The following is a 54,547-nucleotide window of genomic DNA, read 5'->3' as shown; positions in this document are numbered from 1 at the left end:
ACGGCGACAAACGCCACATCGGAGGATTTAAAGCAGCGTATAACACGCGCTTTAATACCTTCTTCTTCAATACCGGCAATCACTTCTCGCAAGATATTCTTATGCGGGATCCCTACGATATTGACGGTTTGCGACAGTCCAAACGCCGGACCTACGGCAATTATCACTTCGTCCTGCTGCTGGCCTTGTTTGGCTTCGCCAATCTCGGTCAGAAAGCTGTCTCCTTGTTCCGCAGCAGCCTGTGGTGCGCTAGCCGTTGTCGATGCGCGGAATGAGACAGGTTTGTCGCTGGTTTGCATTTCAGACAGTACGTCTTCAATTATCTGGCGCAGCAGCTTTTCATTGATTTCCATTTTTCACCCCTTAGCCAAGTTCGTTGGGATCAAGTGCGCCAGGGATGTTTTTGATCTCTTCCCAGCGTTCGCCTTGCAGGCGATAACCTGTTGCCGGACCGGCATAGTCGTTGACGTCATTTACTGCGGATAGCACCTGTCCGTCGCCAACGATAATGGCGGAGGTATGCAGATAATCCCCGGTTAACTTGGCTTTCTGGATGTTGAGCATGTCCTGAGCGACATCGGTAAACCCGCCCTGAGCAAGGGCTTTCACCACTTCCAGACCGTTACGGTTTTTATTGATGATCTCTTGCGCAAACTTGATGTCTTCAACGATGTTTCGTTCAGGCATATCTTTCGAACCGTGGGCGTAGGTCGCAGCTTCCACTTCTTCATCAGTGATTGGCGGTAATCCCATTCCGGCAAAGACGGCCTGTAGTGCGCGCGCCGCTTTATTACGAATGGCGATAACGTCTTCTTCACGAACCGGTCGCAGACCCCCATCTACCTTGAGGTCACGCTGGAGAACGTTGTAGTCGTCAAAATCTTCGGCATCCTCGTTCGAACCCGCAAACATGTTGTCGTAGTTCGGTACCGCGGAATAACCGGAAGAGATGAAGTCAGTACCCGGCAGGAACTGCATCAACAGGCGGGCAGTACGACGCATATCCGAGTGGGTAAAGGTTTGGTCGTTGCTGGAAGCACATTCCAGATCCAGAGAAGAGCAGATCAGGTTTTCAGCAAGCACAGCACGAATGCCTGATGGCACCGCGGAAGGCACGCCGATGCAGCTTACTGAACCATTTTGTAAACCCTGTACGCCAGCGGCTTTGGTGATGTAAATACAGCGGGCTTCCAGATAAAGCATCGATTTGCCTTCGGCGTAACCCATCTGAACTTCTGAGCCTGAGCCGGAGGTAAAGCGCATCTTCAGGCCACGTGAGGCGTAGGAAGAGGCGAGGAAGCCTTTCGACCATGGTGTATCGTCGCCGTCGGTAAAGACGGGTTCAGTACCATAGACGGAGATGGTTTCCGCGTAGCAGGTGTGGCCTAGCATGCCGAGTTTAAGTTCAGTTGCTTCTTCCAGCGAGCACTGGGTTAATACGCCAGGGCGTCCAACCTGTGAGCCGACTAACAGCGCAATGGCGTTAAATGGCGCATAACGCGCAACGGCAACGGTTGTTTCCTGTTCGTCAAACCCGCGCCATGCGCCTTCAGCAGCATCAGCGGCAATCTGCACCGGGTTATCTTTAACGTTAGTAACGTGCGCCTGTTGAGATGGTGTACGACGCGCACGCATTTTCTGCATGGCCATCATCATCTCAACGACGTTCATATGGGACACCACTTCGACAATTTTTGCCGGCGTCATTGCGGTGGTCAGCGGCACAATGTCTTTGCGCTTCACGTTAGGGTCGCAAAGCATATTGGCAAGTTTTACCGAGTCCATCGCCATGACTTCTTCAGCGCGTGCCAGGTTAATGCCATAGCGGGCAATAAAATGGTCAATCAAGTCAAATTCACTGGCGGATTTACCGTCCAGTTCAGTGACTGTACCGTTGACGATTTTAATCGACGGCTTGGGGTCGTTCGGGCTTTCCATCGCAATGAAGCCTTCTTCGATCCACTCCTTAACGAAGCCATCCTGATTCACAGGGCGCTTCGCCAGTGCTTCAAATCTTTTCGATCTCATGAATCAGCCTCACTGATATCAGATGTAGGACGGACGATCGTTTTTCGGTTCTGAGCCGAGGGTCCCGAGAACGGTTTTACCGATTTCACGGGCGGAGATAACGGCCTGGCGAACAGCGCCGGAATCACCTGAAATGACCAGGATGGCTTCGTTACTGAAGCTGGTTCCATGGGCTGGGGAGCTGTAGGCCACAACTTCCACATTGGCGGATTTCAGCGCGGTATCAGCCATCAGGACACCAACGGATGCTGGCGCGCCGACGATAACGCCACAGGCACGGCCAATCGGTGCGCCAAAGGCTTTTTCAAGTGCGTAGCTGGCGCGTGCGGTGTACTGCATTTCGATGTGACCGGCTTCGTTGGCATAAACATCGCCAAAGGTGCGATCCAGCTCTTTCAGCGCAACTTCAATGCCGCGTTTCACGTCGGAAACATCGTTGCCGCCGAGAATAATCAGCGAACCGTGACCTGCGCCGCCTTTGGTATCACGTGGTAACTCAATACTGACGACTTCAGTATTTGTTGCTTTTACCGCTTCATCGGCGGCCATGATGTGAGGACCCGCACCAGTACGTGCGCCGAGGATGCCAATGGAGCGATACCGTTTTTCAAGTTTCATCGCGTCCAGGAGGGCACTGTCTACGTTGGCGATTACCAGACCGACGGTGTCGCCAATCGCAGTACCGACAAACTCCGTTAAACTGCAGCTTTTCTCTGCCATAGCCGTTTCTCGTGTTGGAGGATTATTTTCAGGGATAGCCTGCTGTTCCGGCGTTGCCACACGAGCAATCACCTGCGCCATGATCTGTTCAACCAGCTCATTGCTGCTCATTAGCTAATTCCCTTCGGTAAGATTTTTTCTACATCGGTATGAGGGCGTGGGATGACGTGTACGGCTTTCACTTCTCCCACGTTACGGGCTGCGGCGGCACCTGCATCTGTTGCTGCTTTGACTGCGCCGACATCGCCGCGGACAATAACTGTTACCAGCCCCGAACCAATTTTTTCGTAGCCGACCAGCATTACATTGGCTGACTTCACCATTGCATCTGCGGCCTCTATGGCTGCAGTCAAGCCTTTGGTTTCTACCATTCCTAACGCTTCTTGTTGCATAAAGACCTCGCCTGGGTTGTCCCGATTTTCATGACTATAAAAAGAAGCGAGGAAAAAGAATGGCTGAGTTGAAAGTAAGAGTGAAAAAATAGTGAGGATACGGTGATATAAAATTGCTGTGTTTTATTGTATGTGGTTGTTTTATATTGTTATTTTAATTTTTTATGATGTGATTATTTGGTTATGTCAATTCCATATTTACACTTTTCTAAGTGACAGTTTAAATATCATTTGCTATGCGGAAAAATGAAATTGTGATGATGGTTTGAAAACGGAATTCTGCTATTAGCAATATTTTATTATTTTGAAAATGTGCTTTTAATAGGGTGAGTCCTCGTTTTATCACCTGTTTTAATAAAGGTGATAGCAAGAATTTGCTATCGCAGCACGATTTTAAAAATCATACCACTCGCAGATTGCCAACAATTTGCCGACATGCCTTTTTATAGTAAGCCTTGAAGTATTCTACTTGCCAGCAAGGAGTCCGCTGGTAAAGACACGAACTCTGCTTAGAAGGTGTCACAATGAACGATTCACTAAAAGCACAATGCATTGCTGAGTTTTTGGGTACCGGGCTGTTTTTATTTTTTGGTATTGGATGCCTGAGTGCCCTGAAAGTCGCGGGTGCCAGCCTGGGATTGTGGGAAATCTGCATCATATGGGGACTGGGGATCTCGCTTGCAGTCTATCTGACTGCCGGGATATCTGGCGCGCATCTCAACCCTGCTATCACTATTGCTCTGTGGCTGTTTGCCTGTTTTCCGGGGCGTAAAGTTTTACCTTACTCCGTGGCACAGGTTGCGGGTGCCTTCGGTGGCGCACTGCTGGGTTATTTGCTCTACGGCAGTCTGTTTACCGAGTATGAATCGGCCCACCAGATGGTGCGCGGTAGTCTGGAAAGCCTGCAACTTGCCAGCATTTTTAGTACGTATCCTGCAGCGGCGCTCAGCGTATGGCAGGCCGCGTTAGTCGAAGTGGTGATTACCTCCATTCTTATGGGAATGATCATGGCGCTGACTGATGATGGTAACGGTGTTCCTAAAGGTCCGTTGGCGCCATTGCTGATTGGTATTCTGGTCGCTGTTATCGGCGCATCCACCGGTCCGCTTACCGGATTTGCAATGAATCCGGCGCGTGATTTTGGTCCTAAATTGTTTGCCTGGATGGCCGGATGGGGAGATGTTGCGATGACAGGTGGACGTGATATTCCTTATTTTATCGTGCCGATTGTCGCCCCTATCATCGGTGCTTGCGCGGGCGCAGCAATTTATCGTTATTTTATTGGCAAAAATTTACCGTGTAATACGTGTAAGCTGGAGGAAAATGAGAGCTAGCTTCACAGAAGAAGTTTATTTTTGAAAGGTAAAAACTGTTTTCGTGATCCGGTTTCCTGAACCGCTGAAAAAGTCTCCCAACAATGGGAGACTTTTGTTATGTTCAATGATGACTTTCATCATTGCTCAGGATGGCAGGATGAAAATGAATGTGAATAATATGTTTTGTTTATAACAATAAATTAACTGAGAGGTTTTATCATGATTTCTGCGAGTGCCCTGAACTCAGAACTCATTAATAAAATCGCACAGGATTTTGCGCAGGCCACCAGTCTGGCCGTTGTGGTTGTCAATATTCACGGTGATGAAATTTCTGAGCTTTTTAATTTCACCCCATTTTGCCAGTTGATGCGCCAGCATCCGCAGCACAGTACCCGCTGTCGTATGAGCGATCGCTGTGGGGGACTGGAAGCTTCGAAATCCGATCAACCCTGCATCTATCGCTGTCACGCCGGGCTTACCGATTTCTCAATTCCGCTGGTCATTGCGGGGCACCTGGTAGGGTTTGTGCTTTGTGGACAAGTCCGCTTGAGTAATGATGTCGGTCTGGTTGATATTCTGAATGTAGATGACCGCTGGCAAGCGGATCCCGAGCTGGTCAGTGAATTTCGTAATGTACCGGAGATGGACTATTCGCGAGTCATCGCTTCTGCGGATCTTCTCAAACTCATTGTAGAAAATTGTCTTAAGAAACAACTTAATTTTGTTGTTATCAAGGATAATCCGCAGCAGTCAGAGCCGGTTCGTGCGAACCGCAGTACCAACCCTCACGACAGTAAAATGAAAAAAGCTCTGCGCTATATTGATGCGCATTTATCAGACGAATTGCGTCTGGAGGATGTTGCCTCTCATGTTTTCCTGAGTCCTTACTATTTCAGTAAATTGTTCAAAAAATATCAGGGTATCGGTTTTAACGCATGGGTAAACCAGCAGAGAATGGCCAGTGCCAAAGAGTTGCTTTGTCACAGTGACTGGAGTATTGCCAGCATTGCGCGTAATTTGGGCTTCTCGCAAACCAGTTATTTTTGCAAGGTTTTCCGTCAAACGTATCAGGTTACGCCGCAGGCATTTCGCCAGCAAATTAATGTCATTTCACGTAGTGAATCCGCCTAAATAGCAATATTTTGCTATTGCCGATTTTTGATATAGGGCGCTATGTCAGTCATTATAAAATGAAAAGTAACGACACCAGTCAATAAATTGTCATAGCGCAACAAATTAATGGTATCAGAGGGATAAACTGCACCAGTTTTTATTTTTGTGATGAGATACAGTGTCTGTGTGAATGACTTTCTTTATTCTTTACTGACGCTTTCATTCAAAGTTTGAACATATGAATAAGTGGGTTTAGGCCAGATAATTGGCTGAATGAACCCGGAAAGATATTAAATTGAATTATTGTCATGAGGTTGTGAATTTACCTCATAACAGAGAGCTTAATTAACCAGGCTCTTGAACTGACAGGTTTGCCACATTTGTGGTAGGGAAGGGGGTGAGAATCCCCCGCAGCCCCCGCTGCTGTGATGCTGACGACCCCGTATGGACCACTGATCGCAAGATTGGGAAGGACGGGTGAGGATGACGCTAAGCCAGAAGACCTGCCTGTCAGTGACTACCAACAACTTCGGTGGGAAGTGGGTGGTTCAGATGCATACAGTCGAGAGACTGGGTATCTCTACACCCCTACCACCCTGAACAGGATCAGGGTATGGCGGCCAATTTTCACGCATTTGTTCTTGCAGGTACCGGAAGCGGCTGTGGTAAAACCACGGTGACGCTGGGCTTGTTGAGCTTGTTGAAAAAACGCGGTTTACGCGTCCAGCCTTGCAAAGTGGGTCCTGATTACCTTGATACCGGCTGGCATACAGCGGTATGCGGTACTGCTTCGCGCAATCTTGATAGCTTCATGCTTCCCGTCCCCACGTTGAACGCTCTATTTTGCGAGCAAATGCAACATGCGGAAATCGCGGTGATTGAAGGTGTTATGGGGCTGTATGACGGTTATGGCACCGACCCAAATTACTGCAGCACCGCCGCGATGGCCAAACAGTTAGGCTGCCCGGTTATCTTACTGGTTGATGGCAAAGCCGTTTCCACCTCGATCGCCGCGACGGTAATGGGATTTCAACATTTTGATCCAACCCTGAACATCGCCGGCGTCATTGTTAACCGGGTCAACAGCGAATCGCATTACCAGCTCCTGAAAGTGGCGATTGAGCGCTATTGCGATGTCCCCGTATTGGGCTATGTTCCCCGAATGGAAGGCGTTGCGCTTCCTGAACGGCATCTGGGTTTGGTTACCGCACGCGAGTCGGTTATTAACCAGCAGCCGTGGCAGGAGTTTGCCGCGACGCTGGAGCAAACTCTTGATATCGATGCGCTGCTGAAATTAAGCCAGTTAACCAACCTTCCCACTGGTGAATGGCCAGCGCTGCCTGCCGCAGACGCCGGGGCAGGGCTAACGCTTGCCATCGCCGATGACGAAGCGTTCAACTTCTACTACCCGGATAACATCACGCTCCTTGCGCGCACAGGGCTTAAGATTGTCCGTTTTAGCCCGTTGCACGACACCAGCTTACCCGATTGTCAGATGGTCTGGTTAGGTGGCGGATATCCTGAGTTACATGCTGCGACGCTGGCCCGCAATGTTTCGATGCTTAGCCAACTGCGGGCAGCGCATCAGCGGGGTGTCGCGATTTATGCCGAGTGCGGGGGATTGATGTATCTCGGTAGTTCGCTGGAGGATAGCCACGGCGATACCTGGCTGATGGCGGATATCATTCCCGGTCACAGCAAAATGGGGAAACGACTGACCCGATTTGGCTACTGTGAAGCGCAGGCCACACAGCAAACATTGTTAGCCGCAGAAGGCGAAGTGCTGCGCGGACATGAATTCCATTACTCCGATTTTACCCCTGAAACGCCGGCGGTGATGAACTGTCGCAAAGTGCGCGATGGCAAAACGCTGCAAGCCTGGTCTGGCGGCTGGCAGGTCGGAAACACCTTCGCCAGCTATCTACACGTTCATTTTGCTCAACGTCCGCAGATGCTCAACCATTGGCTGGCAGCCGCGAGGAGTGCGCTATGACGATCCTCGCGTGGTGTGTTGCCTGGCTGCTTGATTATATCATCGGCGATCCGCAGAACTGGCCACATCCGGTGCGCTGGATTGGCAATCTGGTTTCTGCGGTGCAGCGAGTTGTTCGGCGTTACTGCCATAGCGACCGCGCGCTACGTATCGGCGGCGCGGTGATGTGGATTGTGGTGGTCGGTCTGACCTGGATAGTGTCCTGGGGAGTGCTGGCGCTGGCGCAATCTATTCATCCCTGGCTTGGTTGGGTGGTGGAGGTTTGGATGATCTTTACCGTGCTGGCCGGGCGCTGTCTGGCAAACGCGGCGCAGGATGTCGAACGTCCGCTACGTGCCGGTAATCTTGCCGCAAGTCGTGAAAAATTGTCATGGATTGTGGGACGCGATACCTCGCAATTACAACCTCAGCAGATCAATCGCGGCGTAGTAGAAACCGTGGCTGAAAACACTGTCGACGGCATCATCGCGCCGCTGTTTTTCCTCTTTCTCGGCGGTGCGCCTCTGGCGATGGCCTACAAAGCGGTAAACACCCTTGACTCCATGGTGGGCTACAAACATGAGAAATACCGCGCTATCGGTATGGTCAGCGCCCGCCTGGACGATGTCGCAAATTATATCCCTGCGAGGCTGAGCTGGCTGCTGCTGGGCGCAGCGGCGTTTTTATGCCGCCAGGATGGCGCGCGTGCGTTGCAGATTGGCTGGCGCGATCGCTACAACCACAGCAGCCCAAACTGTGCGTGGTCAGAAGCATCCGTTGCCGGCGCATTAGGAATTCGGCTGGGTGGTCCAAATGACTACTTTGGCGAGCGCGTTGAGAAACCGTGGATCGGTGATGCACAACGTGACATTTCGGTAGACGACATTTCCCATACGATTCGATTGATGTGGGTGGCATCGACGCTGGCACTGGCGCTGTTTATTGCGCTGCGATGCCTGCTGGTCGGTGTAGCCTGAGGACAACACAATGCAATATATCCAGCAACCCCAGGCGATTGAGGCCAAAAGTTTCGACATTATTGGCGAGATCATCCGTGAAACCCGTCCGGACTATCAGTTTGCCAGTCCGTTACATGAAGCCATTATCAAGCGGGTCATTCACACGACGGCGGATTTCGACTGGCTGGACATTCTGTGGTTTTCCAGTGATGTGCTGGAGCAGTTTTGTGCGGCGCTTAACCGTTCGAGCGTGATTTATACCGACACCACGATGGCGCTTTCCGGGATCAATAAAACGCTGTTGGCAAAATTCGGCGGTGAATGCCGCTGCTACATCAGCGACCCGCGCGTCGTACGTACGGCAAAAGAGCAGGGTATTACCCGGTCCATGGCGGCAGTCGACATTGCGGTGAAGGAAGAAGGGGAAAAGCTGTTTGTCTTTGGCAACGCGCCGACAGCGCTGTTCCGCCTGCTAGAGCATGATGTAGCCGTCAGCGGTGTGGTTGGTGTACCGGTCGGGTTCGTTGGTGCAGAAGAGTCGAAAGATGCCCTGACCCAAAGCAATTTGCCCGCCATTGCAGCGCTAGGTCGCAAAGGAGGAAGTAACGTCGCTGCCGCTATCGTCAACGCCATGCTTTATCACATGCAGGGGGCGCGATGAGCGAGGCCTTCGATACGCCGGTTTGGCACAACGGTAAAGCGTTGCGTAAGGGATATACCACGGGATCGTGCGCGACGGCGGCTGCAAAAGTGGCAGCGCTGATGGTACTGCGCCAACACCTGATCCATCAGGTTTCCATTGTCACGCCTTCCGGTGTGACGCTGTGCCTGAACGTGGAGTCGCCGCATATCGAAGGACAGCAGGCGATAGCGGCCATCCGCAAAGACGGTGGCGATGATGTGGACGCCACCCACGGCATGCTGATTTTTGCCCGCGTGACGTTAAACGATAGTAAAGAGATAACCCTTCAGGGCGGGGAAGGCGTTGGCACGGTAACCCGCAAAGGGATCGGCCTGCCGGTGGGGAGTTCGGCGATTAACCGCACACCTCGCCAGACCATTGAGTCTGCGGTACGTGAGGCGATTGGGCCGAATCGTGGAGCGCAGATTGAAATCTTCGCGCCGGAAGGTGAAGAGCGGGCGCAAAAAACCTACAACTCCCGCCTTGGTATTCTGGGCGGCATTTCGATTATCGGCACTACGGGGATCGTCACGCCGATGTCGGAAGAGAGCTGGAAACGTTCACTGTCGCTGGAGCTGGAAATTAAGCGAGCGGCGGGGCTGGAGCGTGTCGTACTGGTGCCTGGAAACCACGGCGAGCGTTTTGTGCGCGAACAGATGGGGATCGACACTCAGGTGGTGGTCACCATGAGCAACTTTGTTGGCTACATGATTGAAGAAGCCGTACGTCTTGGATTCCGGCAAATCGTACTGGTGGGACACCCAGGCAAGCTCGTCAAAATTGCGGCGGGGATCTTCCATACCCACAGCCATATTGCCGATGCCCGCATGGAAACGCTGGTGGCCCACCTCGCATTACTTGGCGCGCCGCTGGAACTGCTGACGCTGGTCAGCGACTGCGATACCACCGAGGCGGCGATGGAACACATCGAAGCATACGGTTTTCAGCACATTTATAACCATCTGGCTAAGCGCATCTGTATGCGCGTCCTGCAAACGCTGCGCTTTACCAAAAATCCCCCGACCTGCGACGCCATCATGTTTTCTTTTGATAATCAGGTGCTTGGCAGTAATCGCCCGGTTGCAGAAATTGCTGAGGAGATGCAATGTTAACCGTTGTAGGGATGGGGCCCGCCGGTTTGCATTTAATGACGCCTGCGGCGCGTGAAGCGGTCGCAGAGGCTGATGTTCTGGTCGGTGGAAAGCGGCATTTGCAGCAATTCCCGGATTTTACCGGTGAACAGTTTGCTCTTGGCGCCAATATCCCGGAACTCCTGAATTGGATCAGCGCGCACCAGGAACAACACATTGTGGTGCTGGCGTCTGGCGATCCGCTGTTTTACGGCATCGGGACGCGCATGGTGGGCCATTTCGGTATTGAAAATGTACGCATTATTCCCGGCATTAGCGCGGTGCAGTACCTGTGCGCGCAGTCCGGTATTGATATGAACGATATGTGGCTGACCAGTAGCCATGGTCGTAGCGTCTGTTTTGATGAACTGGCGCGACATAACAAGGTGGCGATGGTGACAGATACGCTGTGCGGCCCACGGGAAATTGCACAACAGCTTATCGCACGAGGCAAGGGACATCGCTGGATGGTGATTGGCGAAAACCTGGCGATGGTAAACGAACGGATCCATTTCCTGCCTGTGAGTGAAGTTAACGCCGACTATGACATGAATGCAGTGGTGATCCTCGATGAAAGATGAGCTGTTTCTACGTGGAGAGAAAGTGCCGATGACCAAAGAAGCGGTACGCGCACTTGCCCTCTCAAAACTTGAATTACACCGCGCCAGTCACCTGATTGATATTGGTGCCGGAACCGGCAGCGTGTCGATAGAAGCCGCTTTGCAATATCCTGGATTGCGCGTGACGGCAATCGAGCGTAACCCGGCGGCGCTCAGATTGCTGGATGAAAACCGCCAGCATTTTGCCTGTGCAAACATCGACATTTTTCCTGGCGTTGCGCCAATGACCATCGCGGAAAAAGCCGATGCCATTTTTATGGGCGGCAGCGGCGGCCATTTGACCGAACTGATTGACTGGTCAATGCGTCAATTACATCCCGCCGGGCGGCTGGTGATGACGTTCATCCTCCAGGAAAACCTCAACACAGCACTGGCGCATCTGGACCATCTTGGCGTACAGGGAGTGGATTGCCTGCAGTTACAGGTTTCCTCGCTTGCCACGCTTGGCAGTGGTCACTATTTCAAACCGAATAACCCCGTATTTGTTATCGCCTGTCAGAAGGAAGGAAACCATGTCTGAGATTTTTGATCCCCGTAGCGTGTGGTTTGTTGGCGCAGGTCCTGGCGATCGCGAGCTGATTACCCTCAAAGGTTACCGGTTGCTACAGCAGGCGCAGGTTGTTATCTACGCCGGATCGCTGATTAACACGGAACTACTGGAATATTGCCCTGCCGGCGCTGAATGTCACGACAGCGCTGAACTGCATCTGGAACAGATCCTCGACCTGATGGAAGCCGGAGTGAAAGCGGGTAAGACCGTTGTCCGCCTGCAAACCGGCGATGTTTCGCTGTACGGTTCCGTGCGCGAGCAGGGCGAGGAGTTGACCAAACGCGGGATCGACTGGCAGGTGGTGCCTGGCGTTAGCGCATTCCTTGGCGCGGCGGCGGAGCTGGGCGTTGAGTATACCGTGCCTGAGGTTTCGCAGAGCCTGATCATTACTCGCCTTGAAGGACGCACGCCGGTACCGGAACGTGAACAGTTGGAGTCTTTTGCCAGTCACCAGACATCTATGGCGATTTATCTGTCCGTCCAGCGTATTCATCGGGTAGCGGAGCGTTTGATTGAAGGCGGTTATCCGGCGACCACGCCAGTAGCGGTGATCTACAAGGCCACCTGGCCAGAAAGCCAGACCGTGCGCGGTACCCTGGCGGATATTGGCGACAAGGTTCGCGATGCGGGCATCCGTAAAACGGCCCTTATTCTGGTCGGTAATTTCCTGGGCTCGGAGTATCACTACTCCAAACTCTATGCGGCGGACTTTAGCCATGAATACCGTAAAGCCTGAATCTATTGCGCTTTTTTGCCTGACCCCCGGCGGCGTTGTGCTGGCGAAACGTCTGGCGGCCATGCTGCCGGTCACCTGTTTTACCAGTGAAAAGCTGCTGGAAGAGGGGTTTATTCCTTTCGAAAACGGCTTTGCGAATACCGCCCGCGAAGCGTTTGCGAATTACTCGGCGCTGATTTTTATCGGGGCGACCGGCATTGCGGTCCGCGTGTTGGCCCCGCTGGTCAACGACAAATTTTGCGATCCGGCTGTGGTGGTCATTGATGAACGTGCCCAGCATGTCATCAGCCTGCTCTCCGGTCACGCAGGGGGCGCGAATGCGCTGGCGCGTTATCTGGCGGGCATGTTGGGCGCAGACCCGGTTATCACTACGGCGACGGATGTGAACGATATGGCGGCACTGGATACGCTGGCATTTCAACTGAATGCCCGGATGAGTGATTTCCGTTCGGCGGTCAAGATCGTTAATCAGATGCTGGTCAGCAATAAGCGAGTTGGGCTGTGGTGGGATGACGAACTGACGCAGGATGTCAGCCATTGTGATCGGCGCGGTTTTATCACGGTCACCGATCTCAACCAGCTACCTGAACTGGATGCTCTGGTGTGTATCACCTTACGCACCAATTTACCCGATCTGCCTGTTCCGCACTGGAAGCTGGTGCCGCAGCGTGTGGTGGCCGGAATTGGTTGTCGTCGTGACACGCCGTTCCCACTTCTGGCCGCGCTGCTAGCCCGCCAACTTGAAGCCCAGCAGCTCGACCCGCTGGCGCTAAAAGCGATTGGCAGTATCACGCTGAAAAAAGATGAACAGGGACTTATCCAACTGGCTTCGTGCTGTCGCGTTCCTTTCGAAACCTTTACCGCTGACGCGCTGCGTGAGCATGAGCACCGTTTTCCGGCCTCATCGTTTGTGCGCAAAACGGTGGGTACAGGAAGCGTTTCTGGTCCTGCAGCCTGGCTGTTGAGCCACGGAAAACTGTTAGGCGAGACCCTGCGAGAACAGGGCGTCACTATCACTTTGGGAGTTTCACACTGATGTTAAGCGTAATTGGAATTGGCCCTGGCTCGCAGGCAATGATGACCATGGAAGCCGTTGAAGCATTGCAGGCAGCGGAAATCATCGTTGGCTATAAAACCTACACCCATCTGGTAAAAGCGTTCACTGGCGACAAGCAGGTGATCAAAACCGGGATGTGCAAAGAGATTGAACGCTGCCAGGCGGCTATCGAGCTGGCGCAGGCGGGCCACAATGTGGCGCTGATCAGCAGCGGTGACGCGGGGATTTACGGTATGGCTGGGCTGGTGCTCGAACTGGTCAGCAAGCAAAAGCTGGACGTTGAGGTCAGGTTAATCCCTGGCATGACCGCCAGTATTGCCGCCGCCTCTTTGCTTGGCGCGCCGCTGATGCACGACTTCTGCCACATCAGCTTAAGCGATCTGTTAACGCCGTGGCCGGTCATCGAAAAACGTATCGTTGCCGCCGGCGAAGCAGACTTTGTTATCTGTTTCTACAACCCGCGCAGTCGGGGACGCGAAGGTCATCTGGCGCGTGCATTTGAACTGCTGTCTGCCAGCAAAAGCGCGCAAACGCCGGTCGGTATTGTGAAGTCAGCCGGCCGTAAAAAGCAGGAGAAATGGTTGACCACTCTTGGCGAAATGGACTTTGAGCCGGTTGATATGACCAGTCTTGTGATCGTTGGCAACAAAACCACCTATGTTCAGGACGGCCTGATGATCACGCCAAGAGGTTATGTGCTGTGAATTATGGTGATGTGCTGGTCATGGGTGGTACCAGCGATGCGCGCATGCTGTGCCAGCAACTGGATGCGGCAAACGTGGCTTACACCCTGTCGGTTGCAACCCCAACGGGGAAACAGCTGGCGGGAGATATTAAAGGCCAGGTGCGCTGCGGACGTCTGGAACGTGAACAAATGATTGCCTGGCTGCAGGAAAATCAGACGCGCTGGGTGATCGACGCCTCGCATCCGTATGCCGAGGTGGTGAGCCGCAACATCATGAGCGCTTGCGAAGCCGCGGGCGTATTGCTGAGCCGCTATCAGCGTCCTGAGCAGTTGAGCGGTTTAACCCACCCGCAGTTGTATACCGTACAGAGTATTCAGCAAGCGTGCGAGGTGGTTCGACGCTTCGGCGATCGCGTGCTGCTGACGACCGGCAGTAAAGATCTGGCTATTTGGCGCGAAGGGTTGCCTGAAAAAACGCTGCTGGCGCGCGTGCTGCCTGTACCTGAAGTCATTCAGCAATGCGCGGATCTTGGGTTTGGTGTCGGTGAAATATTCGCATTGTGCGGGCCGTTTAGCGCCGAGTTCAACGCTGCGTTTTATCGCCAGTGTCAGGCTGATGTGGTGATCACCAAAGCATCAGGCGCGGAAGGTGGTTATCAGGAAAAAGTTCAACCCTGTCTGGATGCCGGTATCCCCTGCATCGTGATTACACGTCCGGCACCGTTGGTGACGGGAGATGAGTTACTGGAAAGTCAGGCCGCCTTTGGGGCGCGTTTAACGCGCTGGCTGGCCGCTGCTTAAGGAGTTAGAGATGAAAAAGGCGCTTCTGGTGGTCAGCTTTGGCACCAGCTACCACGACACCTGTGAGAAAAATATTGTGGCCTGTGAGCGCGATCTCGCAGCCAGTTGCCCTGACCGCGACCTGTTCCGGGCGTTTACCTCCGGGATGATAATCCGCAAGCTCAAGCAGCGTGACGGCATTGAAATCGACACGCCGCTGCAGGCGCTGCAAAAACTGGCGGAGCAGGGATATCAGGATGTGGCTATTCAGTCGTTGCATATTATCAACGGCGACGAATACGAAAAAATTGTCCGCGAAGTGCAAAGTATGCGCCCGCTTTTTTCTCGCCTGACGCTGGGTGTACCGCTGCTGAGCAGCCATGAAGATTACGCCCAGCTGATGCTGGCGCTGCAACAGCAAATGCCGGCGCTTGGCGAAAATGAAAAAGTGGTCTTTATGGGACACGGCGCCAGCCATCATGCCTTTGCCGCCTATGCCTGCCTCGATCACATGATGACGGCGCAGCGTTATCCGGCGCGGGTTGGGGCGGTAGAAAGCTATCCGGAAGTCGATGTGCTGATTGAAAGTTTGTCCCAGGAAGGAGTGACGGCGGTACATCTGATGCCGCTGATGCTAGTTGCTGGCGATCATGCCATCAATGATATGGCCTCCGACGAAGATGATTCGTGGAAAACATTGTTTAACGCGGCCGGGATACCGGCAACGCCGTGGCTCAGTGGCCTGGGTGAGAATCCAGCGGTGCGTGCGATGTTTGTGGCGCATTTACAGCAGGCGCTTAATGTTGCGCTGGAGGAAGCGGCATGAGCGGAAAACTGTACGCATTAAGCACCGGGCCAGGTGCTTCCGATCTTATTACCGTGCGGGCCGCACGCACGCTGGGCACGCTGGACATTCTCTATGCGCCTGCCGGGCGGAAAGGTGGCGACAGCCTGGCGTTGTCGATCGTGCGGGAGTATATCGGCGAGCAGACCGAAGTTCGCTGCTGCCATTTTCCTATGAGTGCCGACAGCGCTGAAAAAGAGGCCGTATGGGATGACGTTGCTGCCGCGTTAGTACAGGAAGTTGAAGCCGGTAAGCAGGTGGGCTTTATCACTCTCGGCGACGCCATGCTGTTCAGCACCTGGGTCTTTTTACTCCAGCGTATAGGCTGTCCTGATTGGTTAGAAATTGTCCCGGGCGTGACCTCTTTCGCTGCGATTGCCGCGCGTTCCAAAACGCCGCTCGCCATGGAGCAACAGTCTCTGGCAGTGGTCTCCTGTACCGCGCCGGAAGCGGAAATCCAGCAGGCATTAAAGCAACATGACAGTCTGGTGCTGATGAAAGTATACGGTCGTTTTGCGCGCATCAAAGCACTGCTGCAACAAGAGGGATTGTTAGATTGCGCATTGATGATGTCTGAAGCCACGCTGCCGGGTGAGCAGTGCTGGCGTCATCTCGATGAGGTGAGCGACGATCAGCCGCTGCCTTATTTCTCGACCATTCTGGTCAATAAACAGTGGGAGTATGCACAATGAAGCTTGAACAACAGCTAAAACAGCTGTCTTTCAGCGGGTTGGCTGCGGCGCTATTACTGATGATTGTTCCTGAACAAGCGTTCGCCATGCACATAATGGAAGGTTTCTTGCCGCCGATGTGGGCGCTGGCCTGGTGGCTGCTATTTTTGCCCTGTCTGTGGTACGGGCTGGTGCGTCTGCGCCAAATCGTACAGGAAGATAGTCACCAAAAAGTGTTACTGGCTTTGTGCGGCGCGTTTATTTTTGTGCTGTCGGCGCTGAAAATTCCTTCCGTTACCGGAAGTTGTTCACACCCTACCGGCGTAGGTCTGGCGGTTATCCTGTTTGGACCGGGCGTGGTGGCAATCCTTGGGGCAATTGTTCTGCTGTTCCAGGCACTGCTGCTGGCGCACGGTGGTTTGACGACGCTCGGCGCTAACGGTATGTCGATGGCGGTGATCGGCCCGGTTGTGGGCTACATGGTGTGGAAAATGGCCTGCCGTGCGGGGCTGCGTCGTGATGTCTGCGTCTTCCTGTGCGCGATGCTGGCGGATCTCGTCACTTATTTCGTGACCTCGGTGCAACTGGGCGTTGCGTTCCCGGATCCGTCCGCTGGCGCTACCGGCTCAATCATCAAGTTCATGGGAATTTTCTGCCTGACGCAGATCCCTATTGCGATTGCGGAAGGTCTGCTCACCGTAATGATTTATGACCAGTTAACCAAACGGCAGTTGATTACCGCTCAAGGACATTAACGATGAAAAAGACGCTGATTTTGTTAGTGATGGTTGTCGCGCTGGTGATCCTGCCGTTCTTTATCAACCACGGTGGAGAGTATGGCGGTTCAGACGGTGAGGCGGAGAGTCAGATTCAGGCAATTGCTCCCCATTATGAACCGTGGTTCCAGCCGTTGTATGAACCCGCAAGCGGCGAGATTGAAAGCCTGCTGTTTACGCTTCAGGGATCGCTGGGCGCAGCCGTGATTTTCTACATTCTGGGTTATACCAAGGGCAGGCAACGTCGTGATGACCGGGCTTGACAGGCTTAGCTATCAAAGCCGCTGGTTTCATGTCTCACCGGTGCGGAAATTTCTGCTCTGGCTGATGATGATGATTCTGGCATTTACTCTGCCCCCGTTGGGGCAGGGTATTGAGCTATTATTGATTGCCGCGCTGAGCTGCTGGCTGCTGCGCATTTCCTTCTGGCGCTGGTGTCGCTGGATGGCTTTGCCATTTGGTTTTCTGACAGTTGGCGTGGTGACTATTCTGTTTAGTTTTAGCCGCGATCCACAGACGCTGCTGGCCAGCATCCCTGTAGGAAGCTATTGGTTAGGCGTGAGTGGGCCAGGGCTGGTCACCGCTAATGAAACCTTCTGGCGCAGCCTGGCTGCGCTGGCGGCAACGTTCTGGCTGGTACTGAATCTACCGTTTCCGCAATTAATTATCTTACTTAAACGCGGGCGCGTTCCTCGCCTGTTGACTGAGCAGATCCTGTTAACCTGGCGCTTTATTTTTATCCTGTTAGACGAGGCGCTGGCTATACATCGCGCACAAACGCTGCGTTTTGGTTATCGTAGCTTGCCGTTGGGCTATCGCTCGCTGGCGATGTTGGTGGGACTGCTGTTTACCCGCGTGTTGATCCGCTACCAGCAAATGACCACCACACTGGATATCAAACTGTATCAGGGTGATTTTCACCTGTAAGGATAAGTATGCTTGCCACCTCAGCGCTTTGGTTTCGCTATCAGGATGACCCCATCCTCAAAGGGCTAACGCTGGACTTTTCTACGCATGCCGTCACCGGGCTGGTCGGTGCCAATGGCTGCGGGAAATCTACGCTATTTATGAACCTGAGTGGCTTACTGCGCCCGCAGCAAGGCACAGTGATGTGGCAAGGCAAACCGCTGGATTACAGCAAACGCGGCTTGCTGGCGCTGCGTCAGCAGGTGGCAACCGTCTTTCAGGACCCCGATCAGCAAATCTTTTATACCGATATCGACAGCGACATTGCCTTCAGCCTGCGCAACCTTGGCGTGGATGAGGCTGAAATCTCCCGTCGGGTGGACGATGCGCTCACGCTGGTCGACGCCCAGCATTTCCGCCATCAGCCTATTCAGTGTTTAAGCCACGGGCAAAAAAAACGTGTGGCGATTGCAGGGGCATTGGTGTTGCAGGCGCAGTATTTGCTATTGGATGAACCTACTGCAGGCCTTGACCCTTCAGGTCGCATGCAGATGATTGAGATAATCAAACGCATCGTAGCGCAAGGAAATCACGTGGTTATCTCCAGCCATGATATCGATCTTATCTATGAGGTCAGCGATGCAGTTTACGTTTTGCGCCGGGGCGAAGTGCTAACGCATGGCACGCCGGGTGACGTTTTCGCCCAGACGGAACTGATTGAACAAGCGGGACTAACTCAGCCCTGGCTGGTGAAGCTGCATACTGAGCTGGGCTTCCCGCTGTGTAAAACAGAGGCTGAATTTTTTAGTTGTATGCGAGAGAACGCACTGAAGGAGGCGTCATGACGCAGGCAATAATGTTGCAGGGAACGGCATCTGATGTGGGTAAAAGCGTGTTGGTCGCCGGGCTGTGTCGAATTTTTTATCAGGATGGGCTGCGTACCGCACCGTTCAAATCGCAGAATATGGCGCTGAACTCTGGTATTACGCCAGAGGGCAAAGAGATGGGCCGCGCGCAAATCTTTCAGGCTGAGGCTGCCGGCATTACGCCAGATGTGCGTATGAATCCGGTGCTGCTTAAGCCAACCAGCGATCGTAAAGCGCAGGTCGTGCTGATGGGCAAAGTGGCGACCGATATGGACGCGGTGAGTTACCACGAGTACAAACCGCGTCTGCGGGATCAAATCCTGTCAGTTTACAACAGCCTGGCGCAGGAGTTCGATGTACTGGTGCTGGAAGGCGCGGGAAGTCCGGCTGAGATTAACCTGCGCGATCGCGATATCGTCAATATGGGCATGGCTGAAATGGCGCAATGTCCTGTCATTCTGGTGGCAGATATCGATCGCGGCGGGGTGTTTGCCTCCATTTATGGCACGCTGGCGCTGTTGCACGATCACGAACGCGCGCGGGTCAAAGGGGTGATCATCAATAAGTTTCGCGGTGATGTGACGCTGCTGCACTCCGGTATTGAGCAAATTGAAGCGCTGACCGACGTTCCGGTACTGGGCGTCATGCCCTGGCTGGATGTTGATCTGGAAGATGAAGATGGCGTTGCGCTGCAAAAGGGCAAATATTTGCGCACAGACAAACGCGACATCGACATCGCGGTGGTTCAAATACCGCACATTTCTAACTTTACGGATTTCAATGCGCTTGCCGCACAACCGGATGTGCGCGTGCGCTATGTTCGCCAGCCAGAAGAGCTGGCGGGGGCCGATCTGGTGATTCTGCCCGGCAGCAAAAATACGCTGGGCGATCTGGTGTGGCTGCGTGAAAGCGGCATGGCGCACGGCGTCGTGCAATTGCATCGTAATAACGTACCGGTGGTGGGGATTTGCGGCGGTTACCAAATGCTCGGCGATACCATCATTGATGACGTGGAGTCAGGACTCGGTACGCTGCCGGGGCTGGGCTTGCTCAATACCGTAACCCATTTTGCCCAGCATAAAACCACCACCCTGGTTGAAGGGCAAATGTCCTCCTCGCTGCCCGACTGGCTGGCAGGCACGGCGGGGTTATCCGTTCGCGGTTATGAAATCCACATGGGCGAAACGACGTTAACTGAAGAATGCCGGTCGGTGATGACGCTGCGAAAAGACGGCGGCAATGTGGCTGACGGCGCGGTCACTCCGGATGGTCTGGCGTTCGGCACCTACCTTCACGGTCTGTTCGACAGCGATGAATTTACCCGTGCGCTGGTGAATGGCCTGCGAAAGCGTAAAGGATTAGCCCCGCTGGATTCCACCTTCCATTACGCGCAATATAAATCGCAGCAGTTTGATCTGCTGGCGGATGCGATGCGGCAACACATCGATATTGAGAAAATTTATACCATCATGCAGCAACACCGGGAGCCAGTATGATTATTCTGGTTACGGGCGGCGCACGAAGCGGCAAGAGTCGGCATGCGGAGGCGCTGATCGCTGATTCTCCAAACGTTTTGTATATCGCAACTTCGCAGATTTTTGATGAGGAGATGGCTGCGCGAATTCAGCATCATCGCGATGGACGCCCTGCGCACTGGCGTACAGCCGAGCGCTGGCAACATCTGGATGAACTGATAACGGCAACGAACAATCCGCAAGAAGCCATTCTACTGGAGTGCATTACCACGATGGTGACTAATCTGCTGTTTGCGCTGGGCGGTGACAGTGACCCGGATAGCTGGGATTACGCGGCGATGGAGCAGTCCATCGACGACGAAATCCGTTCGCTGATTGCTGCCTGTCAGCGCTGCCCGGCAAAGGTGGTGCTGGTCACCAACGAAGTGGGAATGGGAATTGTTCCGGAAAACCGTCTGGCACGGCATTTTCGCGATATTGCAGGACGCGTGAACCAGCGACTGGCGGCGGCAGCTGATGAGGTCTGGCTGGTGGTATCAGGAATTGGAGTCAAAATTAAATGAGTAAGTTGTTCTGGGCAATGCTCTCTTTTATCAGTCGCTTGCCCGTTCCTGCACGCTGGTCGCAAGGACTGGATTTCGAGCACTATTCGCGCGGTATTGTGATGTTCCCCTTGATTGGCGTGGTGCTGGGAGGCCTGACGGGGCTGGTCTTTATGGCGCTACAGCCCTGGTGCGGAGTGCCATTGGCGGCTCTGTTTGCCGTCCTTACCCTGGCGTTATTGACCGGGGGATTTCATCTCGACGGGCTGGCGGATACCTGTGACGGCATTTTTTCTGCCCGTCGACGTGAGCGGATGCTGGAAATCATGCGTGACAGCCGCCTGGGAACCCACGGCGGACTGGCGTTAATTTTCGTGTTGCTGGCGAAAGTGCTGGTGGTGAGCGAACTGGCTTTGCGTGGCACACCGATGCTGGCGGCGCTTGCTGCAGCGTGTGTCGCCGGACGGGGTACCGCTGTTTTGCTGATGTATCGACATCGTTACGCCCGCGAAGAAGGGCTGGGTAATGTCTTTATTGGTAAAGTCACCGGGCGTCAAACCTGCGTCACGTTGGGATTCGCGGCGATCCTGGCTGCCGTGCTTCTTCCCGGCATGCGCGGCGTTGCAGCGCTGGTTGTTACGATAGTGGCGATTTTTATTCTTGGGCAGTTATTAAAACGCACGTTGGGTGGGCAGACCGGCGATACGCTGGGCGCAGCCATTGAACTTGGCGAGTTGATTTTCCTGCTGGCTCTGCTCTGAGTCAGCCAACATACTGGAACCCTTATGCAGACTTTAACCTCTTTACTCCGCGCAATCCCAACACCTGATAGTGCTGCGATGCGGCGTGCACAACAGCATATCGACGGCTTGCTTAAACCGCCGGGAAGCCTTGGGCGGCTCGAATCGCTCGCCGTGCAACTGGCCGGTATGCCTGGCCTGAAAGGCACCCCGCATGTGAACGGCAAAGCGATGCTGGTGATGTGTGCCGATCACGGCGTGTGGGATGAAGGGGTTGCTGTTTCGCCTAAAATCGTCACGGCTATTCAGGCCGCGAATATGACGCGCGGGACAACCGGCGTTTGTGTGCTGGCCGCGCAGGCGGGGGCAAAGGTACATGTGATTGATGTCGGTATTGATGCCGAACCTATTCCTGGCGTGGTGAACATGCGCGTGGCGCGCGGCTGCGGCAATATTGCCCAAGGCCCGGCAATGAGCCGTTCGCAGGCCGAAGAACTGCTGCTGGAAGTTATTCGTTATACCCATGAGTTGGCCAAAGACGGTGTAACGCTGTTTGGCGTTGGTGAACTTGGTATGGCAAATACGACACCTGCAGCAGCAATCGTCAGCGTGCTGACCGGCAGCGATGCTGAGGATGTGGTAGGTATCGGCGCTAACCTTCCGCTTTCCCGAGTAGGCAATAAAGTTGAGGTTGTGCGGCGAGCTATTGCTGTCAACCAACCGGATCGTAATGACGGTATCGATGTGCTGGCTAAGGTTGGCGGGTTTGATCTTGTCGGTATGGCGGGGGTGATGCTGGGGGCGGCCTCCTGTGGCCTGCCTGTGGTGCTGGACGGTTTTCTCTCTTACTCTGCTGCGTTGGCGGCCAGCCAGATTGCGCCGCAGATTAAACCTTACCTGATCCCATCACACTTCTCCGCTGAGAAGGGCGCTCGCACTGCGCTGGCCCATCTTGAATTGGATCCGTACCTCAACATGGGGATGCGTTTGGGCGAAGGTAGCGGGGCCGCGCTGGCGATGCCGATTATTGAAGCGGCCTGTGCAATGTACTCCAACATGGGGCAGCTCGCCGCCAGTAACATTGTGCTTCCGGATGGTAAGGAAGCGTAGTTACGTGAGCCCTGAACCCCGCGGGATGGCGGGGTTTTTTATGCACATTTTAGACGTAACCCACTAAAACAGATAATAAAAGCTATAATTAACGGATGTCTGCTGCGACGAAGGAAAGGAAAAAGATGCGTCGTGTGAAACTGCTTTGTTCACTCATTATGCTGCTCGCATGTCAGGGCGCGCAGGCGGTGAGCTATCCGCTGCCGCCAGAAGGAAGTCGCCTGGTGGGAAGCCCTTTGACTATTACGGTCCCTTCAGGAAACACTCAGCCGCTGGAAGCCTTTGCCGCGCAGTACGGGCAGGGGTTGAGCAACATGCTTGAAGCCAATCCCGGCGTAGATGTTTTTCTGCCTCAGTCTGGCTCAACGCTGGTTGTGCCTCAGCAACTGATTTTACCGGATACCGTGCGCGAGGGGATCGTCATTAACGTCGCAGAAATGCGCCTTTACTACTATCCCGCTGGCAGTAATACGGTTGAAGTTTTACCCATTGGCATTGGTCAGGCGGGAAGAGAAACGCCGCGTAACTGGGTGACGGCGGTCGAGCGTAAGCAGGAAGCGCCGAGCTGGACGCCGACGCCGAATACCCGCCGTGAATACGCCGCACGCGGGGAATCCTTGCCTGCGTTTGTGCCCGCTGGACCAGATAACCCGATGGGGCTGTATGCGATTTATATCGGCAGGCTTTATGCCATACATGGCACAAATGCGAATTTTGGCATTGGTCTGCGGGTCAGCCAGGGTTGCATCCGTTTGCGAAATGATGACATTAAATATCTGTTTGATACCGTCCCGGTTGGGACGCGTGTGCAACTGATAGACCGACCGGTGAAATACAGCGTAGAGCCCGACGGCAGTCGTTGGGTGGAAGTGCATGAACCCCTGTCACGAAACCGTTCGGAATATGAGTCTGACAGACAGGTTCCCTTGCCAGTCACTCCCGCGTTGCGCACTTTCATTAGCGGGAATGACGTGGATGTGAGTCGCGGAAATCAGGCACTGGAAAGACGCTCCGGCATGCCGGTGAACATCAGTCTGGTTCAGACGCACTATTAATTATCACGGCGACCCGGTTACCTTTAGCCAGGGTGGGTCGCTGTTTTAATTTGATACTGCCCCATTTTTACCACGCCAATATGGTCAGCCATCAGCTGCGCTTCGTGTTCGCTGTGGGTAACCAGCAGTGCCGTTTGCCCGGCGGCGCGTAAAATATCCCGTACCTCGTTGCCAAGACGCTCACGCGTACGCTTATCCAGGCTGGAGAAAGGCTCATCGAGCAGCAGGATTTCCGGATGCGGGGCCAACGCGCGCGCAAGCGCGATACGCTGCTGCTGCCCGCCGGAAAGTTCATGCGGATAACGGCTGGCATGGCTGTGCAACTCCACCATTTTTAACAGCTCCGCCACCCGAACCTGCTGCTCCTCGCGTGGCATACGTCGTAATCCAAAGGCCACGTTTTGCTGCGCGGTCAGGTGGGGGAACAGCGCATATTCCTGAAAGACCATGCCGACATGACGTTTCTCCGGCGGCAGATGAACCCCGGGACCGGCAACGCGGCGCTGTGACACATAGATCTCTCCGCTTCGCAGCCGTTCAAATCCGGCAACTGCGCGTAGCACCGTAGTTTTTCCACAGCCTGAAGCGCCCAGCAGACAGGCGATTTCTCCTTTACGTACCGACATTGAAAATCCGCTCAGTACCGATTGCTGGCTGTTACCGTAGGCAACGTGCACATCCTGGAGTCGTAATGCATTTTCTGACATTGTTGCTCTCTTAACCACGGCGAGTCATCTGATGACGCACCAACAAAATAACCGGTAGCGTGCCAGCTAAAACAATCATTAGCGCGGCGATAGCGCCTTCTTCATAGGTTCCACGGGCAGCTTCCGCATACAGCAACGTTGCCAGCGTTTCGAAGTTTACCGGGCGCAAAAGCAATGTGGTTGGCAGTTCTTTCATGGCATCGGCAAAAACCAGCAGGGCGCTACTCACTAACGCCGGGCGCAGCAATGGGAAATGAACCCGTGCAAATGTGCCCGCACCATTCTCACCCAGCAGACGTGAAGCCTGTTCCAGCGCCGGCGGGATGCGCCCCAGGCCGGAGTCCAGCGCGCCGATAGCAATCGCCTGGAAACGCATGGCACAACAAATTACCAGCAGGATCCCTGCAGACATCAGCGGCAGGCCGCGAACATCCAGTAAATCAGCCAGCCAGCGGTCGACAGCCATGGCGGGGGTTAAAAAACCAATCGCCAGAATGGTGCCGGGAACCGCATAGCCTAAAGACGCCAGACGCATTACACCGCGACGAAATCCCGGCATCGCGTTATCTGCGGCGCTGTGGCGCGCGCTCCAGGCAACCAGCATACTGACACACACCACCACCAGCGTGGTTCCCGCCGCCAGTGATAGCGTATTTTGTAATGCTGACAGTAACGAGGAGGATATTGGGTTCTCATCGCCTATGCGTTTGGCGCTTTCCCAAATTAAAAACAGGACCGGGGCCAGAAAACCCAGCACAACCGGCAGTGAAATAACGCCACCGAGCAGCCAGCCACGCCAGCCCTGCACGCGCGTGGGTTGAATTTCCCGCAGGCTGCGGCTGCTGAAGCCCTGTTTTCTGCGGCCATAAAATTCCAGCGTCAGAATAAAAAATATAAACATCAGCATTATGCAGGCGATTTGCGCCGCGGCAGATAAATCAGAACGCGAGATCCACGTGGTGTACACGGTAACCGTTAAGGTCTGTACCCCGAGGAATTCTGACGCGCCAATATCGTTGAGCGTTTCCAGCAGTGCCAGACTGATCCCAACGGCCAGTGCCGGACGAGCCATGGGGAGAGCGACGCGAAAAAAGGCTCCTGTTGCGCTGCATCCCAGCGTACGCGCAGCTTCCAGTAAATGGGCCGGCTGGCTGATAAACATAGCGCGGGTTGTCAGGTAGACGTAAGGATAAAGCACTAATCCGAGCAGAATTATTGCGCCGGAAAGAGAACGTAAATCTGGCAGGCGGAATTGTCGCGGGCTGTCAAATCCCAGTAAGAAACGGATAAAGGTTTGCAGGGGACCTATCGGATGCAACAGATCGAGCCACGCAAAGGCGACGATGTAGGTCGGCATCGCCAGCGGCAACAGCAGCGCCCAACTGAGAATTTTTCGCCCAGGGAAATCCCATGCCGTCACCGCCCATGCGCTGCCTACGCCAATGACACCGACCATTACAGCGACACCTGCGAGCAACAGCACGGTGTTTTTTAGCGCAGATGGCAGTACATATGTCATGAGATTATCCCAGTGGGATAAATCGACCTGGGTGGCCTGCCAGATCAGCGCAACGACAGGGGTCAGGACGCCAAGTGCGACGCACAGCGCGCCAAGATGCAACGGCGTTAATAATGACTGCGGCCCGGAAACCAGGCCGCGTAACGTCGGAAACTGCAGAGGTTTATTGATCGAATCCAACTTTATCTACCAGCAGGCTAGCTTGTTTACGATACTTCACGATTTCGGTTAGCGGCGTTTTATCTACATCGATTTCACCGATTGTGGCGCTGATAACCGGGTCAAGCGTTACGCCTTTCAGTACCGGATATTCGAAGTTCGCTTTCGCGTACTGCTGCTGGGCAGGCGCCGAAACCAGATATTCCATCAGCTTAACGGCATCGGCTTTATTCGGCGCATAGCGGGCAACGGCTGCACCGCTGATGTTGACGTGCGTACCGCCATTTTCAAAGGTGGGTTTAACGACTTTTATGGCATCGCCCCACTGACGCGCATCGCTGCCTTCTTTGGCGTTCTTCATATGACCGACGTAATAGGAGTTAGCCAGACCAATATCACAAATTCCGCCGAGGATATCGCGGGCAACATCGCGGTCGCCGCCGGTGGCTTTACGTGCCAGGTTAGCCTTCACGCCGCGCAGCCATTCTTCGGTTTTGGCTTCGCCATGATGGGCAATCATCGCGGCGATCAGCGCCGTGTTGTACGGGTGCTGGCCGGAGCGAATACAGACTTTTCCTTTGTATTCAGGGCTGGCGAGCTGTTCGTAATGCCAGTTATCGATTGGCAGCGACTTCTCGGCATACAGCACGCGAGCGCGCATAGAAAGCGCAAACCACTGATTATCCGCACCGCGCAGATTCGCAGGAATGGCGGCTTTCAGTACTTCTGACTCTACCGGCTGGGTTACACCGGCTTCAACTAAATCGATGAGATTACCGGCATCGACGGTCATCAGCAGGTCGGCAGGCGAGTTTTTGCCTTCAGCCTTAACACGCTCAAGCATACCGTCTTTGATATAGACCGTACTCACTTTGATGCCGCTGGTTTTCGTCCAGCTGTCAAGTAAAGGCTGGATCAGACCCGGTTCGCGGGTGGTATAAAGCGTTAACGTTTCCTGAGCGAAAGCAGGCAGGCTGACAGAGAAGACGAGGGCAGAGGCAAGCGTGATACGGCGCAATCCGGTGCGAGGCAGAGCATTCATCGTTTTTATCCCAGAGTAATTGGAACATACAGTGAACCGAGCAAGGCTCGTTCTTTTGGCTCGCGTACAATAAATGATAATCACTAGCACTTACAATAAGTGCAAAGTTTAAACGATTTACATTTACACAACTTTAATCAACGATGTGATGCAACGGCGGATGGGGCGTTATGGCAAACCGGGCGCTCTCTTACAGGCATTTTTTTAACAGACATAAAAAGCAAAAAGCCTGCTTAGTTTCCTAAGCAGGCTTCTTAAATTTGGCTCCTCTGACTGGACTCGAACCAGTGACATACGGATTAACAGTCCGCCGTTCTACCGACTGAACTACAGAGGAATCGTGTGAACGAGGCGCATATTACTGACCTCGCCATGAGGTGTCAACAGTAAAATTAGCGCGTCATTTCAATTGGTTAATTAATCTTCAAATTCAGTGTTAATGCGCATTTGGTGAGCGATAATCGTCGTCTCCCCGGGTATCGCGTAACCGTTCCATGGGGTTCTGGCGATAAAACTGGATGAAACGCTGCCATAAGGCAGGAAAACGCGGAGCAAATAATTCAGGCGCGCTGAAAAAATACTCGGATAACACGGCAAAGCATTCTGCAGGATCGGTCGCTGCGTAGGCATCTATACTGCAGGCCGTTTCTCCAACCAGATCGATCTCATCCTGAATATTGTTCATTGCGGCATGCAGGTCATGTTCCCAACCGGCGATATCGCGCAGGGGGATTGCCGGAACACCGCTGGCACGATCGCCATTACGCATATCAAGCTTGTGTGCCACTTCATGGATGATCAGATTAAAGCCGGAGGCGTCAAAGGAATCTTGAATATCAAGCCAGTTGAGGATTATTGGGCCTTGTTGCCAGCTCTGTCCGGACTGTACAACGCGTTGGTTATGCACCAGCCCAATATCGTCTTCCCATTCATCGTCTACGACAAACGGGGCAGGGTAGATGAGAACTTCATGAAACCCGTCGAGCCACTCAATCCCCAGTTCCAGAACAGGTAAGCAAAACAGCAGAGCAATGCGCGCACTTTTTAGCGGGTCCAGCTCAAATCCCTGAAGAGCGACCATTCTTTTTTGCTGTAAAAAGCGTTCTGCCAGGGCGACAAGTCTGGCTTGTTCTTGCTCGGTGAGATTAACCAAAAGGGGAATAGCCATGGCGTCGTCCCACGGCCAGTCGTCACTCCGGGTTGTTTCTTGTTCTTTCCAGGGCCACTTAATCATCGTTTTGCTCGCAAACTCGTCACTTGAACGAAATTGACGGAACTGGGTCTGTTAAAATGCCAAATTACCTGGCATCATGGCAACCGCCAAAACGGAGAGATGCCAGAGCGGCTGAATGGACCGGTCTCGAAAACCGGAGTAGGGGTAACTCTACCGGGGGTTCAAATCCCCCTCTCTCCGCCACTATTCAAGCACTTGCACGCCTTGCTTTCAACGACAGTTCTCACGGATGTTTTTTTCTTTGAGTATCCTCACAAGTTTATCGTTGTCATGCCCGTGCGGTAAAAAAATACGTTTCATATAAATAAAAAGCCCGCTTCATATGAAGCGGGCTTGCGCGTTTGTGCATCAATTAGAACTGATAGACTAAACCAACGGCAACGATGTCGTCTGTCGCGATACCGTTATCAGAGTAGAAGCTGTCGTCTTCATCCAGCAGGTTGATTTTATAATCAACATAGGTGGACATGTTTTTGTTGAAGTAGTAAGTCATACCCACATCAACATATTTGACCAGATCTTTGTCGGTGTAGCGGTAATTGCCATTGCTGTCGCGATCCCAGCCGCCTAAATCAACACCTTTAGACATCAGGAAAGAAACCGCAGGACGCAGGCCAAAGTCAAACTGGTATTGAGCAGTGACTTCAAAGTTTTGCGTTTTGTTGGCGATACCGCCTTTCGCAACATCTTCCCCTGCAGCATTCTTATAAGAGCCGCTGCCGTATGCTGTCATGTTACGGGTTTCTGCGTACATAGCAGCCAGATACACGTTGTTAGCGTCATATTTCGCGCCAATAGTCCAGGCATCCGCTGTTTCGCCACCAGCATATTTATCGGTATAGCTACGATCGCCGCGGCCAGCTGCAACTTGCTCGTTAGTACGATCGGAACTGGAGTACGCCGCACCCAGGCTTAAACCGAAGTCGAAGTCATAGGAGGTAGACATACCGAAGCCGTCGCCGTTTTCTTTCGCCAGTTTACGGTTAGTGCTGTTACCGGAACCTTCCTGACCTAAGCTGCTACCTTCGTTATTACCCTGATACTGCAGGGCGAAGTTCAGACCATCAACCTGACCAAAGAAGCCTTTATTGCGATAGGTGGCAACGCCGTTAGCACGACCGGTCATGTACACGTCGGTCTGGGTGTAAGTATCGCCACCAAATTCTGGCAGCATGTCGGTCCAGGCTTCTACGTCATAGACGACGCCATAGTTACGACCGTAATCGAAGGTGCCGTTCTCACCAAATCCTAAGCCAGCGAAAGCCAGACGAGTCCAGGAATCGCCTTTATCACCTTCGGTGCCGTTGGCTTGAATGTTATATTCCCACTGACCATAACCAGTCAGCATATCATTGATCTGCGTTTCGCCTTTGAAACCCAGACGTGCATAGGACATGTCGCCGTCGCTGCCTGTATCGTCAGAGAAATAACGCAGACCATCGACTTTACCGTACAGATCCAGTTTATTGCCGTTCTTATTATAAATTTCAGCCGCATTAGCTGCGCCTGCAGCTAATAAAGCAGGGAGAAGCAGTGCCAGTACTTTTCTTTTCATTATGTATTCCCTTTATATAATAATTAAAATGAATATGTAACACTATTTGAAAGACTACATTTGGATACTATCTATGAAGTTCATTTAATTTAAAATATAACATGTAACAAATGTATTTAAGATATTTCAAAATATGTCATCAGCGCATTATTATCATTAATATTGTATGTTTATCATGTTTTTATTTTTATGATAAATGCTTTGCTATCATTGAGTTATGTTTTATATTTATTTTTATTGTTAAATATATATTATTGATGTTCGTTATTTATTTTGCTGTCATATTTATAATTTACCTGCTCGTCTTGACTAATGCTGATTATATATTCGCAGAAAATATGATTATTATAAAATAATATATAGTGGTGATATGCAGTGTTGGCGGTAGTCTGATATGAGAATTGTTGCTAAGGTGGTTTTCTTTCTGCGAAGAGTGAGAGTATGGAACGACATGACTGGCAGTCGAAATTTGAAGCCTGGTTGCGTGAAAATCATTCAGGGCACGACGCTGCTCACGACATCTTTCATTTTCGGCGTGTGTGGAAGACGGCTCAAAAGCTGAGCACGGATGCGACCGTAGACTGGCTGGTGGTGCTGACGGCATGCTACTTCCATGATCTCGTCAGTTTGCCGAAGAATCATCCCGATCGTCATCGTTCATCGGTAATGGCAGCCCAGGAAACACGTCGCGTTTTGATGCACGATTTCCCTGATTTTCCACACCAACGATTACCTGCCGTGTGCCATGCCATTGAGGCGCACAGTTTCAGCGCCAAAATTGTACCAGAAACCCTTGAGGCCAAAATTGTGCAGGATGCTGACCGGCTTGAGGCGCTGGGGGCGATTGGTTTAGCGCGTGTATTTGCCGTGTCCGGGGCGTTAGGCGTGGCGCTGTTTGATGCGGAAGATCCGTTTGCCAGGCAGCGTAGTCTTGATGATAAACAGTACGCGCTCGATCACTTCCAGACCAAACTGTTGACGCTGCCGCTAACGATGCAAACCGCGCAAGGCCGGCATTTGGCGCAACATAATGCTGACTTCTTATTGACGTACATGGCGAAACTGAGTGCGGAGTTAAAAGGAGAATATGAAATGCTGGATCTTGACGCGATTCAACCCCTTATAGCGCGTTAGTTGCCAGTACAGCCGCAACGTCAACCGCGCTATTTTATGTTAATCTGTCGGTTATCCATTTCGGCCGGTTAAATGTATGCAGGATAATTTTTCAGTAGCAGGCTCCATGAACCCGATGACAGATGATAACGACGCCACCGCACAGGTGATTTTGGCGAAGTTGCTTGAAATTTATGACGTGAAAACGCTGGTTGCTCATCTGAATGGTGTTGGCGAGAACCGCTGGAGTCCGGCCATCTTTAAGCGAGTTGTCGCCAATGAGACATGGCATCGTCTGAGCGATGGCGAGCTGGCTCATCTGAAAGCCTTGCTGCCGACGCCGCCTGAGCATCATCCACATTATGCTTTTCGCTTTATCGATCTTTTTGCCGGTATTGGCGGCATTCGTCGCGGCTTTGAGGCGATTGGCGGGCAGTGCGTGTTCACCAGTGAGTGGAACAAGCATGCGGTGCGTACCTACAAAGCGAATCACTACTGCGATCCTCACCAGCACCATTTTAATGAAGATATTCGCGATATCACCCTCAGTCATCATGATGGGGTGAGCGACCAGCAGGCGGCAGAACATATTTGCCAGCATGTTCCTCAGCATGATGTGCTGTTGGCGGGGTTTCCTTGTCAGCCATTCTCACTGGCCGGCGTATCAAAGAAAAACGCGTTAGGTCGTGCTCATGGCTTCGCCTGTGATACGCAAGGCACACTATTTTTTGATGTAGTGCGCATTATCGATGCGCGTCGGCCAGCCATATTTGTGCTCGAAAACGTCAAAAACCTGAAGAGCCACGATCAGGGAAAAACTTTCCGCATCATTATGCAAACGCTGGACGAGCTGGGTTATGACGTGGCGGATGCAGACGATAACGGACCGGACGATCCGAAAATTATCGACGGGCAACATTTCTTGCCTCAGCATCGCGAACGTATTGTGCTCGTCGGCTTTCGCCGCGATCTAAATCTGAAATCAGACTTCACGCTGCGCGATATTATCTCCCGCTATCCTCAGCGGCGCACTACGCTGGCGGAGCTGCTTGAGCCGACCGTTGATGCAAAATATGTGTTGACGCCGGTGCTGTGGAAATATCTGTATCGCTATGCGAAAAAGCATCAGGCGCGGGGGAATGGGTTTGGCTATGGCATGGTGTATCCCGGCAATCCCGATTGCGTAACGCGTACATTATCGGCGCGTTACTATAAAGATGGGGCGGAGATCCTGATTGACCGTGGTTGGGATCTGGCGCTGGGTGAAAAGGATTTTGATGATCCGCACAATCAGCGACACCGTCCTCGCAGGTTGACGCCCAGAGAGTGCGCGCGTCTGATGGGGTTCGAATCACCTCAGGGTTATCAGTTCAGGATCCCGGTGTCGGACACGCAGGCATATCGTCAGTTTGGTAACTCGGTGGTCGTCCCGGCGTTTGCGGCGGTCGCCAGGCTGCTGGAGCCAAAAATCAAACAGGCGGTTGCTATTCGCGAGAAAGAGAACCTGCATGGCAGACGTTCACGATAAGGCAACGCGCAGTAAAAATATGCGGGCGATAGCCACCCGCGATACTGCCATTGAAAAGCGCCTTGCCAGCTTGCTGACAGAGCAGGGGGTAACGTTTCGCGTGCAGGATGCGACGTTACCCGGTCGCCCCGATTTCGTGGTCGATGATTATCGTTGTGTGATCTTTACCCACGGTTGTTTCTGGCATCATCACCACTGCTATCTATTTAAAGTCCCCGCAACACGAACGGAATTCTGGCTGGAAAAAATTGGCAAAAATGTCCAGCGTGACGCGCGGGACGGTGAAATGTTGCAGGCGCTGGGCTGGCGTGTACTGATTGTCTGGGAGTGCGCCCTGCGTGGGCGCGAAAAGCTGGGGGATGACGCGTTATCCGAACGTGTTATCGAGTGGATCTGCGGTGGTGGCGCCAGCGCGCAGATCGACACTCTCGGTATTCATTTACTGTAACGTCTTTTCCGACGGGGTCACAACGGCGTCCGCTTTAGCGGGAAATAAGTATTTACCGAGCGTGACCAGTACTACCGCAAATACAATCACGCCAAGCGCCAGCCATTCGATGGGCGCCAGGCTTTCTCCTCCCAGACCGGTACCTAACAATACGGCGACAACCGGGTTCACGTAGGCATAGCTGGTGGCTAATGCCGGACTGACGTTGCGGATCAGGTACATATACGCGTTAATGGCAATAATAGAACCAAACAGGGCCAGATAGGCGACCGCCATAAAGCCTGAAAATGTTGGCATAGTGGTCAACTTTTCCCCGGAAAGCAACGAGGCGCACATCAGCACAATACCGGCGGCTAACATTTCAATGGCCCCGGCCATCATGCCAACGGGTAGCGTTATACGTGAACCGTACACCGATCCAAATGCCCAGCTCATTGAACCTATCAGGATTAAAACAGCGCCCCACGGATTACCACTCAAATTACCTCCGCTGTTCAGCATGATGATCCCAGCGAGTCCAATTGCGATCCCCATCCACTCCAGCTTGCGCGTTTTAATGCCAAAAAAGTGGCTAAAGCACAGCGTAAACAGCGGCACGGTGGCGACCACTACGGCGGCAATACCGGAAGGCACGTTTTGATGCTCAGCGACAGTCACCAGTCCGTTACCTACAGCCAGCAGCAGGATACCAATTAACGCGGCGTTCAAAAGCTGACGCAGAGGCGGCAGCTTATGTCCGCGAATAAGTAAGAATGCGGTTAACAAAATTCCCGCAGAGAGAAAACGAACGCCAGCCATCATCAACGGCGGCCAGCTTTCAACGCCAATGCGAATAACGAAGTACGTGGAACCCCAAATGATGTACAGCGCGAAAAGCGCACTGAAAAGCGGTAGCAATTGCCTGAAACGCATATTCCCTCACGGTGGAAATAAAAAGGTGCAACATAGTAAACGTTAAAACTATCTTGCTGGCGAGATTTATAATTACCTGCCGATGTTAAAAATTTGTTGACCAGAAAGGTCAGTTTCAGCATTGCGTGTTTTACTTCATACTTATGACTGCAAAAAAATAATATTGAGGGTAAAAATTTTGGCAGGAAGTAGCTTATTGACCTTACTCGATGATATCGCCACGCTGCTGGATGATATCTCCGTCATGGGAAAACTGGCCGCGAAAAAAACCGCGGGCGTACTGGGAGATGATCTGTCGCTTAACGCGCAGCAGGTGTCGGGCGTGCGGGCGAATCGCGAACTCCCGGTGGTCTGGAGCGTGGCGAAAGGCTCGTTTGTTAACAAAGTTATCCTTGTGCCGTTGGCGCTATTGATAAGCGCCTTCATTCCCTGGGCGATTACCCCCTTATTAATGGTAGGCGGGGCGTTTCTCTGTTTTGAAGGTGTGGAAAAAGTTCTCCATACCCTGGAAGCGCGTAAACACAAAGAAACTCCGGAAGAACGTCAGCAGCGTCTGACATCTTTGGCGGCGCAGGATCCGCTCACCTTTGAGAAGGATAAGATCAAAGGGGCGATACGTACCGACTTTATTTTATCTGCTGAGATTGTCGCGATTACGCTGGGGATCGTAGCGGATGCGCCATTGTTGAATCAGGTATTGGTGTTATCGGGCATCGCGTTAGTGGTGACCGTGGGGGTCTATGGTCTGGTCGGGATTATCGTTAAGCTCGATGATATTGGGTACTGGCTGGCAGAAAAACGTAGCGCGTTTGCCCAGTCGCTGGGTAAAGGATTGCTGATCGTTGCTCCCTGGTTGATGAAAACACTTTCTGTGGTCGGCACGCTGGCGATGTTTTTGGTCGGCGGCGGAATTGTGGTGCATGGAATATCACCATTGCATCATGCGATTGAACATTTTTCCCAACAGCAAAGTGCATTGATTGCGCTGATGCTTCCAACCCTGCTGAATCTGGTGCTTGGTTTTATCATTGGCGGGATAGTCGTGCTGCTGGTGAAAGCTGTTGCCAGACTGCGCGGAGTTTCGCACTAAATGTCGCAGGGTTGATTACGCAAAACGCCTCTTTGTCGTCTAAGGTGTAAAGGTTTCTCTTGATACAGGAGGCAGGTATGGTCTTTTCTGTCAGTGAGGAAGTCACCTCAAAAGAGGGTGGCCCACGCATGATCGTTACCGGATATGCCAGCGGAATGGTGGAGTGTCGCTGGTACGACGGCTTTGGCGTCAAACGGGAAGCATTCCGTGAAGATGAACTGGTGCCGGGCGAGCGCAGATCGCTGTGCCAGGATCCCTGAACATCTGGCTTGCGCGTAACCGGGCGATCTCTCAACCATTAGTTATATTTATCATTTTAGTGAGAATTATTTACTTGTCAGGCAAAAAAATTGCAGATAAGGTTTGTTTCACATCAGATTTCCTGGTGTAACGAATTTTCAAGTGCTTCTTGCATAAGCAAGTTTAATCCCGACCCGATAAGGGCCGGGATTTTTTTCGCCCTCAGTCAGCGATTGATTTCCGACACGCTAAAATCATGGATATCAAGCTCGAATGCGTCGGCCAGTTCATGCCATGTATGGTAATCACGCCCGTCGACGCTGACGCGTTCCGGGTCATCCTGGCTGCGATGAATTTCACTCTCGCAGATTTCGTTGATTGCCTTCAGCAGCGCGTCCACATCGACGCTGACTTCACGCTTGGCCGTATCGCTGTACTCTTTCGCGGTTTTCATCCTCATACCTCTCAACCGTTAAGGATACCGGGGGAGCGTATCCGGACATCAGATACGCACAACTTAAGTATAGACCGTCGATAAAACCCGCAATCGCACGAGCCAGGCGCTGCCAGAAAAAGGAAATTGTTCTACACTGGCACAAAGCCACAGGAGGAAAACTATGAAGGTGAATGATCGGGTCACAGTCAAAACGGACGGCGGTCCTCGTCGACCGGGCGTGGTACTGGCTATTGAAGAGTTTAGTGAAGGCACTATGTACCTGGTTTCGCTGGAAGACTACCCGCTCGGTATCTGGTTCTTTAATGAGTCAGGTCATCAGGATGGTATCTTTGTGGAAAAAGTGGAGTAAACCCGTTCTGCAGTGATTCTGACTGGTGGATCCGCCACCAGTCAGAACGTCTTAGCGCATATTCACAAAGATACCATTGGTGACATTATCCGTGAGTCGAACAACGTGATAGATAACTTGCTTATTATGCGTCTTTATCTTTCGTTTTATATTCCCCTTATGGGATGACACGGTCTTGGCCTTGATATTCATTTGGTCGGATATCTGTATTGTTCCCTGACCCTCCATCCACATGCGCAGCATGCTGGACTCGGTACGGCTTAATGACAGTGTCGGCAGATTAACATCAATGACAATATCCACTTCCTTTTTCAGAATATCGCCAAGAAGTGTATCCAATGAATCTGGTTTAATCGACTTAGAACTAATCAATAAATTTTTTCTTACTAATAGATATTCATCAAAATGTACGTTGGCAATTGCCATAAACACAATAAATAATGTACCGGGATGTTGATTAATGATTTGCTTTATTTGCTGGCTATTAGCAGGATCGTGGATAAAGCAGTCCTCATTAATAAACACCACAGCGGGCTGTTGAGAGACACAGGCGAGACTGAGTTCATCAACGTTGGAAATGTTGTTGATTTCCCTTTTTTTCACCCCCCGACTTACCAGATATCCGGTCAACCCTAGCCGGGTGTAACTGCATAAATCCATAATAATCGTTGACATGGCATACCCTCACTCAATGCGTAACGATAATTCCCCTTACCTGATTATTTCATCACAACTAAACGGAATAATAACGACCCAAGATGACGCTTTCGCTGTTTTTCAGGCGAAATTACTATCCCGTAAAGTTGCGTATAATTTGCCAGGAAACATCTTAAAGTAAAGTAAATGTTGCGTTATGTGAGTGAGGCAAAAACAAATAAACCGCGACAGAGATATCCTGGTGGATGTTGTCACTTTTTAAATTTAGGACAATCCTTAGTAAAACAGGATAAAAAATAAGGGTTATTATTTTCCGGGCATTTCGCTGACAATATCAGCCAATAAATTAAAAATTTCGCTGAATAATCGTTCGCAGAATGGCGCAATTAATGGCATCAGCGCCGCCATTAATGAAATACCCACGGTGAGGGTGAGTGGAAAGCCGATGACGAAAATCGACAACTGGGGGGCCATACGATTTAACAAACCGAGTGCGAGGTTCAGTGTGAGTAGCAGCGTCATTATCGGCAGGGCCAGCATTAGACCGTTGAGGAAAATCAGGCTACCCGCCCGCGCCAGCGCGAGAAACGCATTGCTGTTCACCGGATTGCCGCCGATTGGCAAGGTATGAAAGGTATCCACCAGCAGTGAAATAAGCCATAAATGACCGTTAAACGTCAGGAACAACAGCATGGCGAGCATGTCGATCAGGCGTGCCAGCACCGGCATGTTCAGACGGCTGCCGGGGTCGAAGAAGGTTGCGAAGGAGAGACCCATTTGGAGGCCGATCAATTCCCCGGCGGTTCGTACTGCCGCAAATGCAAACTGCATGGTGAAGCCTATGGCGATGCCGATCAGGATTTGTTGCATTGCCTGCCATAGCGCGCCAACAGAAAAGATAGGGACGTCTACGGGGGGAATCGATGGGGCGATAACGACGGTTATCATTAATCCAAGCCCCAGTTTTACCCGTTTGGGGATGGCGCGCTCGCTGAGAATAGGGGCCGTTGAGATGAGCGCCAGTATGCGCAGCAAAGGCCAGAAGTAAAGGTTTAGCCAGTGGAGCCATTCAACGCTGGTCACCTGCAGCATAATGTCATCTACCCGATGATATAGGGGATATTGCTGAACAGCGTACGTACGTAGTCGAGCAGCAGGTTAAGCATCCACGGTCCGGCAACAATGATGGCAATAAACACCGCGACAATTTTGGGAATGAAGGACAGCGTCATTTCATTAATCTGGGTCGCCGCCTGCAAAATACTGATGATAAGACCTGTGACGAGGGCGACCAACAGCAACGGCGCGGCAAGGGCCAGGGCGACCTTCATCGCCTCTGTGCCCATCATCATGACCGATTCAGGAGTCATTTCGCGCCTCTAACTGTAAAAGCTTTGTGCCAGCGAGCCGACAAGCAGCTGCCAACCATCTACCAACACAAACAGCATCAGCTTGAACGGCAGCGCGATCGTGGCCGGGGGGACCATCATCATCCCGAGCGCCATCAGCACGCTGGCGATGACCAGGTCGATAATCAAAAACGGAATAAAAATAGTAAAACCTATCTGGAATGCCGTTTTCAGCTCGCTGGTGACATAGGCCGGAAGCAAAATTCGCATCGGTACGGCTTCTGGTCCTTGCAGAGGGCCGCTGTTTGCCAGACGAGCGAACAGCGCCAGATCCGCTTCACGGGTTTGGCGTAGCATAAACTCACGCAGCGGCTGTGCGCCTTTCTCCATGGCTTCCTGCATGGAGATCTTCTCTTCACTGAACGGTTGATACGCGTCGACGTAAATTTTGTCGATTACTGGCGACATGATGAAAAAGGTCAAAAATAGCGCCAGCCCCAGTAGCACCTGGTTCGGCGGTGCAGAAGGTGTTCCCAGCGCATTTCGTAACAGGCCGAAAACGATGATGATGCGGGTGAAGCTGGTCATCATCAATAAAATGGCGGGCAGGAATGTCAGCGAGGTGATAAACACCAGCGTTTGCACTGGCAAAGACCAGCTTTGTCCGCCGCCTGGCAACGGCTGGCTTACCAGTCCCGGAAGCTGAGCGAGGGCAACAGGGCTGAAAAGCCATAAGCCTGCCAGCGTGATGGATAACAAACGGCGCATCAGGATCTCCCAGGACGCTTGAGCAAACTCTTCATCATGGCCTGGAAATCCGCGGGGGAGGCCGGTTTTTCTTCTGCCTCGGCAGGCGCCGCGGGCAGGGTGTGCAATACGTTAATTTGCGAGGCCGTGACGCCCAGCACCAGGCGCGCATCTTCAACCTCAACAATCACCACGCGCTCACGTGGACCCAGTGAGGTGCTCGCAGTAACTTTCAGTCCGCGCGTACCAGCGCTTTTGGGGGCAAACCCCAGACGCTTAATGACCCAGGCCGCAGCCAGGATCAATACGATGATCCCAAACAGCGCGCCGCTTACCTGTACCAGCGGTGAGCCGGGTACGGCGGCTGGCTGAGAAACTGTCGCCTGGGTATTCATGCTTAACGGCTCAGACGGCGCATGCGTTCTGATGGGGTAATAATGTCGGTGATACGAACGCCGTATTTATCTGCGACCACCACCACTTCACCCTGGGCAATCAGGTAACCGTTGATCAGGATATCCAGCGGCTCGCCAGCCAGACCATCCAATGCGACGACCGAACCCTGCGTCAGACGCAGCAGTTCTTTGATGGTCATGCGGGTACGGCCCAATTCGACGGTCAGTTTGACCGGAATGTCCATGATCAGATCGATGTCCTGCAAAGCACCGCTGACGTCGCCGCCACCTAACTGCTGGAATACCGCATCGGCCGCACTTTTGGTGGGCGTGGTTTTTTGCTCGTTTAACGCGTCAGCCCACAGATCGTCCAATGCGCCAGTGTTCTCATCGGACGGATTATTCATATCACTCATTTGGGCTGTTCCTCATTCAGCGAATTCAAAATCGGGTTTATCAGATGTTCTACGCGTAACGCATACTGACCGTTTACGGTGCCATACTGGCTGGTCAGTACAGGCACGCCGTCCACATGAGCAATAATGCGGTCGGGTTTTTCAATCGGCAGTACATCGCCGGGTTTCAGTTTTAAAATCTGGGATAGCCGCAGCGGAATGTCGGCAAAGTTTGCCACCAGCTCCAGTTCAGAATGCTGAACCTGACGCACCAGATTATTGCGCCAGTTCTGATCTTCATTACGCGAGTTTTCCAGCGGCGGGTTCACCAGCAGCTCACGCAACGGTTCAATCATGCTGAATGGCAGACAGATGTTAAATTCACCGGTCAGGTTGCCAATTTCAACGTGGAACGGAGTATTCACCACGATGTCGTTAGGAGAGGTGGTGATATTGGTAAATTTCACCTGCATCTCGGAACGAACGTATTCCACTTCCAGCGGATTGATGGCCTTCCACGCGTCGCTGTAGCTTTCCAGCGCCAGCTTCAGCATGCGGTTGATAACGCGCTGTTCGGTATGGGTAAATTCCCGACCTTCAACTTTCGTCGGGAAGCGTCCATCACCGCCGAACAGGTTATCAACGGCGATAAATACCAGACTCGGTGAGAACACCACCAGACCCGTACCGCGCAGCGGCTTCAGGTGGATTAAGTTCAGGTTGGTCGGAACCGGTAAGTTACGCGCAAACTCGTGGTATGGCTGGATACGGATCGCACCCACGGTAATATCCGGGCTACGGCGCAACAGGTTAAATAATCCCATACGGAACTGGCGCGCGAAGCGTTCGTTAATAATCTCCAGCGCCTGTAAACGCTCACGTACTACGCGGCGCTGGGTGTTGGGATCGTAAGGACGAATATCGCTTTCTTTTGCGATACCGGAAATGGGTTCGTCTTTAGTTTCGCTATCGCCGTTAAGCAATGCGTCGATTTCAGCCTGAGAAAGAATACTGTCGCCCATGTCTTTACCGCAGAATAAAAGCTGTATAAAGAACGTCGGTGACAACCTGTTTGGGTTGACCAACAACGAGCGGAGTCGCGAGCGTCTCTTTGATGGCGGTAATCAACTGTTGCTTACCTTCTTCGGTGGCGAGCGTAGCCGCGTTCTGGCGGGAAAACAGCAGCAGCAAACGGCTGCGTACTTCCGGCAGATATTCGTTAAGACGTGAACGCGTCGCCTCGTCTTTCATACGCAGTGTGATACCGATATACAGTACACGGTCCGCATCACCCAGATTGACGGTAAAGGTATCCAGCGCGAAGAATACCGGGGCTGGCGGTGGAGCCGGTTCCGCTTTGACGCTGGCGGACGGCTGCTGCTGCATGCGCCAGTAGCTATAACCCGCAGTTGCGCAGGCGGCGAGGGTAATTAATACCAGCAGAGGGATCCAAATAGCGCGTTTACTTTTTTTGTTAATCGCGGAGTCAGTCATCAGATACGGGCTTCCTGTTTCGGTACAGCTTATGGGCTGATTATCCCGTGTCCTGTCCACGACAAAGCGTGGAAAAGACGCGGATAATCATGCTACCTCTGGCGTTAGGCGAAGATGTCTACTGCTCCATCACCGCGTGCTGCGGCTTGCAGTGAGGCTGGCGTAGCCAGTACGGCGTCATCTTCAGCGGCAAAAATGTCTTGTCCCTGAGCGCGACCCGTCTGCTGTTGCTGCCCGGAAGACTGCTGATTGCCGGCAAAGCTTTCACTACTGATACTGCTTTGCCCAAGCTGGATCCCGCTTTCAGCCAACTGCGTACGCAGCATCGGTAACGCGGCTTCCAGCGCAGCACGTACGTGACTGTGTGGCGATACCATTTGCAGCTGCGCGAGGTTGTCATCCAGCTTGAGGGAAATATGCACCTGGCCGAGATCCTGTGGATGCAGGCGCAGTTCTGCGCTTTGCTGACCCTGACGCGTAAACAGCGTGACGTGCTGGCTCAGAGATTGCTGCCATTCGTGGCTACCCAATGGGGCGCTGAGTACGGGGGCGGCGGTCGGTAACGGCTGAGCATGGGGTTGCGGGCTACTTAACGGCGCCGCCGTCACGCCAACGCTGGTTGGCGAAGGGGAACTGTCAATTTCCGCTCTGGTCGTCGCTGCTGCCGTCAACGGGGTTAGCGTCGGATTGTTTGTCTGATCCAGGCTGCTGCCAGGATTGGCAATATCCGCTTTGCCTTTTTTGGCATCACCGGGCAGCAATTCGCCCGCGTTATCGGCGATAGCGCCGTGTACCGTGCCGCGTGACAACGCCGAAAGTGCGGCATCAACTGGGACTGGCGCGCTGTCGATGGCAGGCGTAGCCAGTGGTTGTCCTGGCAGCATGGCGAACAACGCGCTCAGGCTGGCGAGATCGTCATCGCTGAGCGTGGTGGTTTTTTCATCCTGCTGAGCGACTTTGCCCAGTGTTGTCAGGGCATTAGCTTTCAAGGAGGGCGTGAGGGCTGACAACAGTTGCTGAGCGTCTGTCATGTCGGCAAGAGACGCATCGGTTTGCATCTCTTTTTGCGCCAGCAGCTCGGATAACTTGAGCGACGGGGTTGGATCGCCATTTTTTTGCAGCAACCCTTTTTGCAGTTTGCTACCGGCCGCCTGTAAGTCGGCAAGCGACAGCGGGGCGTCTTTACCCTGCGCGTCGCCCGCACCTAATGCGCCAGCCAGCAGCGCTAAAAAATCCTCGGCTGAATCTACCGCTTTGCCAGACTGAAGACCTGCGGCTACGTCGGTGTCGGTGGTAATCAGTTGGGGTAAAGTAATCATTCGGGTTTCCTCATAGCTGCGCGCTGAGCAAATTCATCCATCTTTTTCTGATCCAGGCGGTTTTCAGCCAGCAATGCCGCCGAGGTTTGTCTGTCCTGCAGAGTCTGCCATGCCTGTAAACGTTGTTTTTTATCACGCCAACTGTTCAAAGCCTGGTCCACTTTCTGCGTCCATTGATTGAGCTGTTGGCGATGTTGCTCAATGGCTTTTTCCAGCGTCTGAATAAATTGCTGGTAATTGATCCAGCGATTGCTGGTAATACCCTGACCCATGTCAGTGTTAAGATTGTTGCGATACTCATGCTGATAATCGATCAGCATCTTCAACTGCTCTTCCGCCTGCTGACAGCCACGACGCATCTCTCCCAATAAGACAGCGGCGTCATCTACCTCTTTTTCAGCCAGGTCTTTCAATGTTGCTAATGCACCATGTTGTGCCATGACCTATGCTCTCCTGCTTAATCACACACCAGGGAAAATCAGTTCTAAAGCTTGCAGAGAATCTTCCCAGTCAGCCCGTTCAAAGATGCCTTGCTGTAAGAACGCTTCCAGTTGCGGCCATAAGGCGATGGCTTTATCCAGCATGGGATCGCTGCCTTTGGCATACGCCCCCACGCTAACCAGATCGCGGTTGCGCTGGAAGCTGGATAGCAACTGTTTAAAGTTACGCACCCGCGCATAGTGTTGTTCACTAATGAGCGCGGTCATAGCGCGGCTGATCGAGGCTTCAATATCGATGGCCGGATAGTGACCCGCCTCAGCCAGATGACGTGACAGCACAATGTGGCCGTCCAGAATCGCGCGCGCGGAATCCGCAATGGGGTCCTGCTGGTCGTCACCCTCGGTCAGTACCGTATAAAACGCGGTAACTGAACCGCCGCCGTGAATACCGTTCCCGGCACGTTCAACCAGCGCCGGTAATTTGGCGAATACTGAAGGGGGATAACCTTTGGTTGCCGGCGGCTCGCCGATCGCCAGGGCTATCTCACGTTGCGCCATCGCGTAGCGGGTGAGGGAGTCCATAATCAGCAATACGTGCTGTCCACGATCGCGGAAATCTTCAGCAATACGCGTAGCATAGGCCGCGCCTTGCATACGTAATAGCGGCGAGACATCTGCCGGAGCGGCAATCACCACCGAGCGTGCGCGACCGTCGGCTCCGAGGATATTTTCAATGAAATCTTTAACTTCACGGCCACGTTCGCCAATCAGGCCCACGACGATAACATCGGCCTGGGTATAGCGCGCCATCATGCCGAGCAGAACGCTTTTACCAACGCCGGAGCCTGCGAAAAGTCCCATACGCTGGCCGCGACCAACGGTTAACAACGCGTTGATGGGACGTACGCCGGTATCCAGTACGTGTTCAATCGCGGTACGTTGGAGCGGGTTAAACGGCGGCGTAATCAACGCCCCGGTTTCGGTGGTATCCGGGGCGGGCAGTCCGTCGAGCGGTTTGCCGCTACCGTCAAGCACCCGCCCGAGCAGTGCAGGGCCAAGCGGTAATTGCTTGCCGCTTTGCAGACCTTCGCCAGCAATGTTCTTTGCGTACACGCGCGCGCCAGGCAAAACGCCTTCGACCTCTTCGAGCGGCATCAGAAACAGACGCTGACCGTTAAAGCCCACAACTTCACTTTCGACTTCCTGGGTTTCGTTGCCGTCCTGGCGCTCAATAACGCAGGTGGCGCCTAGCGGCAACTGTAATCCCGTGGCCTCCAGCACCAGCCCGGTGGCACGGGTCAGTCGACCGTAACGGCGCACCGCAGGCAGTAGCGACATTTTCTCTTCGAAGTTGTCCAGTGTATTGAGCCAGCGAGTCAGGCGAGTGGTCATTACACGACTCCCGGCGCTGCCAGACGGCAGAGTTCTTGCCAACGCGTAGCGACGCTGGCATCCAGATCGCCTTCGTCGGCTGAGACTTTACAACCGCCGTGATGCAGCGTCGGATCGCCGCGCAACCGCCAGCCGTGCAGGCTGAGGGTCGCACCGAGCATCTCCTCCACACGCTGGAGATCGTCCGGATGCACACGCAATTGCGGTTTACCGCTAAACAACGGCTCCTGCTGCAACAGCTGTTGGATTTGCTTAATCAACGCCGCGTTATCCACGATTGGCGTCTGACCAATCACCTGACGCGCGGCTTCCAGCGCCATTTGCATCAGGCGTGAGGCGATAACGCTGTCCAGTGCGTCCAGCGTATTCTGAAATTCGCTCACCAACTGCTGCATGCGGGCATGAATCGGCGCATGCTGAGCGCGCGCCTGGCTCTGACCTTGCTCCAGCCCCTGGCTCAGACCTTCCTGATAACCTTGTTCGTGGCCCTTTTGTCGACCTTCCGCCAGGCCCGCGTTATAGCCTTGCTCATGGGCTTGCATTTGCAACTGTGCGAGCTGCTGCTCAAGCTGTTGCTCTGCAGAGAGTTCCGGCTCGTCGGACTCTTCTGACAGCGGCGTTTCGCTGTGGTCGGCCAGTATGAACTCCGCCATTGGTGGGGCGAGATCGTCCGGGGTCCAGACTTTCCATGGCAGTTCGTTAGACATAGGTATCCTCGCCGCTGCCTATCACCATCTCGCCGGTTTCCGCCAGACGACGCACAATAAGCAGAATGGCCTTCTGTTCGTTTTCCACTTGCGACAAACGCACCGGACCGCGGTTGGCGAGGTCGTCGCGCAGAATATCGGCAGCACGTTGCGACATGTTGCGCAGGAACTTCTCGCGCAGCGGCTGTTCGGCACCTTTCAGGGCAATCAGCAGCGATTCGGAATCCACTTCCTGCAGCAGGCGCTGGATGCTGCGATCGTCGACGTCCACCAGGTTTTCGAACAGGAACATCTCGTCGATAATTTTCTGTGCCAGTTCGCCGTCGAATTCGCGTACAGCGGTAATAACGGCTTCTTCCTGCTGGGTTTTCATCAGGTTGATAATTTCTGCCGCCGTTCTCACGCCGCCCATTTTGCTGCGCTTGAGGTTCTGGCCATCGAGCAGACCGTTGAGTACCTCGGTCAGTTCTGCCAGCGCGGCAGGCTGTACGCCGCCGAATGTGGCGATACGCAGCATGACGTCATGACGTAAACGTTCGTCAAACAGCGCCAGAATATCGGCAGCCTGACCTCGTTTGAGGTGCACCAGAATGGTGGCGATAATCTGCGGATGCTCGTCGCGGATAAGGTCGGCGGCGCTTTGCGGCTCCATAAAGTTGAGCGTTTCAATGCCGCTGGTGGTATCGCGGGTTTCCAGAATATCTTCCAGCAGGCTGGAGGCACGTTCCTCGCCAAGCGCTTTCACCAGCACGGAGCGTAGATATTCGTTGGCGTTGATATTCAGTGCGGCAAACTGTTCTGCTTCTTGCTCAAACTCGGCCAGCACTTCCGTCAACTGTTTGTTGGAGATCTGGCGTACGTTCGCCATCGCTGTACTGAGCGCCTGAACTTCGCGCGTGGAAAGGTGCTTAAACACCTCCGCCGCGCGATCTTCGCCAATGGTCATCAGCAGGATGACGCTTTTATCGGTACCGGTAAGGGCATTACTCATGATCGTTACTCATCCACTGGCGAATGACCAGCGCCACGACGCGCGGATCGTTATCTGACATTTCACGAATACGCTGACTCATGACTTCTGCACCCAGACGCTGATTAGTTCGACGCTGCTGGGTTTGTTCGTCTTTGCTGAGGCGAACTTCAACCGCTTCTTCGGTTTCCTGACGGATACGCGTTTTCTCTTGAATGGCTTTTGCTTCTTCGCTGCGACGAACCAACTGCGGGCGAACAGCTTTTCGCCACAGGATCCAAGCGACTAACAGAACCAGTAACCAACGACCTGCGGACATTAACTGATCAATAAAGGACTGCTGTTTCCAGAACGGTAGCTCGCCAATGGAATCGTCGGTCGCCGTGAAGGGAGAGTTCACCACGTTCAGGGTATCGCCACGCTTGTCGGAGAAGCCCATCGCTTCGCGGGTCAGATCCTCAATCTGTTTCATCTGCTCGGCGGTTAACGGCAACGGTTTGCCGTCTGGCAAGGTTTTATAGTTGACGACTACTGCCACCGAGAGACGCTGTACATCGCCAACGTTCATTTTGGTGTGGCGAATGGTACGGTCGACTTCATAGTTGCTGGTTTCATTGCGCTGCGTACTGCGCGGGCCGGCATTATTGCTGTTATTCGCCGTTTGCGGGTTTTGCGTATTTTGCGCGTTTTGCTGATTAGCCGGTGGGGTGGCGATTGGCGCGGTATTTGCCGGAGCAGGCTGATTAGACAATGCGCCCGGGACGCCGCCTGGCGCTCCGCTACCAACCTGTTCGCTGACGTTCAACTGACGTGAACGCAGCACGGCCTGGGACTCATCACCGTTTGGACGATACTGCTCTTCGGTTTGCTCTTTGTTGGCAAAATCCAGCTGTGCGGTGACCTGAGCGTGTACATTACCGTTGCCGACAATCGGCGACAGGATCGATTCGATACGACGCTGAACGCGGCCCTCAACATCGCTGGCGTATTTCAGTTGCGCATCGTTAAGATCGCGGCTGCTGGTGTTCGACTGAGTTAACAGGTGACCCGCCTGGTCGACCAGCGTAACGTTGCCCGGAGGTAAGCCTGCAACAGCGCTGGAGACCAAATGCGTGACTGCACTGATCTGACCTTCATCGAGGGCGCGGCCCGGCTCGAGATTGACGGTGACGGAGGCTGAAGGCGCTTTTTGTTCACGCACAAACAGCGACGGTTTCGGCATTGCCAGATGCACGCGGGCGCGTTTTACCGGTCCCAGCGTTTCAATGGTACGGGCTAATTCACCTTCCAGCGCACGCTGGTAGTTGACCTGCTCGCTAAACTGGCTGATACCAAACTTTTCCTGATCCAGCAGTTCAAAGCCCACCGCACCGCCTTTCGGCAGGCCTTGTTGCGCCAGACGTAAGCGCAGTTCGTGGACTTTATCGGCAGGAACTTCAATGGCGCCGCTTCCCTCAGTAAAACGGTAGGGAACGTTCATCTGCGTCAGTTGGGTGACAATCGCGCCACCATCCTGATCGGAAAGATTGCTGAACAGCGTGCGGTAGTCAGGCGCTTTGGCCCACAGGACCATCGCCACGATGATAGCGACGGCAGCGGCTCCCGCCACAATCAGAGGAATTCTGGGATTCGCGCGCAGGCGGTTTAACCACTCGAGAGGTTTAAGCTGGGTTGCAGTCGATGCTGTCGCACTCATCTCGCACCTCGTGGCTTATCGTGGACGGCGTTTTTTGCAAAGTGGAACAAGACTCACTCCCGGGTCAGCAAACTCGAAAAATTGACGGTCTCATTATTTGCGGTTTCGAATTTTTCTATGCGTTAAAAACCGTGGTTTTTTATCGTTATTTAACGCCTTTATCTTATTGACTAACTGGTAATCTCAACTACGTAAAAAATCATCCAGGGGATCAGAATGTCGGCAATACAGGGGATTGAAGGGGTCATCAGCCAGCTACAGACCACGGCGATGTCAGCAAAAATGCAGGATTTGCAGCCACAACCGACCGTGAGTTTTGCCGGTCAACTGCATGCAGCGTTAGACAGGATCAGCGATGTGCAAACCGCATCCCGTGTGCAGGCTGAGAAATTTACCCTCGGTGAACCGGGTATTGCGCTGAATGATGTGATGACCGATATGCAAAAAGCGTCGGTATCGATGCAGATGGGTATTCAGGTGCGTAATAAACTGGTGTCGGCGTATCAGGAAGTGATGTCGATGCAGGTGTAGAGACTGCGTGCAGAGAATGTTTGCCGGATAAGCGCAGCGCCATCCGGCAACGAGTTATTTCTGAATCAAATAGCGGATCGTTGGGCCATCCTGCTGAATATCCAGCACCGTATAACCGTGATTACGCGCATCCAGTGGAATATTGTTGATTGACTGCGGGCAATCGCTCACCACTTCCAGAATTTCACCTTTCTTCAATTGCGGCATCGCTTCCAGCGTGGCTACAGCCGGGTACGGGCACGGTTCGCCGACCATATCGAGGCGATAATCAGGCACGATATTTTTCATACAGACTCCTTGGCAGGCGTCAGCCCTGCGCGACGGAAGAAACGTTTTTCCCAGCCGATAATCAGCATCAGCGCGGCAAATAACAGCAGATAGGTCACCAGCAGACCACCGAGCGGGCCGAAGGTGTTAAGCAGATTCACTTTGTCCCAGTTGGTGGCAAGCGCGGGAGCAAAATCATCCCAGTAGTAGGCCAGAATGGTCGAGCCAATTACGTTGCCCAGACCAACCCACCAGTAATGTACCTGACCTTCAACGGCGCGGTACATCCAGCCGGTTTCACACCCGCCCGCTAAAACAATACCGAAGCCGAAAAGCAAGCCGCCGATCACCGCATTTGGACCCGCCCACATGATTTTAGGCTCAACGCCAAGTTGCACGTAGCTAAAGATACCGATGGCGCTGACCGCCATCCCGAAGATGATCGCTTTTGCCATATGGGTGCGACCGGAAATCCACAGGTCGCGGAAGGCGGAGGTGAAGCAGATCTGCGCCCGTTCGATCAGCAGACCAAACCCGACGCCAAACAGCATAGCCAGACCGAGCTTGGGTTTATCCATTGCGGTGAGTAGCGCCCAGCCGATCATAGCGATAAACACCAGCATGCCGAGGCGAAAACGGCGACGGGCCTGGTCCGGTTTTTGCGTCAACGGTGAAGCGGCGGAGACTTTCTGCATTTTGACCGGAATACGGAATATCGGCAGCAGGGTAAAGCGTGCGCCAAACCACGAGCCAATAGCCGTTGCCAGTGCGAAAAACCAGGCGTGTAGCGAGAACTGCGGAATGCCGGTGAAGAATGCGGCCAGGTTACAGCCCATTGCCAGTCGGGCACCGAAACCGGCGATCATCCCGCCGACTATCGCCTGCATAATGCGCACCCGACTGCGCGGCATGCGTAATTTGACGTTGTTTGCCCACAGCGCGGCAGCAAAACAGCCACCGAACATGCCGAGGATCATCATCCCGTCAATGCGGGTCAGGGGCGAGCCTTCGAGATGGATCAGTTTGTAGTATCCCCACTCTTCGGCATGCACGCCAAAAAGTTGCAGGATTTGACCACCCCAGCGAGTGAATTCGCCGGTCACGGCCCAGAAGGTTCCCGTAATGCCGAAATAATAAGTAGAGAGAATACCCGCTGCGATGACCGCAGGGGCGGGGGCCCAAAATTTAATTAACCAGGCCTGTTTGAAGTGTTGCCATGACATGCGTTTTGCCTCTGAACTCAGAAGGTATGTAACAAGAAGTGTGGATACTACACCGATCAGAATTTTTGACTATGAGTAATAAGAGGTAATACCGTCTGGATCAATCTTTCTCAACGCAGCCGAAAGGCTGGCGGCATCAGGCCTTTAATGCCACAATCCCATTTTCTTCGCATGCAGGATGAATGATGAAAAAATTAGCAATCGTTGGTGTATTTCTGGCGCTTACCGGATGCGCCGAAGTAGAAAATTATAACGACGTGGTGAAAACGCCAGCGCCAGCCGGTCTGGAAGGATACTGGCAGTCAAAAGGTCCGCAACGCAGCCTGGTCAGCCCGGAAGCGATTGCCAGCCTGGTGGTAACAAAAGAGGGCGATACGCTGGATTGTCGCCAGTGGCAGCGGGTCATTGCCCTGCCGGGGAAACTGACGATGATTTCAGGCGATCTCACCAACGTGACGGTGAAACGCGAGCTGTATGAGATTGAGCGGGAAGGCAATACGCTGGAATATGACGGTATGACGCTGCAGCGGGTCGACCGCCCGACGCAGGAATGTGCTGACGCGTTAAAGAAAACGCCGCTGGCCACGCCACTGCCATAAGTTATACGCCCCGGTAGCCAACGGCCACCGGGGTTAAGTTTTACAACACGTCCTCAATTACCCACACGCTGACGCTACCGCCGTTACAGAAAAACGTTGCTTCACCGTTTTCATCGGTGACCACGCTTTCTTCGCGATTTCCCAGATAATCACGCCAGGTTTTATTGCCATAATTCGCGCCGAGATTGATGGTCTTTTCGCCATCATCGCCGTTAGACAGGACCACCACACAGCCGGGATCTTCATCCGTTCCGCTGCGGCTAAAAGCGATACAGTTAGGATGATCGAAAAAGAGCGTCTGTACCCCGTGCGCGAAGCGTTGGCGCGCGAGGATCAGTTCATCAAGCTGCTCGATGATTGGCATGTCGATAGGATAGGTTTCGCCATCTCCGCCAGTGTCTTCGTAATGCGCTCCGTAGAGGTCAGGATAAAACACCGACGGCACGCCGTTTTCTCGTAACAGGATTAACGCATAGGCCAGCGGCTTAAACCACGGCTCGACAGGGGCTTCGAGCGCCTGTAAGGGCTGAGTGTCGTGGTTGGCTACCAGCGTTACGGCATGAAATGGATCGGCCTCCACTAACGTGTCGGTGAAAATCTGGCTCATGTCGTAATCACGACCCTGACGGGAGGCTTCGTGGAATTTCATCTGCAAAGGGGCATCGAACAGCATGGTTTTCCCCTCCACCTGATTAATGTAGGTTTGTAGCTTATCGACCTCGTGGGACCAGTATTCCGCGACGATAAACAGCGGCCTGGGAGCGACTTCCTGTACGTGCTCGATCCACTCTTTATAAAACCATGCCGGAATATGTTTCACGGCATCTAAGCGAAAACCGTCGCACTGGGTTTGCTCCATCACCCAGCGAGCCCAGTATTTGATCTCCTCGGTAACCGCGTGATTACGGAAATCGATGTTCTCTCCCATCAGATAATCAAAATTACCCAACTCATCATCAACCTGATCGTTCCAGCCTTCCCCGGTGTAGTCGTTAACGATTTTAAAAATGCCGTCTTCGGTTGGATTTTCGATATGGTCAATGCCGCTGAAACATTTAAAGTCCCAAATGAATTGCGAGTACTGGCCTGCGCGGGCAGGGAAGGTGTAACGCGTCCAGCCTTCACATTCGACTACCTCATCGTCTATTTGCGTGCGATCGTCGGCGTTAACCCGCTGAACGCGGATATTCTCTTTCTCATCCGCGCCCATTTTGTGGTTGACCACCACGTCGAGCAGTACGGCAATATCATTGTGTTTTAGCGCGTCTATCGCCGCCAGCAGCTGGTTTTTATCGCCGTATTTGGTGGCGATGGTTCCCTTTTGGTCGAATTCGCCCAGATCAAACAGATCGTAGGAGTCGTAGCCAACGGAGTAGCCGCCGGATGCGCCTTTATAGGCGGGAGGTAACCACACCATATTGATGCCGATGTCATTGAGTCCGCCTGCGCGTTCGGCAAGTTCGGGCCAGAGTTGACCGCCCTCAGGGTAATACCAGTGAAAATACTGCAATAACGTGGGATTTTTCATCTTCCGTGCTCCAGAAGTCGTTTGGCCGACCTCTGGAGTATGGAAGATAATTCAGACGAGACGGGAAATTATTGTGGGGCAGTGGGGGCGTCGGGGACTAACAGCATGCCGGAAAGACGACCATAGGCGTTATTCAGCGTCTTTTGGCGCGTCGACTGACCGATGAGATTGCTGAGTTCATCCAGGCGCTGCTGCAACAATGTTTTGAGCAGTTGTTCGTTATCCAGCGTCTGTTTAATGTACCCGGCCACTAAGTCCTGAATACTTCGCGTAATGCCTGGTGGAGTTTGCTCTTCCATGACCACTTCAATACTTTGCAGATAGGTAACTTCCTGTTCCAGTAAAAGGTCCCATTCACCACGCTGCGCCAGTTCCAGCAGCGAGTGACTGAGTAGCGCGATGCGCTGCCAACGGTTGATAAACTCCACGGCTGAGGTCATTAACGAGACTCCTGGGACGACGCGTTCGGTGAGATCTGTTTCCAGGCATCCGCAATGTTGCCGAGTAACCCTTCGACTTCTTCAATGGCTTGACAATCATTATTCAGATTAGCGTGCAGTAAGCGGCGAACCATATAGTCATACAATGAAGAGAGATGGGTGGCGAGTTCTCCCCCTTTTTCGTGGTCCAGGCCGGCTTTCAGGCCATTATCAATAATATTGATGGCTTTACTTAACGCTTCACCTTTGGCGACGATATCACCTTGCTGCATAAACAGGCGAGCGCGCACCAGGGCGCTGTTGGCGCCATCAAACAACATTTCAATCAGCTGATGTGGATTGGCGCTCATTACGGCGCTTTCCACGCTGACCTGTGCATAGGCTTTGGTACCGCTCGCGGTATACATGCTTACCTCGTGTTATCAGGAATTATTCATCGCTGAAAATTGTTGGCCCAGATAGGTACTGGTGCTGTTCAGCTTACTCATCATGGAATCCAGTTGGGTAAACTGGGCTTTATAACGAGCAACGACTTCATCAATACTGTTGCTGACAGTCAGATACTGTTTAGTCAGCAGCTTCAGGTTGGCGTTAATATTGTCTTGCGCATTATCGATAATGCCGTCATCGGCCAGATAGCTTTTTACTTCGGTGGCAATCTTAGTGGTAATACCGGTCTCTTTGCCGTCACCCACCAACAGTTCACGGGTCGCTGCCGTGTTATCTTTCAGTGCCTTAGCCAGTTTTTCTTCATCAATTTTTAACTTGCCAGTGCCGCCATCCTGCGTAATACCAATCTCAGACATGGTTTTAAACGGGGATTCGCTGCCGCTGTTAGCAAATGGCGCACGAATGCCGTTTTGAATGGTACGGAGAACACTGTCTCCTAGTAACGCACCGTTATCTGTACTGGCCGCTTCACCCGGTTCAACTTCTTTATATTTCGTCAGCGTACCAAAGGTATCCACCAGTGAGTTATAGGCTTCCACCCAAGCTTTAATTGCCGTTGTGGCCTTTTCATCACTTTTTGTTACCGTGATAGAGGCATCTTTTACTTCTTTGGTCAGTTCGAGCGTGATGCCCTGCGGAGCGTCAGTTACGGTATTGCTTTGACGTTCAATATCAATGCCGTTGACCGTCAATTGCGCATTTTGCGCCCCGACCAGCTGTTTCATTTTCCCGCTGCCGGCTTTGCTGTCATAGGACAGTAAATCGCTCAGTTTTGCGTCGTTGGACACCGAGATGGTCATTTCACTTTCAGTGCCGCTTTCTGCGGTTAACACCAACTGGTAGTCGTCTTCTTTAACCTTCACCAGACTTGCGGAAATACCGCTGTCGGCATCATTTATGGCATCGCGAATATCTTCCAGTGAGGTTTCGCCTTTGCCTAATTTGATTTCCAGTGGCTCTTTACGGCCCGGTTGCGAAATCGTAATCGTACGTTCATCGACGCTGGTATCGCCCAACTGTTCTTTAGTCGAGGTAATTTTCGCCGTAGTCGATAATGACTGTGCCTGCGCCAGTTGAGTGACGTTGACGGTGTATTTCCCTGGAGCAGCGCCCGCGGTGGTGCTGACTTTTAAATCTTCTGTGCTGCTGGTAGCAGTGGTGCTTTTAAACAGATCGGCATTGTTCAGTGCGGTATTCGCAGTCTGAAATTTTTCTAATGCACTTTTTAGCGTGCCATACGCGGTCAGACGCGAGGTGTTAGCGCTCTGCTGCTGAGTAATCGGCGTTAAACGCTTTTTCTCAGCAGTGGTTAAGTTTGTCAGCAATGTATCCAGCGGTAAGTTCGAACCAACGCCCAGTGATGTAAATGAAGGCATGCCTAATTCCTTGTGATTGCAAACAGTAGTTAACCGCTTTATCGGCAATCTGCGCGCAAAGTTTAATAATAGTTTTGCAAAAATAATGCGCGGAATAGTGGTGCATATAGAGGGTATTTCAGCGGCTAAGAAAAAAAACGACGGAAAGTAAAAATTTTCTAAAGTTCGAAATTAAGGTGCCGATACAAGGGTTACGGTGAGAAACCGTGGGCAACAGCCCAATAACATCAAGTTGTAATTGATAAGGAAAAGATCATGGCACAAGTCATCAATACAAACAGCCTGTCGCTGTTGACCCAGAATAACCTGAACAAATCTCAGTCTTCCCTGAGCTCCGCTATCGAGCGTCTGTCCTCTGGTCTGCGTATCAACAGCGCGAAAGATGATGCTGCTGGTCAGGCGATTGCTAACCGCTTCACCTCTAACATCAAAGGTCTGACTCAGGCGTCCCGTAACGCCAACGATGGTATCTCCATCGCGCAGACCACTGAAGG

63 protein-coding genes, 2 tRNA genes and 1 riboswitch (1 of these 66 cut by a window edge) are annotated in these 54,547 nt (G+C 52.9%); of the genes, 33 read left to right on the top strand and 32 right to left on the bottom strand.

Features of this window, described 5'->3' with window-relative positions; genetic code table 11:
* The 4 genes in view from pduD to pduA are tightly spaced (at most 18 nt apart) and all read right to left on the bottom strand, a layout consistent with a single transcriptional unit that may run on beyond the window.
* Window positions 1-353, bottom strand: the 5' portion of a protein-coding gene (gene pduD / locus OGV77_RS19965) for a propanediol dehydratase medium subunit PduD (RefSeq protein ID WP_043016823.1). It extends 322 nt beyond the left edge of the window; the window shows 353 of its 675 coding nt (coding positions 1-353); it begins with the start codon at window positions 351-353; the stop codon falls past the left edge of the window.
* A gap of 10 nt (window positions 354-363) precedes the next feature.
* Window positions 364-2,028, bottom strand: coding sequence for a propanediol dehydratase large subunit PduC (gene pduC, locus OGV77_RS19960; RefSeq protein ID WP_003030249.1), 1,665 nt, complete (start codon window positions 2,026-2,028; stop codon window positions 364-366).
* 18 nt (window positions 2,029-2,046) lie between these two features.
* Complete coding sequence (gene pduB / locus OGV77_RS19955; protein ID WP_003834129.1) at window positions 2,047-2,859, bottom strand: propanediol utilization microcompartment protein PduB; 813 nt, start codon at window positions 2,857-2,859, stop codon at window positions 2,047-2,049.
* Window positions 2,859-3,140: a propanediol utilization microcompartment protein PduA gene (gene pduA / locus OGV77_RS19950; protein ID WP_003030255.1), complete on the bottom strand. Its 282-nt coding sequence runs from the start codon at window positions 3,138-3,140 to the stop codon at window positions 2,859-2,861. The genes pduB and pduA overlap by 1 nt, the downstream gene beginning before the upstream one ends.
* A 524-nt stretch (window positions 3,141-3,664) precedes the next feature.
* On the opposite strand from pduA, the gene pduF reads away from it, so the two are divergent.
* The 23 genes from pduF to ldtA all read left to right on the top strand — a co-directional run bounded on the left by pduF (window position 3,665) and on the right by ldtA (window position 23,725).
* Window positions 3,665-4,474, top strand: a complete 810-nt coding sequence (pduF, locus tag OGV77_RS19945) for a propanediol diffusion facilitator PduF (protein ID WP_043016822.1) — start codon at window positions 3,665-3,667, stop codon at window positions 4,472-4,474.
* A gap of 201 nt (window positions 4,475-4,675) precedes the next feature.
* Window positions 4,676-5,587 (top strand): transcriptional regulator PocR, encoded by a 912-nt coding sequence (gene pocR / locus OGV77_RS19940; protein WP_043016821.1) that lies wholly within the window; start codon window positions 4,676-4,678, stop codon window positions 5,585-5,587.
* A gap of 332 nt (window positions 5,588-5,919) precedes the next feature.
* Window positions 5,920-6,094, top strand: a riboswitch (cobalamin riboswitch).
* A gap of 88 nt (window positions 6,095-6,182) precedes the next feature.
* The gene (locus OGV77_RS19935; protein ID WP_087051376.1) at window positions 6,183-7,562 is read left to right on the top strand and encodes a cobyrinic acid a,c-diamide synthase CobB; all 1,380 of its coding nucleotides are present in this window, start codon (window positions 6,183-6,185) and stop codon (window positions 7,560-7,562) included.
* Window positions 7,559-8,518 (top strand): adenosylcobinamide-phosphate synthase CbiB, encoded by a 960-nt coding sequence (gene cbiB, locus OGV77_RS19930; protein WP_087051377.1) that lies wholly within the window; start codon window positions 7,559-7,561, stop codon window positions 8,516-8,518. Before OGV77_RS19935 ends, cbiB begins: the two co-directional genes overlap by 4 nt.
* A 10-nt stretch (window positions 8,519-8,528) precedes the next feature.
* Complete coding sequence (locus OGV77_RS19925) at window positions 8,529-9,161, top strand: cobalt-precorrin-8 methylmutase (RefSeq protein ID WP_043016818.1); 633 nt, start codon at window positions 8,529-8,531, stop codon at window positions 9,159-9,161.
* Window positions 9,158-10,294 carry a cobalt-precorrin-5B (C(1))-methyltransferase CbiD gene (gene cbiD / locus OGV77_RS19920; protein ID WP_043016817.1) on the top strand — a complete coding sequence of 379 codons (1,137 nt, stop codon included), beginning with the start codon at window positions 9,158-9,160 and terminating at the stop codon, window positions 10,292-10,294. Before OGV77_RS19925 ends, cbiD begins: the two co-directional genes overlap by 4 nt.
* Complete coding sequence (locus OGV77_RS19915; protein ID WP_043016816.1) at window positions 10,288-10,893, top strand: cobalt-precorrin-7 (C(5))-methyltransferase; 606 nt, start codon at window positions 10,288-10,290, stop codon at window positions 10,891-10,893. The genes cbiD and OGV77_RS19915 overlap by 7 nt, the downstream gene beginning before the upstream one ends.
* Window positions 10,883-11,452 carry a decarboxylating cobalt-precorrin-6B (C(15))-methyltransferase gene (locus OGV77_RS19910; RefSeq protein WP_043016815.1) on the top strand — a complete coding sequence of 190 codons (570 nt, stop codon included), beginning with the start codon at window positions 10,883-10,885 and terminating at the stop codon, window positions 11,450-11,452. Before OGV77_RS19915 ends, OGV77_RS19910 begins: the two co-directional genes overlap by 11 nt.
* Window positions 11,445-12,218: a cobalt-precorrin-4 methyltransferase gene (locus OGV77_RS19905; protein WP_003030275.1), complete on the top strand. Its 774-nt coding sequence runs from the start codon at window positions 11,445-11,447 to the stop codon at window positions 12,216-12,218. The genes OGV77_RS19910 and OGV77_RS19905 overlap by 8 nt, the downstream gene beginning before the upstream one ends.
* The gene (gene cbiG, locus OGV77_RS19900) at window positions 12,199-13,254 is read left to right on the top strand and encodes a cobalt-precorrin 5A hydrolase (protein ID WP_075145992.1); all 1,056 of its coding nucleotides are present in this window, start codon (window positions 12,199-12,201) and stop codon (window positions 13,252-13,254) included. The genes OGV77_RS19905 and cbiG overlap by 20 nt, the downstream gene beginning before the upstream one ends.
* Entirely contained in the window at window positions 13,254-13,979 is a 726-nt protein-coding gene (locus OGV77_RS19895; RefSeq protein ID WP_003030278.1) for a precorrin-3B C(17)-methyltransferase, read from the top strand. Before cbiG ends, OGV77_RS19895 begins: the two co-directional genes overlap by 1 nt.
* Entirely contained in the window at window positions 13,976-14,761 is a 786-nt protein-coding gene (locus OGV77_RS19890; RefSeq protein WP_087051378.1) for a cobalt-precorrin-6A reductase, read from the top strand. Before OGV77_RS19895 ends, OGV77_RS19890 begins: the two co-directional genes overlap by 4 nt.
* A gap of 10 nt (window positions 14,762-14,771) precedes the next feature.
* A complete protein-coding gene (gene cbiK / locus OGV77_RS19885) occupies window positions 14,772-15,566 on the top strand; it encodes a sirohydrochlorin cobaltochelatase (protein ID WP_043016811.1) in 795 nt (264 codons plus the stop codon).
* Window positions 15,563-16,276 carry a cobalt-factor II C(20)-methyltransferase gene (locus OGV77_RS19880; RefSeq protein ID WP_047410268.1) on the top strand — a complete coding sequence of 238 codons (714 nt, stop codon included), beginning with the start codon at window positions 15,563-15,565 and terminating at the stop codon, window positions 16,274-16,276. Before cbiK ends, OGV77_RS19880 begins: the two co-directional genes overlap by 4 nt.
* Window positions 16,273-17,010 (top strand): cobalt ECF transporter S component CbiM, encoded by a 738-nt coding sequence (gene cbiM / locus OGV77_RS19875; protein ID WP_043016809.1) that lies wholly within the window; start codon window positions 16,273-16,275, stop codon window positions 17,008-17,010. Before OGV77_RS19880 ends, cbiM begins: the two co-directional genes overlap by 4 nt.
* 2 nt (window positions 17,011-17,012) lie before the next feature.
* A complete protein-coding gene (locus OGV77_RS19870; protein WP_043016808.1) occupies window positions 17,013-17,294 on the top strand; it encodes an energy-coupling factor ABC transporter substrate-binding protein in 282 nt (93 codons plus the stop codon).
* The gene (locus OGV77_RS19865) at window positions 17,281-17,958 is read left to right on the top strand and encodes an energy-coupling factor ABC transporter transmembrane protein (protein WP_043016807.1); all 678 of its coding nucleotides are present in this window, start codon (window positions 17,281-17,283) and stop codon (window positions 17,956-17,958) included. Before OGV77_RS19870 ends, OGV77_RS19865 begins: the two co-directional genes overlap by 14 nt.
* Window positions 17,959-17,966: 8 nt before the next feature.
* Entirely contained in the window at window positions 17,967-18,782 is an 816-nt protein-coding gene (locus OGV77_RS19860; RefSeq protein WP_047410272.1) for an energy-coupling factor ABC transporter ATP-binding protein, read from the top strand.
* Window positions 18,779-20,299, top strand: a complete 1,521-nt coding sequence (locus OGV77_RS19855; protein ID WP_087051379.1) for a cobyric acid synthase — start codon at window positions 18,779-18,781, stop codon at window positions 20,297-20,299. Before OGV77_RS19860 ends, OGV77_RS19855 begins: the two co-directional genes overlap by 4 nt.
* A complete protein-coding gene (cobU, locus tag OGV77_RS19850) occupies window positions 20,296-20,841 on the top strand; it encodes a bifunctional adenosylcobinamide kinase/adenosylcobinamide-phosphate guanylyltransferase (RefSeq protein ID WP_080624988.1) in 546 nt (181 codons plus the stop codon). Before OGV77_RS19855 ends, cobU begins: the two co-directional genes overlap by 4 nt.
* Window positions 20,838-21,581 carry an adenosylcobinamide-GDP ribazoletransferase gene (gene cobS / locus OGV77_RS19845; protein ID WP_019077089.1) on the top strand — a complete coding sequence of 248 codons (744 nt, stop codon included), beginning with the start codon at window positions 20,838-20,840 and terminating at the stop codon, window positions 21,579-21,581. Before cobU ends, cobS begins: the two co-directional genes overlap by 4 nt.
* Window positions 21,582-21,605: 24 nt before the next feature.
* A complete protein-coding gene (gene cobT / locus OGV77_RS19840; protein WP_043016802.1) occupies window positions 21,606-22,670 on the top strand; it encodes a nicotinate-nucleotide--dimethylbenzimidazole phosphoribosyltransferase in 1,065 nt (354 codons plus the stop codon).
* Between the two features lie 125 nt (window positions 22,671-22,795).
* The gene (ldtA, locus tag OGV77_RS19835) at window positions 22,796-23,725 is read left to right on the top strand and encodes a L,D-transpeptidase (protein ID WP_043016801.1); all 930 of its coding nucleotides are present in this window, start codon (window positions 22,796-22,798) and stop codon (window positions 23,723-23,725) included.
* A gap of 23 nt (window positions 23,726-23,748) precedes the next feature.
* Here ldtA and OGV77_RS19830 read toward each other — a convergent pair whose 3' ends face one another.
* The 5 genes from OGV77_RS19830 to mtfA all read right to left on the bottom strand — a co-directional run bounded on the left by OGV77_RS19830 (window position 23,749) and on the right by mtfA (window position 28,386).
* Window positions 23,749-24,432 (bottom strand): ABC transporter ATP-binding protein, encoded by a 684-nt coding sequence (locus OGV77_RS19830; protein ID WP_047410286.1) that lies wholly within the window; start codon window positions 24,430-24,432, stop codon window positions 23,749-23,751.
* 10 nt (window positions 24,433-24,442) lie between these two features.
* Window positions 24,443-26,131 carry an ABC transporter permease gene (locus OGV77_RS19825; RefSeq protein WP_087051380.1) on the bottom strand — a complete coding sequence of 563 codons (1,689 nt, stop codon included), beginning with the start codon at window positions 26,129-26,131 and terminating at the stop codon, window positions 24,443-24,445.
* Window positions 26,115-27,152 carry an extracellular solute-binding protein gene (locus OGV77_RS19820; RefSeq protein WP_087051381.1) on the bottom strand — a complete coding sequence of 346 codons (1,038 nt, stop codon included), beginning with the start codon at window positions 27,150-27,152 and terminating at the stop codon, window positions 26,115-26,117. Before OGV77_RS19820 ends, OGV77_RS19825 begins: the two co-directional genes overlap by 17 nt.
* A 261-nt stretch (window positions 27,153-27,413) precedes the next feature.
* Window positions 27,414-27,489 (bottom strand) — tRNA-Asn (locus OGV77_RS19815).
* Between the two features lie 99 nt (window positions 27,490-27,588).
* Window positions 27,589-28,386 (bottom strand): DgsA anti-repressor MtfA, encoded by a 798-nt coding sequence (gene mtfA / locus OGV77_RS19810; protein ID WP_075145996.1) that lies wholly within the window; start codon window positions 28,384-28,386, stop codon window positions 27,589-27,591.
* A 93-nt stretch (window positions 28,387-28,479) separates the two neighbouring features.
* Here mtfA and OGV77_RS19805 point away from each other — a divergent pair.
* A tRNA-Ser gene (locus OGV77_RS19805) sits at window positions 28,480-28,569 on the top strand.
* A gap of 169 nt (window positions 28,570-28,738) precedes the next feature.
* Here the strand turns inward: OGV77_RS19805 and ompC are convergent.
* Window positions 28,739-29,941, bottom strand: coding sequence for a porin OmpC (ompC, locus tag OGV77_RS19800; RefSeq protein ID WP_087051382.1), 1,203 nt, complete (start codon window positions 29,939-29,941; stop codon window positions 28,739-28,741).
* A 441-nt stretch (window positions 29,942-30,382) separates the two neighbouring features.
* Between ompC and OGV77_RS19795 the strand changes: the two genes are divergently transcribed.
* From OGV77_RS19795 to OGV77_RS19785, 3 genes are all read left to right on the top strand, one after another.
* Window positions 30,383-31,075 (top strand): phosphohydrolase, encoded by a 693-nt coding sequence (locus tag OGV77_RS19795; protein ID WP_043016795.1) that lies wholly within the window; start codon window positions 30,383-30,385, stop codon window positions 31,073-31,075.
* A gap of 76 nt (window positions 31,076-31,151) precedes the next feature.
* Window positions 31,152-32,582 (top strand): DNA cytosine methyltransferase, encoded by a 1,431-nt coding sequence (locus OGV77_RS19790; RefSeq protein ID WP_414437094.1) that lies wholly within the window; start codon window positions 31,152-31,154, stop codon window positions 32,580-32,582.
* A complete protein-coding gene (locus OGV77_RS19785) occupies window positions 32,563-33,030 on the top strand; it encodes a very short patch repair endonuclease (protein ID WP_043016793.1) in 468 nt (155 codons plus the stop codon). The genes OGV77_RS19790 and OGV77_RS19785 overlap by 20 nt, the downstream gene beginning before the upstream one ends.
* Here OGV77_RS19785 and yedA read toward each other — a convergent pair.
* Entirely contained in the window at window positions 33,022-33,942 is a 921-nt protein-coding gene (gene yedA / locus OGV77_RS19780) for a drug/metabolite exporter YedA (protein WP_075146000.1), read from the bottom strand. The two genes, OGV77_RS19785 and yedA, sit on opposite strands and share 9 nt — an antisense overlap.
* 175 nt (window positions 33,943-34,117) lie before the next feature.
* Between yedA and OGV77_RS19775 the strand changes: the two genes are divergently transcribed.
* Both OGV77_RS19775 and OGV77_RS19770 read left to right on the top strand, forming a co-directional pair.
* Window positions 34,118-35,032: a DUF808 domain-containing protein gene (locus tag OGV77_RS19775; protein WP_170928033.1), complete on the top strand. Its 915-nt coding sequence runs from the start codon at window positions 34,118-34,120 to the stop codon at window positions 35,030-35,032.
* Window positions 35,033-35,109: 77 nt separating this feature from the next.
* Entirely contained in the window at window positions 35,110-35,292 is a 183-nt protein-coding gene (locus OGV77_RS19770; RefSeq protein ID WP_087051384.1) for a YodC family protein, read from the top strand.
* A 206-nt stretch (window positions 35,293-35,498) separates the two neighbouring features.
* On the opposite strand, the gene yodD is transcribed toward OGV77_RS19770, so the two are convergent.
* Window positions 35,499-35,726: a YodD family peroxide/acid resistance protein gene (gene yodD, locus OGV77_RS19765; protein ID WP_003030417.1), complete on the bottom strand. Its 228-nt coding sequence runs from the start codon at window positions 35,724-35,726 to the stop codon at window positions 35,499-35,501.
* Between the two features lie 163 nt (window positions 35,727-35,889).
* On the opposite strand from yodD, the gene dsrB reads away from it, so the two are divergent.
* Complete coding sequence (dsrB, locus tag OGV77_RS19760) at window positions 35,890-36,078, top strand: protein DsrB (RefSeq protein WP_003030419.1); 189 nt, start codon at window positions 35,890-35,892, stop codon at window positions 36,076-36,078.
* A 51-nt stretch (window positions 36,079-36,129) separates the two neighbouring features.
* Here the strand turns inward: dsrB and rcsA are convergent, their stop codons facing one another.
* The 14 genes from rcsA to fliF form a co-directional block, all read right to left on the bottom strand.
* Window positions 36,130-36,753 (bottom strand): transcriptional regulator RcsA, encoded by a 624-nt coding sequence (rcsA, locus tag OGV77_RS19755; protein ID WP_043016789.1) that lies wholly within the window; start codon window positions 36,751-36,753, stop codon window positions 36,130-36,132.
* Window positions 36,754-37,041: 288 nt separating this feature from the next.
* Window positions 37,042-37,827 carry a flagellar biosynthetic protein FliR gene (fliR, locus tag OGV77_RS19750; RefSeq protein WP_047410421.1) on the bottom strand — a complete coding sequence of 262 codons (786 nt, stop codon included), beginning with the start codon at window positions 37,825-37,827 and terminating at the stop codon, window positions 37,042-37,044.
* Window positions 37,828-37,835: 8 nt separating this feature from the next.
* On the bottom strand, window positions 37,836-38,105 hold the full coding sequence (gene fliQ / locus OGV77_RS19745) for a flagellar biosynthesis protein FliQ (RefSeq protein ID WP_003030425.1): 270 nt from the start codon (window positions 38,103-38,105) through the stop codon (window positions 37,836-37,838).
* Between the two features lie 9 nt (window positions 38,106-38,114).
* Window positions 38,115-38,852, bottom strand: a complete 738-nt coding sequence (gene fliP, locus OGV77_RS19740) for a flagellar type III secretion system pore protein FliP (RefSeq protein ID WP_006684053.1) — start codon at window positions 38,850-38,852, stop codon at window positions 38,115-38,117.
* Window positions 38,852-39,226, bottom strand: a complete 375-nt coding sequence (fliO, locus tag OGV77_RS19735) for a flagellar biosynthetic protein FliO (protein ID WP_080624994.1) — start codon at window positions 39,224-39,226, stop codon at window positions 38,852-38,854. Before fliO ends, fliP begins: the two co-directional genes overlap by 1 nt.
* Window positions 39,227-39,228: 2 nt before the next feature.
* Window positions 39,229-39,642 carry a flagellar motor switch protein FliN gene (gene fliN / locus OGV77_RS19730; protein ID WP_003030433.1) on the bottom strand — a complete coding sequence of 138 codons (414 nt, stop codon included), beginning with the start codon at window positions 39,640-39,642 and terminating at the stop codon, window positions 39,229-39,231.
* Entirely contained in the window at window positions 39,639-40,643 is a 1,005-nt protein-coding gene (gene fliM / locus OGV77_RS19725; protein WP_003030434.1) for a flagellar motor switch protein FliM, read from the bottom strand. The genes fliN and fliM overlap by 4 nt, the downstream gene beginning before the upstream one ends.
* A gap of 4 nt (window positions 40,644-40,647) precedes the next feature.
* Window positions 40,648-41,115, bottom strand: coding sequence for a flagellar basal body-associated protein FliL (fliL, locus tag OGV77_RS19720; RefSeq protein WP_003030435.1), 468 nt, complete (start codon window positions 41,113-41,115; stop codon window positions 40,648-40,650).
* 104 nt (window positions 41,116-41,219) lie between these two features.
* Window positions 41,220-42,434: a flagellar hook length control protein FliK gene (fliK, locus tag OGV77_RS19715; protein WP_087051385.1), complete on the bottom strand. Its 1,215-nt coding sequence runs from the start codon at window positions 42,432-42,434 to the stop codon at window positions 41,220-41,222.
* Window positions 42,431-42,874 (bottom strand): flagellar export protein FliJ, encoded by a 444-nt coding sequence (fliJ, locus tag OGV77_RS19710; protein ID WP_003839084.1) that lies wholly within the window; start codon window positions 42,872-42,874, stop codon window positions 42,431-42,433. The genes fliK and fliJ overlap by 4 nt, the downstream gene beginning before the upstream one ends.
* Window positions 42,875-42,895: 21 nt before the next feature.
* On the bottom strand, window positions 42,896-44,266 hold the full coding sequence (gene fliI / locus OGV77_RS19705; protein ID WP_047410431.1) for a flagellar protein export ATPase FliI: 1,371 nt from the start codon (window positions 44,264-44,266) through the stop codon (window positions 42,896-42,898).
* Entirely contained in the window at window positions 44,266-44,973 is a 708-nt protein-coding gene (fliH, locus tag OGV77_RS19700; protein WP_047410434.1) for a flagellar assembly protein FliH, read from the bottom strand. The genes fliI and fliH overlap by 1 nt, the downstream gene beginning before the upstream one ends.
* Window positions 44,966-45,964 carry a flagellar motor switch protein FliG gene (fliG, locus tag OGV77_RS19695; RefSeq protein WP_003030443.1) on the bottom strand — a complete coding sequence of 333 codons (999 nt, stop codon included), beginning with the start codon at window positions 45,962-45,964 and terminating at the stop codon, window positions 44,966-44,968. Before fliG ends, fliH begins: the two co-directional genes overlap by 8 nt.
* A complete protein-coding gene (gene fliF / locus OGV77_RS19690) occupies window positions 45,957-47,639 on the bottom strand; it encodes a flagellar basal-body MS-ring/collar protein FliF (RefSeq protein WP_286502965.1) in 1,683 nt (560 codons plus the stop codon). The genes fliG and fliF overlap by 8 nt, the downstream gene beginning before the upstream one ends.
* Before the next feature lie 216 nt (window positions 47,640-47,855).
* Between fliF and fliE the strand changes: the two genes are divergently transcribed.
* Window positions 47,856-48,170, top strand: a complete 315-nt coding sequence (gene fliE / locus OGV77_RS19685) for a flagellar hook-basal body complex protein FliE (RefSeq protein ID WP_043016782.1) — start codon at window positions 47,856-47,858, stop codon at window positions 48,168-48,170.
* A gap of 54 nt (window positions 48,171-48,224) precedes the next feature.
* Here the strand turns inward: fliE and yedF are convergent, their stop codons facing one another.
* Window positions 48,225-48,458: a sulfurtransferase-like selenium metabolism protein YedF gene (yedF, locus tag OGV77_RS19680; RefSeq protein ID WP_000790504.1), complete on the bottom strand. Its 234-nt coding sequence runs from the start codon at window positions 48,456-48,458 to the stop codon at window positions 48,225-48,227.
* Entirely contained in the window at window positions 48,455-49,681 is a 1,227-nt protein-coding gene (yedE, locus tag OGV77_RS19675; RefSeq protein ID WP_407183029.1) for a selenium metabolism membrane protein YedE/FdhT, read from the bottom strand. The genes yedF and yedE overlap by 4 nt, the downstream gene beginning before the upstream one ends.
* A gap of 164 nt (window positions 49,682-49,845) precedes the next feature.
* Here yedE and yedD point away from each other — a divergent pair, with 164 nt between their 5' ends.
* Window positions 49,846-50,259: a lipoprotein YedD gene (gene yedD, locus OGV77_RS19670; protein WP_043016780.1), complete on the top strand. Its 414-nt coding sequence runs from the start codon at window positions 49,846-49,848 to the stop codon at window positions 50,257-50,259.
* A gap of 40 nt (window positions 50,260-50,299) precedes the next feature.
* Here the strand turns inward: yedD and amyA are convergent, their stop codons facing one another.
* From amyA to fliD, 4 genes are all read right to left on the bottom strand, one after another.
* On the bottom strand, window positions 50,300-51,787 hold the full coding sequence (gene amyA, locus OGV77_RS19665; RefSeq protein WP_080624996.1) for an alpha-amylase: 1,488 nt from the start codon (window positions 51,785-51,787) through the stop codon (window positions 50,300-50,302).
* Between the two features lie 68 nt (window positions 51,788-51,855).
* On the bottom strand, window positions 51,856-52,227 hold the full coding sequence (gene fliT, locus OGV77_RS19660; RefSeq protein ID WP_003030458.1) for a flagella biosynthesis regulatory protein FliT: 372 nt from the start codon (window positions 52,225-52,227) through the stop codon (window positions 51,856-51,858).
* Window positions 52,227-52,634 (bottom strand): flagellar export chaperone FliS, encoded by a 408-nt coding sequence (fliS, locus tag OGV77_RS19655; protein WP_043016778.1) that lies wholly within the window; start codon window positions 52,632-52,634, stop codon window positions 52,227-52,229. Before fliS ends, fliT begins: the two co-directional genes overlap by 1 nt.
* 15 nt (window positions 52,635-52,649) lie before the next feature.
* Complete coding sequence (gene fliD / locus OGV77_RS19650; RefSeq protein ID WP_087051388.1) at window positions 52,650-54,053, bottom strand: flagellar filament capping protein FliD; 1,404 nt, start codon at window positions 54,051-54,053, stop codon at window positions 52,650-52,652.
* Window positions 54,054-54,308: 255 nt separating this feature from the next.
* On the opposite strand from fliD, the gene OGV77_RS19645 reads away from it, so the two are divergent.
* Window positions 54,309-54,547 (top strand): flagellin N-terminal helical domain-containing protein (locus OGV77_RS19645; protein WP_441294267.1); only part of this gene is annotated, 239 nt, incomplete at its 3' end.

Origin of the sequence: Citrobacter sp. Ce129, assembly GCF_030334545.1 — a bacterium.
Classification (GTDB): domain Bacteria; phylum Pseudomonadota; class Gammaproteobacteria; order Enterobacterales; family Enterobacteriaceae; genus Citrobacter; species Citrobacter europaeus.
This window is presented reverse-complemented; position numbering and strand designations above follow the sequence as displayed.

Bases quoted from the DNA above. Each gene is read 5' to 3' on its own strand.
- fliL (WP_003030435.1), bottom strand. From the start codon at position 41,115: ATGACTGACTCCGCGATTAACAAAAAAAGTAAACGCGCTATTTGGATC.
- OGV77_RS19860 (WP_047410272.1), top strand. From the start codon at position 17,967: ATGCTTGCCACCTCAGCGCTTTGGTTTCGCTATCAGGATGACCCCATC.
- OGV77_RS19925 (WP_043016818.1), top strand. From the start codon at position 8,529: ATGCAATATATCCAGCAACCCCAGGCGATTGAGGCCAAAAGTTTCGAC.
- fliE (WP_043016782.1), top strand. From the start codon at position 47,856: ATGTCGGCAATACAGGGGATTGAAGGGGTCATCAGCCAGCTACAGACC.
- pduF (WP_043016822.1), top strand. From the start codon at position 3,665: ATGAACGATTCACTAAAAGCACAATGCATTGCTGAGTTTTTGGGTACC.
- fliG (WP_003030443.1), bottom strand. From the start codon at position 45,964: ATGAGTAATGCCCTTACCGGTACCGATAAAAGCGTCATCCTGCTGATG.
- fliP (WP_006684053.1), bottom strand. From the start codon at position 38,852: ATGCGCCGTTTGTTATCCATCACGCTGGCAGGCTTATGGCTTTTCAGC.
- cbiG (WP_075145992.1), top strand. From the start codon at position 12,199: ATGAATACCGTAAAGCCTGAATCTATTGCGCTTTTTTGCCTGACCCCC.
- fliJ (WP_003839084.1), bottom strand. From the start codon at position 42,874: ATGGCACAACATGGTGCATTAGCAACATTGAAAGACCTGGCTGAAAAA.
- OGV77_RS19905 (WP_003030275.1), top strand. From the start codon at position 11,445: ATGTCTGAGATTTTTGATCCCCGTAGCGTGTGGTTTGTTGGCGCAGGT.
- yedA (WP_075146000.1), bottom strand. From the start codon at position 33,942: ATGCGTTTCAGGCAATTGCTACCGCTTTTCAGTGCGCTTTTCGCGCTG.
- yedF (WP_000790504.1), bottom strand. From the start codon at position 48,458: ATGAAAAATATCGTGCCTGATTATCGCCTCGATATGGTCGGCGAACCG.
- OGV77_RS19790 (WP_414437094.1), top strand. From the start codon at position 31,152: ATGCAGGATAATTTTTCAGTAGCAGGCTCCATGAACCCGATGACAGAT.
- mtfA (WP_075145996.1), bottom strand. From the start codon at position 28,386: ATGATTAAGTGGCCCTGGAAAGAACAAGAAACAACCCGGAGTGACGAC.
- fliS (WP_043016778.1), bottom strand. From the start codon at position 52,634: ATGTATACCGCGAGCGGTACCAAAGCCTATGCACAGGTCAGCGTGGAA.
- cbiK (WP_043016811.1), top strand. From the start codon at position 14,772: ATGAAAAAGGCGCTTCTGGTGGTCAGCTTTGGCACCAGCTACCACGAC.
- pduB (WP_003834129.1), bottom strand. From the start codon at position 2,859: ATGAGCAGCAATGAGCTGGTTGAACAGATCATGGCGCAGGTGATTGCT.
- OGV77_RS19865 (WP_043016807.1), top strand. From the start codon at position 17,281: ATGACCGGGCTTGACAGGCTTAGCTATCAAAGCCGCTGGTTTCATGTC.
- fliK (WP_087051385.1), bottom strand. From the start codon at position 42,434: ATGATTACTTTACCCCAACTGATTACCACCGACACCGACGTAGCCGCA.
- fliR (WP_047410421.1), bottom strand. From the start codon at position 37,827: ATGCTGCAGGTGACCAGCGTTGAATGGCTCCACTGGCTAAACCTTTAC.
- fliN (WP_003030433.1), bottom strand. From the start codon at position 39,642: ATGAGTGATATGAATAATCCGTCCGATGAGAACACTGGCGCATTGGAC.
- cbiD (WP_043016817.1), top strand. From the start codon at position 9,158: ATGAGCGAGGCCTTCGATACGCCGGTTTGGCACAACGGTAAAGCGTTG.
- fliF (WP_286502965.1), bottom strand. From the start codon at position 47,639: ATGAGTGCGACAGCATCGACTGCAACCCAGCTTAAACCTCTCGAGTGG.
- rcsA (WP_043016789.1), bottom strand. From the start codon at position 36,753: ATGTCAACGATTATTATGGATTTATGCAGTTACACCCGGCTAGGGTTG.
- OGV77_RS19785 (WP_043016793.1), top strand. From the start codon at position 32,563: ATGGCAGACGTTCACGATAAGGCAACGCGCAGTAAAAATATGCGGGCG.
- ldtA (WP_043016801.1), top strand. From the start codon at position 22,796: ATGCGTCGTGTGAAACTGCTTTGTTCACTCATTATGCTGCTCGCATGT.
- cbiB (WP_087051377.1), top strand. From the start codon at position 7,559: ATGACGATCCTCGCGTGGTGTGTTGCCTGGCTGCTTGATTATATCATC.
- yodD (WP_003030417.1), bottom strand. From the start codon at position 35,726: ATGAAAACCGCGAAAGAGTACAGCGATACGGCCAAGCGTGAAGTCAGC.
- amyA (WP_080624996.1), bottom strand. From the start codon at position 51,787: ATGAAAAATCCCACGTTATTGCAGTATTTTCACTGGTATTACCCTGAG.
- OGV77_RS19830 (WP_047410286.1), bottom strand. From the start codon at position 24,432: ATGTCAGAAAATGCATTACGACTCCAGGATGTGCACGTTGCCTACGGT.
- cobT (WP_043016802.1), top strand. From the start codon at position 21,606: ATGCAGACTTTAACCTCTTTACTCCGCGCAATCCCAACACCTGATAGT.
- OGV77_RS19880 (WP_047410268.1), top strand. From the start codon at position 15,563: ATGAGCGGAAAACTGTACGCATTAAGCACCGGGCCAGGTGCTTCCGAT.
- fliM (WP_003030434.1), bottom strand. From the start codon at position 40,643: ATGGGCGACAGTATTCTTTCTCAGGCTGAAATCGACGCATTGCTTAAC.
- pocR (WP_043016821.1), top strand. From the start codon at position 4,676: ATGATTTCTGCGAGTGCCCTGAACTCAGAACTCATTAATAAAATCGCA.
- OGV77_RS19935 (WP_087051376.1), top strand. From the start codon at position 6,183: ATGGCGGCCAATTTTCACGCATTTGTTCTTGCAGGTACCGGAAGCGGC.
- dsrB (WP_003030419.1), top strand. From the start codon at position 35,890: ATGAAGGTGAATGATCGGGTCACAGTCAAAACGGACGGCGGTCCTCGT.
- fliH (WP_047410434.1), bottom strand. From the start codon at position 44,973: ATGTCTAACGAACTGCCATGGAAAGTCTGGACCCCGGACGATCTCGCC.
- fliD (WP_087051388.1), bottom strand. From the start codon at position 54,053: ATGCCTTCATTTACATCACTGGGCGTTGGTTCGAACTTACCGCTGGAT.
- cobS (WP_019077089.1), top strand. From the start codon at position 20,838: ATGAGTAAGTTGTTCTGGGCAATGCTCTCTTTTATCAGTCGCTTGCCC.
- fliI (WP_047410431.1), bottom strand. From the start codon at position 44,266: ATGACCACTCGCCTGACTCGCTGGCTCAATACACTGGACAACTTCGAA.
- OGV77_RS19910 (WP_043016815.1), top strand. From the start codon at position 10,883: ATGAAAGATGAGCTGTTTCTACGTGGAGAGAAAGTGCCGATGACCAAA.
- cobU (WP_080624988.1), top strand. From the start codon at position 20,296: ATGATTATTCTGGTTACGGGCGGCGCACGAAGCGGCAAGAGTCGGCAT.
- pduC (WP_003030249.1), bottom strand. From the start codon at position 2,028: ATGAGATCGAAAAGATTTGAAGCACTGGCGAAGCGCCCTGTGAATCAG.
- fliQ (WP_003030425.1), bottom strand. From the start codon at position 38,105: ATGACTCCTGAATCGGTCATGATGATGGGCACAGAGGCGATGAAGGTC.
- cbiM (WP_043016809.1), top strand. From the start codon at position 16,273: ATGAAGCTTGAACAACAGCTAAAACAGCTGTCTTTCAGCGGGTTGGCT.
- OGV77_RS19895 (WP_003030278.1), top strand. From the start codon at position 13,254: ATGTTAAGCGTAATTGGAATTGGCCCTGGCTCGCAGGCAATGATGACC.
- yedD (WP_043016780.1), top strand. From the start codon at position 49,846: ATGAAAAAATTAGCAATCGTTGGTGTATTTCTGGCGCTTACCGGATGC.
- ompC (WP_087051382.1), bottom strand. From the start codon at position 29,941: ATGAAAAGAAAAGTACTGGCACTGCTTCTCCCTGCTTTATTAGCTGCA.
- OGV77_RS19820 (WP_087051381.1), bottom strand. From the start codon at position 27,152: ATGAATGCTCTGCCTCGCACCGGATTGCGCCGTATCACGCTTGCCTCT.
- fliT (WP_003030458.1), bottom strand. From the start codon at position 52,227: ATGACCTCAGCCGTGGAGTTTATCAACCGTTGGCAGCGCATCGCGCTA.
- OGV77_RS19770 (WP_087051384.1), top strand. From the start codon at position 35,110: ATGGTCTTTTCTGTCAGTGAGGAAGTCACCTCAAAAGAGGGTGGCCCA.
- OGV77_RS19855 (WP_087051379.1), top strand. From the start codon at position 18,779: ATGACGCAGGCAATAATGTTGCAGGGAACGGCATCTGATGTGGGTAAA.
- pduA (WP_003030255.1), bottom strand. From the start codon at position 3,140: ATGCAACAAGAAGCGTTAGGAATGGTAGAAACCAAAGGCTTGACTGCA.
- OGV77_RS19915 (WP_043016816.1), top strand. From the start codon at position 10,288: ATGTTAACCGTTGTAGGGATGGGGCCCGCCGGTTTGCATTTAATGACG.
- OGV77_RS19795 (WP_043016795.1), top strand. From the start codon at position 30,383: ATGGAACGACATGACTGGCAGTCGAAATTTGAAGCCTGGTTGCGTGAA.
- fliO (WP_080624994.1), bottom strand. From the start codon at position 39,226: ATGAATACCCAGGCGACAGTTTCTCAGCCAGCCGCCGTACCCGGCTCA.
- OGV77_RS19870 (WP_043016808.1), top strand. From the start codon at position 17,013: ATGAAAAAGACGCTGATTTTGTTAGTGATGGTTGTCGCGCTGGTGATC.